The organism is Paenibacillus chartarius (genome assembly GCF_042432825.1).
GTDB classification, from domain to species: Bacteria; Bacillota; Bacilli; order Paenibacillales; family NBRC-103111; genus Gordoniibacillus; species Gordoniibacillus chartarius.
This window is the reverse complement of record NZ_JBHLWN010000024.1, coordinates 57672-110257: the sequence shown is the minus strand read 5'-3', so window position 1 is coordinate 110257 and position 52586 is coordinate 57672. Positions and strand designations below refer to the sequence as shown.

44 protein-coding genes and 1 pseudogene (1 of these 45 only partly in view) are annotated in these 52586 nt (G+C 54.9%); 2 read left to right on the top strand and 43 right to left on the bottom strand.

The window, feature by feature from the left end:
- Window positions 1-612 precede the first annotated feature (612 nt).
- From ACFFK0_RS05810 to ACFFK0_RS05735, 16 genes and pseudogenes are all read right to left on the bottom strand, one after another.
- A pseudogene (locus ACFFK0_RS05810) lies at window positions 613-1539 on the bottom strand (transposase); the annotation flags it as partial.
- A gap of 140 nt (window positions 1540-1679) precedes the next feature.
- A complete protein-coding gene (locus tag ACFFK0_RS05805; RefSeq protein ID WP_377469016.1) occupies window positions 1680-2945 on the bottom strand; it encodes a hypothetical protein in 1266 nt (421 codons plus the stop codon).
- Window positions 2946-3032: 87 nt separating this feature from the next.
- Window positions 3033-5360, bottom strand: coding sequence for an ABC transporter permease (locus ACFFK0_RS05800; protein ID WP_377469015.1), 2328 nt, complete (start codon window positions 5358-5360; stop codon window positions 3033-3035).
- Between the two features lie 2 nt (window positions 5361-5362).
- Window positions 5363-6064, bottom strand: a complete 702-nt coding sequence (locus ACFFK0_RS05795; RefSeq protein ID WP_377469014.1) for an ABC transporter ATP-binding protein — start codon at window positions 6062-6064, stop codon at window positions 5363-5365.
- A 190-nt stretch (window positions 6065-6254) separates the two neighbouring features.
- Window positions 6255-7124: a helix-turn-helix transcriptional regulator gene (locus tag ACFFK0_RS05790; RefSeq protein WP_377469013.1), complete on the bottom strand. Its 870-nt coding sequence runs from the start codon at window positions 7122-7124 to the stop codon at window positions 6255-6257.
- Window positions 7073-8455 carry a cache domain-containing protein gene (locus ACFFK0_RS05785; RefSeq protein ID WP_377469011.1) on the bottom strand — a complete coding sequence of 461 codons (1383 nt, stop codon included), beginning with the start codon at window positions 8453-8455 and terminating at the stop codon, window positions 7073-7075. The genes ACFFK0_RS05790 and ACFFK0_RS05785 overlap by 52 nt, the downstream gene beginning before the upstream one ends.
- A 127-nt stretch (window positions 8456-8582) precedes the next feature.
- On the bottom strand, window positions 8583-10094 hold the full coding sequence (locus ACFFK0_RS05780) for an extracellular solute-binding protein (RefSeq protein ID WP_377469010.1): 1512 nt from the start codon (window positions 10092-10094) through the stop codon (window positions 8583-8585).
- Window positions 10095-10131: 37 nt separating this feature from the next.
- Window positions 10132-11010, bottom strand: a complete 879-nt coding sequence (locus tag ACFFK0_RS05775; protein WP_377469009.1) for a carbohydrate ABC transporter permease — start codon at window positions 11008-11010, stop codon at window positions 10132-10134.
- A gap of 20 nt (window positions 11011-11030) precedes the next feature.
- Window positions 11031-11984, bottom strand: coding sequence for an ABC transporter permease (locus ACFFK0_RS05770; protein ID WP_377469008.1), 954 nt, complete (start codon window positions 11982-11984; stop codon window positions 11031-11033).
- 249 nt (window positions 11985-12233) lie between these two features.
- Complete coding sequence (locus tag ACFFK0_RS05765) at window positions 12234-13586, bottom strand: peptidoglycan-binding protein (protein WP_377469007.1); 1353 nt, start codon at window positions 13584-13586, stop codon at window positions 12234-12236.
- Between the two features lie 149 nt (window positions 13587-13735).
- A complete protein-coding gene (locus ACFFK0_RS05760) occupies window positions 13736-14584 on the bottom strand; it encodes a glycerophosphodiester phosphodiesterase (RefSeq protein ID WP_377469006.1) in 849 nt (282 codons plus the stop codon).
- 336 nt (window positions 14585-14920) lie between these two features.
- Complete coding sequence (locus tag ACFFK0_RS05755) at window positions 14921-15733, bottom strand: putative phosphoesterase (protein ID WP_377469005.1); 813 nt, start codon at window positions 15731-15733, stop codon at window positions 14921-14923.
- 124 nt (window positions 15734-15857) lie between these two features.
- Window positions 15858-17483, bottom strand: coding sequence for a type 2 periplasmic-binding domain-containing protein (locus ACFFK0_RS05750; protein WP_377469004.1), 1626 nt, complete (start codon window positions 17481-17483; stop codon window positions 15858-15860).
- A 46-nt stretch (window positions 17484-17529) separates the two neighbouring features.
- Window positions 17530-18432: a carbohydrate ABC transporter permease gene (locus tag ACFFK0_RS05745; RefSeq protein ID WP_377469002.1), complete on the bottom strand. Its 903-nt coding sequence runs from the start codon at window positions 18430-18432 to the stop codon at window positions 17530-17532.
- 14 nt (window positions 18433-18446) lie between these two features.
- A complete protein-coding gene (locus tag ACFFK0_RS05740) occupies window positions 18447-19415 on the bottom strand; it encodes an ABC transporter permease (RefSeq protein WP_377469001.1) in 969 nt (322 codons plus the stop codon).
- Between the two features lie 280 nt (window positions 19416-19695).
- Window positions 19696-21966 (bottom strand): helix-turn-helix domain-containing protein, encoded by a 2271-nt coding sequence (locus tag ACFFK0_RS05735; protein ID WP_377468999.1) that lies wholly within the window; start codon window positions 21964-21966, stop codon window positions 19696-19698.
- Window positions 21967-22207: 241 nt separating this feature from the next.
- Between ACFFK0_RS05735 and ACFFK0_RS05730 the strand changes: the two genes are divergently transcribed.
- Entirely contained in the window at window positions 22208-24481 is a 2274-nt protein-coding gene (locus ACFFK0_RS05730) for a peptidoglycan-binding protein (protein ID WP_377469020.1), read from the top strand.
- Window positions 24482-24517: 36 nt separating this feature from the next.
- On the top strand, window positions 24518-25066 hold the full coding sequence (locus tag ACFFK0_RS05725) for a peptidoglycan-binding domain-containing protein (RefSeq protein WP_377468998.1): 549 nt from the start codon (window positions 24518-24520) through the stop codon (window positions 25064-25066).
- 197 nt (window positions 25067-25263) lie between these two features.
- Here the strand turns inward: ACFFK0_RS05725 and ACFFK0_RS05720 are convergent, their stop codons facing one another.
- The 27 genes from ACFFK0_RS05720 to ACFFK0_RS05590 all read right to left on the bottom strand — a co-directional run.
- A complete protein-coding gene (locus ACFFK0_RS05720) occupies window positions 25264-26310 on the bottom strand; it encodes an ABC transporter substrate-binding protein (protein ID WP_377468997.1) in 1047 nt (348 codons plus the stop codon).
- A 196-nt stretch (window positions 26311-26506) separates the two neighbouring features.
- Window positions 26507-27502: an aromatic ring-hydroxylating dioxygenase subunit alpha gene (locus ACFFK0_RS05715; protein WP_377468995.1), complete on the bottom strand. Its 996-nt coding sequence runs from the start codon at window positions 27500-27502 to the stop codon at window positions 26507-26509.
- Between the two features lie 23 nt (window positions 27503-27525).
- The gene (locus ACFFK0_RS05710; protein WP_377468993.1) at window positions 27526-28911 is read right to left on the bottom strand and encodes an amidohydrolase family protein; all 1386 of its coding nucleotides are present in this window, start codon (window positions 28909-28911) and stop codon (window positions 27526-27528) included.
- Window positions 28908-30197: a (S)-ureidoglycine--glyoxylate transaminase gene (locus ACFFK0_RS05705; RefSeq protein WP_377468992.1), complete on the bottom strand. Its 1290-nt coding sequence runs from the start codon at window positions 30195-30197 to the stop codon at window positions 28908-28910. The genes ACFFK0_RS05710 and ACFFK0_RS05705 overlap by 4 nt, the downstream gene beginning before the upstream one ends.
- Window positions 30194-31447, bottom strand: a complete 1254-nt coding sequence (gene allC, locus ACFFK0_RS05700) for an allantoate deiminase (RefSeq protein ID WP_377468991.1) — start codon at window positions 31445-31447, stop codon at window positions 30194-30196. Before allC ends, ACFFK0_RS05705 begins: the two co-directional genes overlap by 4 nt.
- Before the next feature lie 21 nt (window positions 31448-31468).
- On the bottom strand, window positions 31469-32845 hold the full coding sequence (gene allB / locus ACFFK0_RS05695) for an allantoinase AllB (RefSeq protein ID WP_377468990.1): 1377 nt from the start codon (window positions 32843-32845) through the stop codon (window positions 31469-31471).
- Between the two features lie 5 nt (window positions 32846-32850).
- The gene (gene uraH / locus ACFFK0_RS05690; RefSeq protein ID WP_377468989.1) at window positions 32851-33237 is read right to left on the bottom strand and encodes a hydroxyisourate hydrolase; all 387 of its coding nucleotides are present in this window, start codon (window positions 33235-33237) and stop codon (window positions 32851-32853) included.
- On the bottom strand, window positions 33234-34196 hold the full coding sequence (gene pucL / locus ACFFK0_RS05685) for a factor-independent urate hydroxylase (protein WP_377468988.1): 963 nt from the start codon (window positions 34194-34196) through the stop codon (window positions 33234-33236). The genes uraH and pucL overlap by 4 nt, the downstream gene beginning before the upstream one ends.
- A 17-nt stretch (window positions 34197-34213) precedes the next feature.
- Complete coding sequence (gene uraD / locus ACFFK0_RS05680) at window positions 34214-34723, bottom strand: 2-oxo-4-hydroxy-4-carboxy-5-ureidoimidazoline decarboxylase (protein ID WP_377468987.1); 510 nt, start codon at window positions 34721-34723, stop codon at window positions 34214-34216.
- Window positions 34720-35205, bottom strand: coding sequence for a nucleoside deaminase (locus ACFFK0_RS05675; RefSeq protein ID WP_377468986.1), 486 nt, complete (start codon window positions 35203-35205; stop codon window positions 34720-34722). Before ACFFK0_RS05675 ends, uraD begins: the two co-directional genes overlap by 4 nt.
- Window positions 35202-35717 (bottom strand): (2Fe-2S)-binding protein, encoded by a 516-nt coding sequence (locus ACFFK0_RS05670; RefSeq protein WP_377468984.1) that lies wholly within the window; start codon window positions 35715-35717, stop codon window positions 35202-35204. The genes ACFFK0_RS05675 and ACFFK0_RS05670 overlap by 4 nt, the downstream gene beginning before the upstream one ends.
- Window positions 35704-37992, bottom strand: a complete 2289-nt coding sequence (gene pucD, locus ACFFK0_RS05665; RefSeq protein WP_377468983.1) for a xanthine dehydrogenase subunit D — start codon at window positions 37990-37992, stop codon at window positions 35704-35706. The genes ACFFK0_RS05670 and pucD overlap by 14 nt, the downstream gene beginning before the upstream one ends.
- Window positions 37983-38912, bottom strand: coding sequence for an FAD binding domain-containing protein (locus ACFFK0_RS05660; protein WP_377468982.1), 930 nt, complete (start codon window positions 38910-38912; stop codon window positions 37983-37985). The genes pucD and ACFFK0_RS05660 overlap by 10 nt, the downstream gene beginning before the upstream one ends.
- Window positions 38913-39072: 160 nt before the next feature.
- Entirely contained in the window at window positions 39073-39732 is a 660-nt protein-coding gene (locus tag ACFFK0_RS05655) for an NTP transferase domain-containing protein (RefSeq protein WP_377468981.1), read from the bottom strand.
- Window positions 39729-40682 carry an XdhC family protein gene (locus ACFFK0_RS05650; protein WP_377468979.1) on the bottom strand — a complete coding sequence of 318 codons (954 nt, stop codon included), beginning with the start codon at window positions 40680-40682 and terminating at the stop codon, window positions 39729-39731. The genes ACFFK0_RS05655 and ACFFK0_RS05650 overlap by 4 nt, the downstream gene beginning before the upstream one ends.
- 68 nt (window positions 40683-40750) lie before the next feature.
- Complete coding sequence (locus ACFFK0_RS05645; protein WP_377468977.1) at window positions 40751-42178, bottom strand: 8-oxoguanine deaminase; 1428 nt, start codon at window positions 42176-42178, stop codon at window positions 40751-40753.
- Between the two features lie 36 nt (window positions 42179-42214).
- Window positions 42215-43534 carry an FAD-binding oxidoreductase gene (locus ACFFK0_RS05640; RefSeq protein ID WP_377468976.1) on the bottom strand — a complete coding sequence of 440 codons (1320 nt, stop codon included), beginning with the start codon at window positions 43532-43534 and terminating at the stop codon, window positions 42215-42217.
- A 51-nt stretch (window positions 43535-43585) separates the two neighbouring features.
- Window positions 43586-44455 (bottom strand): fumarylacetoacetate hydrolase family protein, encoded by an 870-nt coding sequence (locus tag ACFFK0_RS05635; RefSeq protein WP_377468973.1) that lies wholly within the window; start codon window positions 44453-44455, stop codon window positions 43586-43588.
- Window positions 44452-45270 carry a creatininase family protein gene (locus tag ACFFK0_RS05630; RefSeq protein ID WP_377468971.1) on the bottom strand — a complete coding sequence of 273 codons (819 nt, stop codon included), beginning with the start codon at window positions 45268-45270 and terminating at the stop codon, window positions 44452-44454. Before ACFFK0_RS05630 ends, ACFFK0_RS05635 begins: the two co-directional genes overlap by 4 nt.
- A gap of 41 nt (window positions 45271-45311) precedes the next feature.
- The gene (locus ACFFK0_RS05625; RefSeq protein WP_377468970.1) at window positions 45312-46517 is read right to left on the bottom strand and encodes an amidase; all 1206 of its coding nucleotides are present in this window, start codon (window positions 46515-46517) and stop codon (window positions 45312-45314) included.
- 38 nt (window positions 46518-46555) lie between these two features.
- On the bottom strand, window positions 46556-46984 hold the full coding sequence (locus ACFFK0_RS05620) for a cupin domain-containing protein (protein WP_377468969.1): 429 nt from the start codon (window positions 46982-46984) through the stop codon (window positions 46556-46558).
- Window positions 46984-47763 carry a cysteine hydrolase family protein gene (locus ACFFK0_RS05615; RefSeq protein WP_377468967.1) on the bottom strand — a complete coding sequence of 260 codons (780 nt, stop codon included), beginning with the start codon at window positions 47761-47763 and terminating at the stop codon, window positions 46984-46986. The genes ACFFK0_RS05620 and ACFFK0_RS05615 overlap by 1 nt, the downstream gene beginning before the upstream one ends.
- A 22-nt stretch (window positions 47764-47785) precedes the next feature.
- A complete protein-coding gene (locus tag ACFFK0_RS05610; protein ID WP_377468966.1) occupies window positions 47786-48676 on the bottom strand; it encodes an ABC transporter permease in 891 nt (296 codons plus the stop codon).
- A 31-nt stretch (window positions 48677-48707) separates the two neighbouring features.
- Window positions 48708-49514, bottom strand: a complete 807-nt coding sequence (locus ACFFK0_RS05605) for an ABC transporter ATP-binding protein (protein ID WP_377468965.1) — start codon at window positions 49512-49514, stop codon at window positions 48708-48710.
- Between the two features lie 305 nt (window positions 49515-49819).
- Entirely contained in the window at window positions 49820-50521 is a 702-nt protein-coding gene (wrbA, locus tag ACFFK0_RS05600) for an NAD(P)H:quinone oxidoreductase (RefSeq protein ID WP_377468964.1), read from the bottom strand.
- The gene (locus ACFFK0_RS05595) at window positions 50518-51873 is read right to left on the bottom strand and encodes an amidohydrolase family protein (protein WP_377468963.1); all 1356 of its coding nucleotides are present in this window, start codon (window positions 51871-51873) and stop codon (window positions 50518-50520) included. Before ACFFK0_RS05595 ends, wrbA begins: the two co-directional genes overlap by 4 nt.
- A gap of 21 nt (window positions 51874-51894) precedes the next feature.
- Window positions 51895-52586: the final stretch of a CocE/NonD family hydrolase gene (locus ACFFK0_RS05590; protein WP_377469019.1), read on the bottom strand. 967 nt of this gene lie beyond the right edge of the window; only the last 692 of its 1659 coding nucleotides appear in the window; its start codon lies beyond the right edge, outside the window; the stop codon is at window positions 51895-51897.

Here is a 52586-nt window from a genome sequence, read left to right as displayed (position 1 = left end):
GACGCCGTTAGAGTACCGACGCCAGCTCGCAGCCTAGGGCTTTTTTCAATGTCTACAAAATCGGGGCTTGACCAATACCGTCACAGGGACTTATTATTGTATATTCAGATAATAAACCCACAATTATTGTTTCATCTTTAATGTAAACTCGAGCTGAGAGAATTGGTCCGGTATCGCCGCAGGCTCATTGAAGAACGCACTCGAGAAGTCTGCTGCATTCAGCCGTGAAGGCCACTGTTAGAACAAATGAGACGTAATTACCCTGCCAATATCACCCGGATTGCTGCACATGGGTTAGTTCAATATCACTTGGATTCAATCAACGGTAAAAAAACCCTCATTGCAAGTAAACAATGCCAGGAAGGGTTTGAAGATTGATTCATTTTTTAACATTAAGACAACAGGGAAATCGAGCAACGGCCGCTCTAGCACACAAACGTAAGTTCATTAAGAAAGGTGGCTGCAATCCGTCTACAAGAACATTTCCAAGAAGGCAAACAGGCTGTCCCAAAAGCAGCTTTTGGAACACCTTCAGCATGAAAATAAGTAGATATACAGAATAAAGCTAAGCGGCTTGTTCTCGCTTAGATTAGATTTTACTTTTTCGAGATGAGGAATAATGCAGCGCGTATCGATAGGTCGCTGGTGAACACTGTAACCGACAACGAATTGATTTTCGGTGCCGATCTGCACATTGTAGCCCGGCTTGAGCTGGCCGTTTCGCATGTGGTCTTCTTTCATTCGCATGAAGGTGGCGTCATGGTCTGTTTTGCTGTAGCTGTTCCGAGTGCCTAAAATCGCTTCTTGAGTCTCGTACTTATGAAGGCAAGGAAGCAAGTCCTTGCGGAGTGTACGCACCGCTTTCTTTAGCTGCTCGCCTTTGGGCTTCTCCTGCAGGTGCTCTTCCAATTGCTTGACAGCATGCTCCAGTTTTTCACTATTGATGGCGGAGGATTCGCCCAGTTCTAGAAGAACCTGACCACAGTGTGTTCTTTTTTCTTGCTTTACGGCATCCTCAATTGCATCGAACAAGGTTTGCACTTTTTCCTGGAGCTTAACCTTCTGCTTCACGACGGCCTTTCCCCAAACAAATGTATACCGTTTGGCATTGGCCTCAATCTTGGTGCCGTCCACAAAGTAGTGTTCCAGCTGCAAGTAGTTCTCTTCAACCAGGAATTCAAGAATTGCAGTAAACACGGTCTCCAGTACATTTTTCATTCGCTCCGAGCGAAGCCGGTTGATGGTGCGGAAGTCCGATCTCTGTCTGCCAGCGATCCACATGAACGTGATGTTCTCGCGTACGGCTTTGGCGATCTGACGTGAGGAGTAGATGCACTGCGAGTAAGCGTAGATGATAATTTTGGTGAGCATCTTGGGGTAATAGCTATCTCGTCCGCCTCCGGGGTAAGCCGCGTTGAAGATAGCGTCGTCGAGGAGGTTAGCTGCGGCATTAATGACTCGAACTAGGTGATTAGCTGGAATGTCCTCCTCCAAATCCATTGGCAAGCAAAGTTGGTCCATGGTATATTGAATGTACAAAGAAACTAATCCTTTCGTAAATGGTAGGTGGTAACTTCCATTTTACCAAGGAACGGTTTCTTTTTTTGTACAAAATGAAAAGAGAGGCTGCCCTCAGTCATCTACGATGACTTTTGGGACAGCCTCTTACGGATGTACACTTAGCCGTGCACTTGATGATGTTCTCCAGCCTCCAGTGCATGGATCATGTTCAACATCAGCTTCCGCAATTTCACATAATCCGGATAAGCGTCGGCGATCAGCATGGTCAGCTTGTTAGAGTGCGTTCGCTGCTTTCCGTACGCGGCTGAACTCACATCGTATTCATCGGCGAAGTCATGATGGGCTAGAGCCATTTGCGCACAAAACGTTACCAGCCTGCAAATCGGCTTCCCTTCCGACAAAAGCTCCTTCGCCTGTATCATATCGGAAGGGCTTAGCAATCGCCGCGCTCCCTTCGTCGGATTGCTGCCCGCCAGATCGTCAAGCAGTTTGGCAAGCTCCGTATATTCATCGAGCGATAGAATCGAACCCGCGGCAACTTCACTATCGCCTTCCACGAACGTATCCAACGGGCGGAACAGCTCCTTGCAAGAATACAGCGTTTCTTGGACATCCAGTCCCAGATGGGTATCCAGCTCTGCCAGCGTATCGACAATGGTTTCCGTCTGAATGCTGGCCTGACTGCTGATTCGTCTTTCGATAACGGCCTCCACCTTGACCGGCAGCTCGAACGCATGATTCTCACCGCTGTATTGTTTCCGAACCGGTTCCGACACGCGGCCTTTGTATACCTGGCCGTCCTGCGCTTCCAAAGTAAATGTTTTTCTTGCCAGGTTGATTGCCGTCAAACTTCCCTTCACCTGGACGATTTCTTCCGTCACGACGATTTCATTGATCATTGCGTGAGCGTTCTGCAGCTGTTCGGTACTCAAATGCAGAGAGCTCCGCTCACCGCCCGGCGAAGCCCATTCCCAATCGATCGAAGCCGGAATTTCCAGCAACTCGTGAAGGAACCGTTCGTATGCGAGCACCGTTCCGGCAGCCATAGTGACAAGCCGTCTTTGCAGGACGGTTAAATCCCGTGTATCAAGAAGTAATTGAGACGTTCCGCCTAACGCGTGAGTGACCGGCGTAATTCCGAAGAGATCGGCGGTTCCGCCTGACAATAGCCGGATTGCGTTAATACCGCGCACCGACTCATACATACCTTTGTCAGCCGGAATGAAAGCCGGCGGCTTCCTTCGGCTTCCCTTCCAGCTGTCATCCAGCGAATAAATGAGACTTTGCAGTGCCGCAAGCAATGGGTTTGTTATACGAGCATTCGCTTCGCCGGAGCAGTCCGCAGCGCTAATCGATACTTGAATCACATCCCGACTGTTGTGAACCGCCTCGTCCTCAATCGCCATCCAAGGAAGCTCGGACACGTTACCACACCTCTATAACATTTGGAATATATATACCAGCATTATAGCACATACGTTCGCCTTTGAACACTCCCGCCGCTTGTCGGGCTAGTAGCTTTTTAACGACCCCATCATATCGATTTTGCTCACTTTACTTCTAAGCAGGAGGTTGGATAGAGCGGTAAGCACGAAGGCGAGCATGACGGAAACCAGCATGATCCCTACATCTAATTGATCCGGGATTTGTTGATGGCTGCTCGACAACGCTCCTATAATCAATGTAAACATATAGCCGCTGACCGGCAAAGCTGCGATTACCGCAAATGTGGTGAGAATCATATTTTCCAAAAAGATGAGCCTGTTGATTTTATTTTTTTGATAGCCAAGCACCTTGAGCGTCGCGAGCTCTCGATTGCGTTCATAGATGTTGATGGAAGATATCGTATAGATGGCGCCGAACGACAAGATAACCGCACAAATGATAAACATAATAAATACAAAGCTATTTTGTTTCAATATATAATCGGCCGATTTCTTGAGATCGTTCCGATCTGCAATCGTATCTGCTTGAGGATCTTGTTCAAAGTAGCTTCGAACGCTGATCAGATCCGCCCCGCTGTTCGCCTTCACTAAAAGCGAGGTTGGACTGTAGTCGATGCCGAGGCTCTTTAGATAGGCCGGTGTGCAGTAAAACGACGGATTCGAATATTGTGCAGATATGCTGGCTACCATCATTTCGACCGTCTTTTGTTGAAGCTCCGGCGCTGTAAACTGCAGCTTGACGATATCCCCTTCCGCAATACGATACTTGTCGGCGTAAGATTGGGGCACCAACACACCACCATTTTCCAACTGTATCCAATTGTCATGTTCGTCAAGGAAATGAATGAGTTTGTTTTCTTCCTCAGTAACGATTAGAATGGCATTCTCTTTAGCGTCGCCTTTGAGGAATTCAACGGGAAGCGTGGATAACCAATAGCTGCTTTGAATGCCGGGGGGCAGTTCGACCGAATCGGCGGCCGTTCCCAGCGCGTAATCGACCCGCAAATCATAGTCATACGCAGCTTCAATCTGGCTGGCTACTTTGAGCAGGGCCGATTGCGTGCCGAAAGCAGTAATCAGTAACACCGTGCTGACAACAACTCCGACCGAGCTTGCTAACGCTTTGGATTTATTTAATCCGATATTTCGCAATATCAGCTTGTAGCTGTAGGGAATACGGCGCCAAAGCCCCGGAACGCTTTCGATCAGCAGCTTGTTCATCTTCTTCGGCGGTTTCGGACGCATTGCCTGGGCCGCACGTTCTTTCAATATCGTCCGGCCGCTTAAGTAACAGGCAACGACCCCAAACGCGCTGGAGAACAGGATCGGAGGAATGACCGAAAAGACGGATAGCTGGAACGTAATTCCAGGCAGTGCGTAGGCCCTCGCATTCGACGCCGTTACGAAAGGAACAAAGACACCTGCGGCAATAGCGCAGCCGATGATAGAGCCTATGATTCCCGCCAGCACGGGGTATCCCATGTAATGAAGCATAATGCTGCTGTTCCTGACACCCAAGGCCTTCATCATCCCTACTTGATTTCTTTGCGAATCGATCAGCCTCGACATGGCAAGAAACAGGATCATCGCTTCAATCACAAACAGAACGAAAGGAATCACCTTGCTCATCAAACCATTGTTATAGATCGTTTCCTGTAATTTCGAATAACTGAACATCCGTTCTTTGCTTACCTGGCTTAGATAAGGAAGCTGTTTTTGCTTGGATCGTGCTTCGATGGACCGGCCTAGTTCGTCGATATCGTAGCCTTCCTCGGCATCGATGATGATTTCGTTATAAATGATGCCGTCTGCGACAGCAGATATGGCGGCTTCGGAAATATAAGCGAAACCGTAGTTTTCATGGTCTTGGATGTCGTTCTTTTTGGCATGCTCGGCATTCTCGCCCAAGCCGCTGACGGTGAACATCACCTGTTTTTCATTCACACGGACTTGGATCGGATCGCCGACCCCAATATGATGTGCCTTCGCATAATGGGAATCTACCAAAATCTCGTCCTTTGCCGACGGGAGCTTCCCCTCCAGCAGGGCCGGGGTATTGATTTGATTATGAACGGGGATCGAATGAATCGTTAATGCAGCTTTACGATCCTCAAAGTCTTGCGCGGCATCAAAGGTATACCGCCCTTCGATGTTATGGATACCTTCCAATTTGCTGAAATCAGCCAAGTCGCGCTTGGAAATGTGACTGTAATATACGTTTAAGTCGCTTACATGATGTTCTTTGAAATAGGCCTGCGTGTAGCTACTCAGATTATCGCTATAGGTGACCAGCCCCGCATAGAAAAACGCTCCTACCGCGACCACCGCAACAAACGCTGCAAATTGTCCGATCGACTGCTTCAGATCCCTCACGAATTTGATAAATAGCTTCATGATTACCACTCAATCTCTTCAACTTGAAGTTTGGTTTCATTCATGGCGACACTTTCGATCGTCCCGCTTTTCACCTTAATAATTTTATCGGCCATAGGAGCAATGGCGGTATTATGGGTAACGACTACGACGCACTTTTTCGTTTCCTTGTTCAAATCCTGAAGCAGCTTTAAGACGGACTTGCCTGTCACATAATCCAAAGCCCCGGTCGGTTCATCGCAGAGCAGAAGCAAGGGATTTTTGGCAACGGCTCTAGCGATCGCAACTCGCTGCTGTTCTCCTCCGGAGAGCTGGGAAGGGAAGTTTCTCATCCGATGCTGCAGCCCTACCTTCTGTAAAATCTGTTTGGCATCCAGATGGTTGTGACATACTTCAGCGGCAAATTCCACATTCTCGAGTGCGTTTAAGTTCTGAATTAAGTTATAGAATTGGAATACAAAGCCGACTTTCTCGCCGCGATACCGCGTTAATTGTGTTTCGTTATATCGGGTAATTTCTTGACCGCCGACAAACACTTGACCTTTCGTTGCCGTATCCATCCCGCCGAGAATGTTCAGAATCGTGCTTTTCCCGGCGCCGCTTGCTCCCAAGATGACGACGAATTCTCCCTCCGCTATGGAAAAATCAACACCGTTCAGCGCTTTAATCGGCACTTCTCCGATCTTGTATTCCTTCGTTACTTGCTTGAATTCGATGAAACCCATTTCCTCAACTCCCCAGATTTGGATAAGATGATCCGCACAGTCAAGTCGATTATACGAATCCAAGTCAAGGAGAACATCCATCTGCAGACTTTTCTTCTGCTGGACTAAGGTCGGGCATAGGCCGGGCGTTCTCACGACAAAGAGCCTTCCCGTGAAGGAAGGCGGACTTGTCGTATAGGTTACTCCATCATCATGGACGCTCCGGGCTGCCCATCCTCTCCTCGCGATACTGCCCGGGCGTCATGCCGACAAGTTTACGAAAGGAGCGGATAAAGTTGGCGGAGTTGTTGTATCTGAGCCGTTCGGCAATTTCAACAATCTTCATATCGGACTCCGTAAGCCATTTCTTGGCTGTGTCGATTCGATACTGCGTCAAATAGTCGCTGAAGTTGACGCCGGTCTCTTGGCGGAACACCCGGCTTACATAGTGCGGATGATAGTTAATGCGGGAAGAGCATTCCTCCAGGGTCAGCTCCGAATCATATTCCCGGTGAATCATATCGATGACCGCTTCGGAGATATGCTTGAATTGACTGTCGCGGCGGTTGCTCAGCTCCCGGAAGTAAGGATGGACGAATTTGGACCAGAACCAATGCTCGATATCCTTGACGTCTCTAAGCTTGAACAAAGACTGAATGAGCGAGGCCTCATCCTCTACAATGCGTTCCATGGAAAGGGACATTTCCTGTCCGAATTTCAGGAGGTCGACCAAGAGCCGCAGTAAAGACAGCTGATAATCCTGATGCTTCATATGGGATTCGAACAGCTCCGTGATAAAATGCTTCAAAGCGAGCTCCGATTGTTCAACGTTTCCCGCCCGGATCGCATCGAACAATGCCTGCTCCCCTTCATAGGGAAACCTGTACAAATTGCTCTGCGGCTGAACGTCCTCAATAAACAATATCGATTCTTGACCGAGTCCTACCCTATACTTGAGCGAGGTCATCGCTTCATGCATCGCCAGCTGCGTTTCCGCAAGCGTGCTGAAGGGACGGCTGATGCCTATGCTCACTTTGATATCCAAGTATTGGACGATCGCTTTTTGGATTTCGTCGGCCAAGGTGAACATCTGCTCCTTGAATGCCGCTCCTTCTTTCGACGAACCATATTGTTAATGGCGAACATGAGCAAATCGCGGTCCGTCTCTTCAAACCTCGTATCCTTCAGCGTGTCGATCTGAACGGCGAGCACGCACATGGCAGGCCACGGCTGCTCCACATCGTACAAGCTCAATTTCGCTTCAAAATCCGCCGGGTGAATGGTGCCGTCAAACAATTTGTGCATGAAAAATTCCTTAAGCTGTACCTGCTGCCCCTTCAGCTCGTTCATAATGAGGGATTGATTTTTGATCAAATAGTCGACGCGTTCCCCGATCACCTGGAGCTCGCCGCTCGGCTTCCCCTCATCGATGGATGAGGGAATGCTGGTGAGTGCGGTATAGATCGATTGAATCGGACTGTACATCCGCTTCGACCCGAACCAGGCAAGAATGAGAGTAACCAGCAGGATCGCCATGCAGGCGAGTAACGTAATCCAGCCGATAATTTTATTTTGTTCGTTCACCTGCTCGTTAGAAGCTACGGAAACATAGCTCCAGCCGTTATAGGAGGACTTCCTGTAAGTAACGGTTACTTTCTCTCCATTCAGCTCGGCGGCATATTGGCCGAAAGCTTGCTCCGTGTCGAGGAGCGGCTGTAGGAACGGCTGCCCCGCCATGCTGCCACCGAGCTGCGTACGGTCGCGGTGATCGATGATTTGGAAATGCCGATCCAGAATGAACGTGTTGCCGAGCTTGCCGTTCTGATCCGGGACCATGTCCTTCATCACATTGGACGACAGCACGACACAAATCATCCCCTTGGGATTGACGGCGTTAAAGGGGTACTTCTTGACAAAATAGATTCGCAAATCATCCGGTCCGGTGGTCCAGAACGAGCCTGCCTCCCCGCGGGAAAACTGCTCCAGCTGCGGCCTGAATTCCGGGGAGCTGTATTCGTTAACTCCCTCCCCCGAGACGATCCATTTCTTGTCCAAGCTGTACAGATAAACATCCTTGATGCCAAGCTCGTACGTCTGAATCAGCGAAATGCCTTTATACAGCTCATGCACCAGCTCGAAATCATGATTCGTCAAGGGTTGATCGAAAGCGCCGGTCACTACGGGTGACTGCAGCAGCTGCGTCGCCGAGTTGTCAATCGTCCTGAGCGTCTGTTCGACCCGCATCTGCATTTGCTGCAACAGCTGCTTATTGCTCTCGTTCACTTTATCCTGTACGGCTCGGGAGGAATTGTAGTACGCAAACGTACCGAGCAAAATGACCGGGATCGTGCCGACCAAGATGGAAAATAGCATTAGCTTCAATAAATACGACGAGGACCGAAATCTCATCATGTCTCCTCCAAGTCGTTGCCCTGTCTGTGCTACAAGTTTACATGAAAACCTTGAAGTTAACTACGTAAACCTTATGGAAAAAAGGAGGAAAGGGCGTTATCTCCCTCTCCTCCAACAACTTATCTCATTACTTCGCTACTTTCGCATATTCGGCATTCATTTCCTCGATGACCTTATTCCCGCCGCTTTGCTGCCACTTCTCGACCGCCTTCTGCCAGTCGGCCTCGCTAAGCGAGCCCATGATGAATTTGACGGTAGCATCCGCAATAATCTTGGAAAGCTCCTTGCCCTTCTCAATCTCCGTGTTGGAGATAAACGGCGAGGCAGGATTCGAAACCGCCATCGTTGCGTTGTCCTGGAATTTCTTCGCAATGAGCTTCTCCAGATCGGTTCCGTAGGTCACCACTTCATTTTGCAAAATCATAAACTGATTGCTGTCATTCATCTCAGCCTTGATCTTCGCATCCTGATTCGGCTTGTAGCTGCCGTTCTCAATCGTGTAATGCTTTCCTTCGACACCGTATTTCAGCAGATTTTGATTGTCCTTCTCGGATACCTTATCGAAGTAAGTCAAAATTTGCTTGAGCTCGGCTTCGGTCTTCACGCTCGTCTTCGGTATCATGTACAAGCCCAAGTAGCCGGCGCCGGCCCGGGTTCTTTCGCCCTTCGGACCGGAGATGCGGTTGATCAAATCGATCTTGGCCGTCGGAACGACCTTCTTCACGTTGTCTTCGATATTCTTGGCGTCCAGCATATTGTCGATCCAAAGTCCGGCTTGGCCTTTATACATGACGGACCGGCCGTCTTGAACGATCGCGAAGTCCTGATTGATCAGCTTCTCGTCATACAATTTCTTGTAGAATTTCAATGTGTCCATATAAGCTTGCGTCATGTGGGCCGGAACGAGCTTCCCGTCCTTCAGCTCCCACTCGTTCGGGCCGCCCATATAAGCCAGTATGTCTTTAAAGCCTGCGATGTTATTGCCCTGCATGCCCACCGCGAGTCCGATCGTATCTGGTTTGCCGTTCTTGTCCGGATCTCCCGTTGCAAAGGCTTTCAGCACATTGTAAAGCTCATCCAACGTTTTCGGCGGCTGCAGCCCCAGATTCGTTAACCAGTCCTGACGGATCATCAGACCGAAGCGCGCCAAATCCCGCTCGCGGTACAAGCCGTATACTTTGCCGTCGATCGATACGTTCTTCAATACGATGTCCGACATTTTGCTCAGATTCGGATAGTCTTTCAGATAAGGGCCGACTTCCCAGAACATGCCGGTACGGGCGGCGTTTACAATGAAGGAGGCCTTCGGCTCCAGCGCGACAAACGTTTTCGGCAGCTCGCCGGAGGCAACGGTAGCGCTCAGTTTATCCGTATAGGTCGTGGAAGGTACCCATGACACCGTAAGCTTGGTATTCGTCTTTTCCTCGAGCTGTTTCATCACCGAGCTATCCGCAGGCATTTGCTCCGGAAAGTAGGATGGCAGCATCATCGTCAGATTAAGCGGACCTTGATTCCCGGCCGCTTCGCCGCTCTGCCCTGCAGCGGATGGCTCCTTGCCTCCGCAGGCGCTAATCACGAATGCCAGAGATGCCAGCAATGCACCGCTGCTAACCAAGGTTTTGCGAATGGTTCTCTTCATGTCTAATATCCTCCCTTTTACGTCTACTATTATATCTTCAACCCTTAACCGATCCCAGCAGTACCCCTTTGGCAAAATGTTTCTGCAAGAACGGGTACACCAGCAAGATCGGCAGAGTAGAGACAACGATAACCGCCATTTTCACGGACTGCTCAGGCGGGACGAAATCCGCTTCCATTGCCGTAGAGTCCCCGACCCCGCCCGAAGCCAAAATCACAATTTGTCTTAAGAGCACCTGGATCGGCCATTTGGTATTGTCGTTGATGTACAGAATGGCGTTGAAGAACGTATTCCAATGACCTACCGCGTAAAATAAGGAGAATGTGGCGATCGCAGGCATCGAAAGCGGAAGCACGATCCGAAAAAATATCCCAAGGTCGTTGCAGCCGTCGATTTTGGCGGATTCCTCCAGGCCGTCCGGCAGCTGCTGAAAAAAGTTACGCATAATAATGAGGTTGAAGGCGCTGATCGCGTTAGGAATCAGCAAAGACCAGTACGAATCGATCATGCCCAGCTGCTTCACGACCAGGAACGTCGGGATCATGCCGCCGCTGAACAGCATCGTGAACACGACCATCATCAAGATCGGTTTGCGGAAGTCCATATCTTTGCGGGCTAACGGATACGCCATCAAGCAGGTAAAGAAAATATTGATCAGCGTACCCGCAATTGTGATGAATATCGTAACCCCCAAGCTGCGGACAAGCGTCTGGGTGGAAAATATATACTTGTACGCATCCAGAGAAAACTCTGTCGGGAATAGGATAAATCCCCGGAGCATCAATTCCTTCTGCGTGGCGAACGAGCCGGCAATCACATAAATGAACGGGATGACGGTAAGCAAAGCGAATATGGCGAGCAGCGTGACGTTCACGCTATCGAAGATTCGGCTGCCCCAGCTTTGTTTGATCGGCATGGCGCGGTAACGCTCCTTTCCTAGTAGATTCCTTCTTCTCCAAATTTTTTCGCCAAACGGTTAGCTACGACGACAAGAATCAAACCGATCGCCGATTTAAACAAGCCGACCGCCGTACTGAAGCTGTACTGTCCTTGGCTGATCCCCACAGAGTAGACATAGGTGTCAAATACTTCACCGACATCGCGGTTCATTGCGTTCAGCATCAGGAAAATTTGTTCAAAGCCGGTATCGAGAAAATGGCCCAGCCGCAGAATGAGCAGGATGACGATCGTGCTGCGAATCGCCGGCAGCGTAATATGCCACAGCTGGCGAAGCCTATTCGCTCCGTCCATGCGAGCCGCTTCATAAAGCTGCGGGTCGACGCCGGCCAGCGCGGCAAGGAAAATGATCGTGCCCCAGCCCGTCTCTTTCCAAATGACCTCGGCTGTAATGATCGTCCGGAACCATTCATTGCTCACGAGAAAATTAATCTTTTCTGCGCCGAAGCGTACCAGCACCTCGTTGACAAGACCGCCTTCCGTCGTCAGGAAGATGTAGGCAATCCCTACAACGACAACCCGGGACATGAAGTGCGGGATGTAGACCAGCGTTTGCACGGACCGCTTCACAAATTCATGCCGCAGCTCATTGAGCATCAGGGCGATCACAATCGGAAGCGGAAAGAAAAACAAGATATTGTAGGCTGCCAGTATTAACGTATTGCGAAACAGAACGAGAAAATTGGAATCGCCGAAAAACCGTTCGAAATGCTTGAAACCTACGAACGGACTGTCCCAGAAGCCCAAATAGGGCTGATAGTCTTTAAATGCGATGAAGATGCCGTACATCGGCCAGTACTTAAAAATGAGAAAGTACAGTAGGCCGGGGAGAACCATAAAGTAAAGCCATCGGTTCCGCATAAGTCTGCCCATCATGGTCGACGACCTCTTAGCCGTAGACGCAGCGACCCGCGCTTTCATACTTGTCTGCATGCTGCTTCCTTCCTTTCAATTTCCGGTGAGATCCGTTTATGTCTGTGAAACTGCAGCTCCATCATATCCCCCGTTTTTAATTGCCGTCGATAGTCCCTGGTTGTTCAGATCACCGTTCGGTTGATGCAGAAGTCGATATTTCCCGGAAAATAGTCATGAGTTGCACTCGTTGTCTTTGCTTGCTATGACGTTGATTGTACGCAAAAAAGAGCTGCTTCGAGGAAGCAGCCCATACTCCTGTATCAACAATTACCGATCAAGAATGTCCCAGCTCGCTTGGTCAACCGTTCCGCTCTCATTCAAACGATTCGCTCGTTGAAATTTCTTTACCGCCAGCTCCGTTTGATCTTCGAAATAACCGTGGATCTCTCCGGGATATAATCCGGCTGTTTGGAGGGATTTTTGAAGCTTCTTCACATATTCCCCCTTTTCCCCTTTCCGCAGAGTGGGTTGGCATTTCCCGAGGGAGATCGAAGCCGGTACGGATACCACAGCCCTCAGCTGCTCTACTCCTCCCCATGCTTCCAATGCCTTCGACCCAGCTTCATTGATTTCATCAAGTGTTCTTAATGTATTCGGCCCTTTACCGGAACCCGGAAAGATAAGATAAATAATTTCAGCATGTTCCGTACCGCCATGTAATTTGGGATCACGGCCAAGGCCCAGGGCGCATGCGAGAGCCATTGATCCTTCTCCTAATCGATTTCCTGCACTTTGCGGCCAAGTATCGGCAAATATCGCAAAGGCCATTTTGCCGTTCCTTTGATTGATGACAACTCCAAGATCCCCAATGTTGATTTTCGCCCCTCCTGCAATCCATTTTTTGAATGCTGGGGCTGGAAGTACAAAATAAGGGATGGTTTCGGCATCGACGTATTTTTTTGGATTTCTATTTTCCAGTCCCGCCTCCGAAAGCGTTGTTTGGGAAACATAGTAGCCCGGAGCGGGATCTGTATTTCTTTGGATATATGGCCGGCCATGGACGTCCGTCGCCAAGCCATACCAATTGCCCGGACTTCCTGCATGCGCCAAACACTCCAGCCCCATCCATTTCTCCGGCTCATTGGGGTAGGCATTGCATTTTTTCCCCAAGTCGTTTGGATGGTAAGCCCAATAAGCGCCATCTGCGTCTACATGCAATTTGGATGAAAAGAATACTCCCTTTTTGCCAGGAAGCCTGTAGACCGCTATTCTTTGCTTCAGTACATCGTCATACACGTAGCCGATCGTTTCCTTGGTCGTCACGCTGCTGCGCTCTGACAATTCGCCTTGACGATGAGCCAAATATGGGGTTGCGCCTAAGTACTGAAAGCCGGACAAGTAAGGATACGGGATCTGGACAGGCATATAGCCTTGCCCGGTTACTTCGTTGATATAAACCATTCCCGCATAACCATCAAATCCACACAGCTGTACAAGCCTGTAATTACCATCATTCGCATAAGATGCCCAATAAAAGTGACATAGTCTTCCTAAACATATTTCCCTAGCAATAAGAGAAAATATGTCCGGAGCAGCTTTCTGTGTATGCTGCGGGTCGTACTGGGGAACATTCAGTGCCGGCCATCTTGTGCCATGAAACTGATTATTCGATGTCTCCATACAATCCCCCCTTGATTACACAAGAAAATAACATCTGTCTAATTTATACATCATGAATACCAAATAATTCCTAAACAAAAAAACAGAGACACTTGAAATCTACATCCAAGTTGCCTCTGCTTCAGGTTAAAATTCCGATTCCACGATCCTTATGAGCCGGCCTGCTTGCGCTCCGCGATCAGCTTCAGGACCCGATCCGGGTAGTTGGTAATGATGCCGTCTATGCCCAGCGCGAGCATTCGTTCAGCGGTTGCATCATCGTTCACCGTCCATGCCATCACGCGCTTGCCCTTTTGCTTCGCCTTGTTCATCATGTCTTGGTCGATCAATGTGCTCTTCACGCTTAATATCTCAAACTTCATGTCGTAGATCGAATCGTTGATTTGCTGCTTCGCATCGATAATCCAACCTGCCTGGAGTTTGGAGTTCAGCGATTTTGCCGTATTCACGAGGCCCAAATCCATGGAAGTGACGACACATTCATTAGCGAATTGATTGGCTTCGATTAAGTGAACGACCTTCTCCGCCAGCTGCTTCTGGTGCCCATTCTGTTTCAACTCGATGTTAAGCTTGATGCGGCCCTTGGCCAGCTTCATAATTTCTTCCAGCGCAGGCAAAGTCTCTCCTGCAAAATTCGGCTTGTACCACGCCCCTACATCGGCCTTCAGTGCCTCTGACGAATCGATCTCCCAGATCGATTTGTTGATATTCGCCGTTCGGCGCAGGTTATCATCATGCAGCAGGACGACAACCCCATCCCGGGTCTCCTGCACGTCGATTTCAGCATAGCCTGCCCCGTCCTCGATCGCCTTCAGGACAGACGCCTTCGTGTTCTCAGGGGCTGAGCCGGAGCTCCCGCGGTGCGCCATGACGAGCTCACGGCTCTTATCCTCCTGTTGTTGTACGGTTTGAGCTTGTTGTCCGCAGCCAGCCAGCACTACGGTCAGCAGCACCATCGCCAAGGCTAGAGCTGCCTGCATATTCAATTTCCTCAGCATAACGTCCTCCTGTGCTCTACATGTCCCTAACCATGTTAATGGTCAATGATCAAGTAGGCTTCAGAAGAAGATTAATTATTTGTAAAATGTTCGATGTCTTTGGGGACGGAATAATATTGTTGATGATTTCCAGAGAACAAATAGCCATCTCCAATATAAAAGAAATCCGCTGAAGGGAATTTGATCAATACAGTTTCTTTCGCTACCTCAGGTTTGATCGACCCCACATTTATCCATTTATACAACGAAAATGTAAGATAGTTAGTTGCGCTAAGCTCCTGTGATTTTTTCGTACAAGAACTGGAAGGCGGATTTCGTCTAACTGTATGTTTCCGCTTAAAGCGTGATCAGCTTCAGACAGCTGCGAATCTCCTTCACCACAGAGGCTTGGCGCCATTCCTTGCGGTATCCGAGGCAAGCGCAAATCATCTCGGTCCCTTGATCGGTATAGGTTTTGCGGTAATGAACATGGCCCATGACGCCATAGCGCACGCCGAAGCTCCGGTATAAGTCTGCATACTCGACACTGCCCAAAAAAGCGTTAAAATACGCCCACAACGGATTCGGCATCGGCACCTTAAAATACGGATGGGCCAGCATATGGGTGACCATGATCGCCGGCCTGCCGCGATACGCCGTTAAATCGCGTTCGATTCGTTCGTGGAAATAACGGTGAACGTCCCGATTGCTCATTCCCCAATTCACAAACAGGCTGTCCTGCCAGATCCTGTCCATCGCCTGCATCCGATCGAATTCTTCAACCGTATAGTCAGGTTCTCCCATCGTGTAATCGTACCAGCCCGAGCTGCCGACAATGACCCATCCGTTCTCCAATTCGTAAGGCTTTTCGCAAAGGCACCCCTCGAACGTTTGAAATTGCCGGTACAGCCGCCACGTATCCTCCGTATCGTTCCCTCTGCTCCAATAGTCGTGATTTCCAGGGACAAATAGTACGGGAATTCCGCATCGGTCCCGCAGCTTGTGCAGCACAGCGAGACTTCGGCCGGCATCGCTTGAAATATCTCCGGCAATCACCAGAATGTCAAGACCGGTTTCCGCTGTCACTTCAATCAGCGCCTCTTCAATCGGGGGCTCCCCCTTAAGCTCGTTCACATCGACATGCAAATCGGAAATAACGCCTATTCTCACGGTTTGCCCTCCATTTTCACCAGCCGATGAAAGTCATCGTAACGATTCCATTCTAACAAAAGAAACCGCTCCGTTGGCAGGAGCGGTTTCGAATTCATATTAATTTTTCGTCAAGGCATCCCGATTACTTGAATTGTTTCGCGTCGATCGCCTTTTGCTTCTCATCCAATATTTCTTGATAGCCGGCTTCGAGGAACTTTTTCTTGGCCTCCGCATACACCGCATCGAACTTATCCGGGGAAGCCATGACAACCTTCAAATACTGCTCTTGGAAGAGAGCGTTCAGGTCCGCCTTATACTCGCTCACCTTCTTGAGTACAACGGTGAACATCGCGTCCGGCGTACGATATTCAGCAGTTTGATCCCAGTATTTGATCATCTTATCAGCGAGCTGCTCGTATCCGGCAGGCGCCCAGTTACGCAGGTTCGCCTTTCTTGTTAATTCCGGCGTATTAAATTCCGCAATTTCGGTCACAAGCGCCCAGTAGTCTTTGTTGTTGTTCTGGGAAAGCTTCGATTCGCCTTTGAAATCCGCTTTCTTCACCGGCAAGCCGTCGGCATCGAGCGTATAGTTCTGGCCTTCGACGCCGTTCTGCATGAAGAACAAGTTCTGCGGCTGGCTCAGCCACTCCAGATACATCCAGACGGCTGCGCGCTCCATCTCCGACGATTTGTGATTAATGCCCATGATCAGTCCAAACGGCCAGTCGGCGCGACCTTGCGGCTTGCGTCCTTGCGGAACGCCCCAATCAGGAGGCAGCACGTCGAATTGGGCATCCGGATTGTTCTTCAGCGTTGCGCTGAACACGTCGGTATTGCTGGCCATATAGAATCCGAACGTGCCTGTCTTGCCCGCAACGAACTGAGCCTTCACCTTAGCTTCATCGTCGCGCAGATAGAACTCCTTATCGATAAGACCGTTATGATATTGATAGTTTAAGTTGCGCAGCCAGCGCTCCGTATCCGCGGTCGTGAAATCCGCGACCGCGAGATCGGAATAAAGCGCGCGGTACTTCGGATCGATCGGCCAATCCCGGAAGGCATAGCTGTAATTGAAGGAGTTTCTGGTTAAGGCACCGCTTAAGGTACCGAGTCCCGCTTGCTTCCATTTCATGAGCATTTCATTGGTCTTCTCGAGCGACGTCAGATCCTCCACCTTCATGCCGACCTTCTCGACCCAGTCCTTCCGGACAATCGTAACCCAGTTATTATAGTTCGGACGTGCGGCGAAGACGAACGTTTTCTTTCCGTCAACGGAGCCGTATTGTTCAATGGTTTTGCTCATCTTCTTCCAATAGGTCGGCGCATACTTGGCAACCTCATCGTAATTCAGCTGCTGCAGGACACCCTCGCCGTAGTAGTTAAGGGCCTGGGGCATGTCATAGTGGAAAATAATATCCGGCGCCTTGTTGGCGGCAAGCAGCTGTTCGAAATCCCTTACTTCGTTGGTTCGCGTAATCGGGATGAAATTGACTTTGATGTTGAATTTGTCTCCGAATTCCTTCTGAACATAGCGCGTATAGAAGTTGTCGGCGACATTCCAGCCTTCGAAAGCGCGTTCATAAACCGGAATATCGAGGCTGACCTTCTCGGGAAAGCCTTTCGAGTAATCATTCGAGCTCTGGCTCGAAGTTCCCGTATTGCCTGCAGACGGAGACGCTTCGTTCTCGGCTTTGCCCGTGCAGCCAGCCAATAGACCGACACTCATCACAGATGCTAATAACAATGGAAGCACTTTCAATTTACGCATCGCAATTCCCCCATATCATTAGTTTATATGCTATAGCCGCCAAAGCTTACTCCTTGACGGCTCCAAGCATTGCTCCTTGGACAAAATACTTCTGAATAAACGGATAAACGCAGATGATCGGGAGCGTCGCGAAGACAACGACCGAAGCCTTAAGCACCTCGGGATTGCTAAGCGACACATTCGTTGCCTCAAGCTGGAAGCTTTCGCTGGCCTGGATAACCAGGTAATACAGCTTCAGCTGCAAAGGCCTCAGATCCGTATTCATTTTAATGTAAAATAAGGCATCTTGGTAAGCATTCCAGCGGCCGACTGCGTAAAATAAGGAAAGCGTCGCAAGGATCGGCTTGCAGAGCGGAAGCACGATGCTGAACAGAATTCGGAAATGTCCGGCTCCATCGATGCGCGCCGATTCCTCCAGGCTGACCGGAATGCTGCTCGAAATCGCGGTCTTTAAGATCAGCATGTTGAAGGCGCTAAACGAAAGCGGCAAAATGAGAGACCAAATCGTGTCCAGCATGCCCAGGCTGTTAATCAGCATGTAGTCGGGAATGATCCCGCCGCTGAAGTACAAGGTGAACACAAAGATAAAGGTCAGCGCCGTACGGCCCTTGAGCTGCTTGCGCGATAGCGGGTAAGCCGCGCAAATCGTTACGATCATCCCAAGAATCGTAAACAGCACCGTGACGATAATGGATACGTATAGCGATCTTAGGATGCTTGCGTCGGCAAAAATTTTTCCGTAAGCCTCGAAGGTTAAGCCGGCAGGCCAGAGATACACCTTGTTAGCGATTACATAGGCGTCATTGCTTAACGATTTTGCGACCACATGCACGAACGGCAGCAAGCAAACCAGGGAGGCCGCAATCAAGGTGAGGTAGATCAGCACATCCCAGATATCAAAGCGCGATCGACGCCGTACGGTATAAGTGCCAAGAGCAGTTGTTTTCATGGTTCGCCTCCTTTCTAAATCAATCCGTCTTCACCCAGCTTCTTCGCGATCCGGTCGGCGATCAAGACGAGGACGAGCCCGATGACGGATTGAAACAGCCCGAGTGCGGTCGCGCGGCTGAAGTCGCCGCTCTCAATGCCCCAGCGGTATACCAATACCGGTATGGTGGTGGTGAATTCGGTGGTCGCCTTGTTCTGCAAGGCGAGGATCCGCTCGAAGGAACCGCCCATCACATTGCCCAAGCTCAAGATCAGCAAGGTCACGATCGTCATTCGGATCGAAGGCAGCGTCACGTTCCACATCTTTCTCCATCTGCCTGCGCCGTCGACGATCGCCGCTTCATACAGCTCCGGGTTAATGCCGCTCATGGCGGCCAGATAGATGATCGTGCCCCATCCCATGCTCTGCCATACGCCGATGAGCAAATAACTGATCAGCCAATTGGTATCCTCCTGCAGGAACGGGATCCGTACGCCCCCCAATTGCTCAATGACATTATTCACCATGCCTGTGCCTTCGCTTAAGAGCTGATAGGCGATAGCGCCGATAATAACCCAGGACAAGAAGTGCGGCAAGTAGAGGAGCGTCTGATTCACGCGCTTGAACATGAGACTCTTGACCTCATTGAGCAATAAAGCGAGCACAATCGGCGCCGTAAAGCTGAAAATCAAGTCCAAAATGTTCAGCATCAGCGTATTCCGAATGGCGCGGCTGAAGTCGGGCTTGGAGAAAATTTGTTGAAACACCTCAAATCCGACCCATTCGCTGCCCCAGAAGCCCTTCGCAATCTTATAGTTTTGGAATGCGATCGTGAGGCCGAACATCGATGCATACTTGAAGACCAGCACCATAGCCAGAGGCAGCAGCAGCAGCGCGTAGAGCTGCCAATCGCGCCGCAGAAAGTAAAGCGCTCCATACTTATTGGCTTTGGACAGCTTTAAAGCGGTTTCATTTTGGGCGGCAGAATCCGTTAGCGTTTTCACAATCTCACCTCCTGTTGCGATATGCCCCGGTTGTTGTTGTCATTGGTTCCATCCAGGTTGGTCTCATCATACCGCTCCCTCGGCCTCCCGGTAAATCGTGAGTATTGATATTCCTCATCATTTTTGATAGTTCCGCTGCCATTTCGCCATTCCGAAGCGCTCAAATAATCAATTCTGATGGGTATGATCAAAAATTAAGCTGCCTTATTCCGCACCAATGGCAGAAAAGGCAGCTTCGATGTATCCGTTATTCAAGAATAACAGCGGCTCGTTACACGCTTCACGATGTTTTCGACTTCGCCGCCTTGTAGCTGCTTGGAGGCATGCCTTCGAATTTGCGGAAAAACCGGTTGAAGCTTTGCACGTTGAAGTACCCGACCTCTAACGCAATCTGCGCGATCGTCAGCTTAGATTCCACGAGCAGCTGCTTCGCCTTCTCGATTCGCAGCAGATTGAGGTAATCGATCAGGCTTATGCCTGTAATCTCGTACACAATCTTGCGCATATAGGAGTAGCTGATGCCGATTTCCTTCGCCATCTCTTCAAAGACGATTTCGTCACGGTAGTGCTCATTCAAATAAGCAATAATGCGCTCGCCATAATTGTTGGCTTCGCCTGGAGTACGGGCAAGGTACTGCACGATCTCGCCATAAAATTCACGAAGATATTCTTCCAGCTCGTCAAGCGTATCGATCGAAGCCAGAGCGGCGTATATATTCCCTCTTCCCGCGAATATTCGCGCCGTACTCACATTATTTTCTCGAAGATGCCTGATGGTTACGCCGGCCAACTGATTGTAAATAAATAATATATTATCGTAAGAGATATATTCGGCTGAACGGATTTCACCGCCAATGATGTCCAATTCTTTGATAATGCTATCGAGATCGCCGTGATCCAGGAAGTTGAGAATCCGCCTTTCGCTGTTTGCGGGATAAATATATTTTTTGTCGCGCCCGTCCTTCGCCTTCCAGTACGTAATGCCGCCGCTTCCCGCGATCATGCGATGCTTAATGACCTCCATCGCTTCGACGACGCGGTCCGGGATCGTGTCGTTCATATCTGTCGGACTGCTTACGCCGATTGTGACGGAATGGTCCAGCAGTGCCGCCGCTTCGTCCCGAATGCTGCCGAGCGCGGCATGGATGCCGGCGCCCTCGCTTTCATATTCCGCCTGTCCGTAGTTGATGACGATCACGAAGCACCCGTCTCCTTGGTATATGCATCGTGCATATACGTCCTCCGGGAACAAGCTCTCACAATTGGAGATAAGCAAATACCGATGGTAGCTGCGTGTCTCCGGATTGTTCTTGTTCACATACTTCCTGTATCGATCTATAGAGACGACGGCGACCAGGAAATACGGGGCCGGGAACATCTCGGCTGCCTGCGGAGTCGGTTCGCCCTGCAGCAGATTATGGATCGCCAAGCTGCGGGAATCCTGTTCGCGAACATTCAGCAGTCTTTGAAGATCCTCCCCTTCTTCCTGCATTCGACGGAATGCTGCGTTGAGATAAGCGAGTTCATTCCTGCCCTCGATCCCGAGCTTGCCATGCCTGCGCAGCGTACGGACGAGCTCTCTCGCCGGCTTCGACAACCATGTCGCAAGAAAGACGGTCAGCACGGTCCCGGCAAAAATAATGACGGCGGTAAGGATAATAATATTTCTCTGCAAGGTATGAGTCTTGGTCATCAATTCATGGACGGAGTAAACGTTCACGTTGATCCACCCGAACAGCTCCGACCTGGACCACGTATAAAGCAGCCGCCCATCCTTAAGCTCTTGGAACGTATACCCCTCCGATGACGGATTGTCCAGAATCTCTCGAATAAACGGCTCCTCGCCGCCGTTCTTGAGCAGCAAGCTCTTGTCATTGTGGGAGATGATCGTGCCGTTCGAATCCATGAGCAAATAAGCCTGCTCGCTTGTCCCCGACGAACGCAAATAGTTCTCAAGCTGACTTTCCCGCATATTCACGACAATCGTGCCGCGCGTCGTTGTGGAGAGGCGGTTCAGCGGAAGCACATACGATACGACATGTACACCGGATTCCAGCTTGCGCGGATACCAGACGCCGGCAATTCCGCTTCGCTCTGCAAGCGCCTTCTGCATCCAATCGATGGACTCGTACCCCTCAAGCGTCGTTATGCCTTTGTCCGTTGACACCACATAGTCCGAATCGCTGAGGTAAAAGAATGAGGAATAGATGCCGTCGCCAATTTTATTTAAATTCAACAGATCCTGATGCACCGCAAACGCGTTGCTCACATTGTTGAAATTCGAGTTGAGCTCGGCAAACGTTTGGTACGGGCGGATCCGGTCGAAGCTATGGGTATCGGCGAGACGTATCGTGTTCTGGGCGATGACGTTCAGCGCATTTTCGTTGAGACTGCGGCTGACGTTCAATCCGGCGAGCGACGATTCCGCAATGGCGCGCTCGGAATTCCGCAAAATTTGGTCGCCGCTGTACCATGTTAAGATCGCCGTAGGAACGGCCATAACACAGAACAGGATCAAAGCCAGTTGAAGCATCATCGGAAACCGCTTCATAGGGGCCCCCCATCTATGTGTTTGTTAAACGCTTACACAAGCTGTACAGGAATATCATACAGGGTTGCCGGAAGTATCGGCAACCCTGTATCGTAATTTTTTTGATCGCTGTGACACCAGCTTGGCTAAACCTCCTATTTTGATTTGATACAAAAATTCCTTTACATTCCGAATCCCCCAATTGTTTACAGCATACATTTTCCTTGTATGACTTATGCGAGGAGTGGTTACCGTGGAGGAGATGAAACCATTCGGCGAACTTGTTGTTAGTGTTTATCGAGAAGGGAACCTCGCTCCTATTTCCGGAGCTCAAGTAGAAATTAGCGATATGAACGGCAATGGCGTCCAACGTCTGCAGACCGATGAGTTCGGTATTATCCAAACCGTCGCTTTGCCTGCGTTGCCTAATCGTAACAACCGCAGCGACAATACGTCTGGAGCTCAAGCAGTGCAGGGCAAATATAACGTTACTGTCAAACATCCTCGTTATGAAACGGTTCGTCTAGAGGGTGTTCGCATCTTGGAAGGTTCGAAAGCCATACCGGAGGTTCATCTTTCTTCCGTAAGAAGCGAAGGCTTGCCCGTAATGAAAACATTGAAACTGGAGGATCCCGAACCTCCCGTAGTCAAAATAGGACAAAATCCATTTAATATTTCCGAGCTTACCGTCAACTCGCACGCCATAGTAAAATCATTGAAGCTTCCAATGTCCCACCATCATGTTCCTTACCATCACAACCCCCACCCGCCTATCGGCCTCACCATTCCCGAGACAATCCGATTGCATGTATTTCCCAAGGAAGGTACTAACGAGCCTGTACGTACGGTTGTCGTTAAATTTGTGGACTATATTAAAGGTGTCGTCCATCAAGAGCTTGACGGATTTACTGAAGATGAAGCCATTAAAGCGAATATCATTGCATTCGTTTCCTTCACTTTAAACCGCTATTACACGGATCATTATAGAAACCAGAATAAAAATTATCATATCACGAATGATCCTTCGGTCGATCTCGGCTTTATAGAAAGACCTACTATGCAAGAACCTCTTGTCAGGAATACGGACGCATTCTTTAGTCAATTTATCGAATACCCGGGTCACCCGCATTTCCCTTTTTTGGCATTGCATTGTACATCGGGCTGCGCTAATGAAGGAAAGTTAGATATGGAGCAAAGCAGGATTCTAGCCAGGGAGGGGAAAGATCACGTTCAGTTGATTAAACAATTTTATGGCCAAAACTATAATCCCCGTTCCGCGGCTTTCATCATGATCAATAATCAATTTTATACCTTTATAAATCCGTTGAAGTTGGGTGATTCCGGTGGGCGCGTGCAAGAGATTCAAACCTACCTTGATGCAATAGGTAAAAGTTATGGTCTTCAGGTTTTAAGAAGGGCGGTTGAAGAGAATGGACGCTTTGGAGAAAAAACACTTAAAGTGGTTAAAGCTTATCAGCAATATGTGCTGAAATGGAAAGGTAATAAAATTACGGGAGTCGTCGATCAAGCAACATGGTATAACCTATTAACGAATTATTATATAGCGATTAACAGTCCATCGCGCAATGATCATGCTTTCGATTTTCCGGCTCCACCTCCCCCTGCACGTCTGGAAGCGCAAACGCCAACCGGCGAGCTTGTCGTAAGCGTTTATCAAAAGGGAGACCTTACCCCCATTCCCGGGACCCAAGTAGAAATCAGCGATATGAGCGGAAACATCATCAGACGTTTGCAAACCGACCAATTCGGCAATATGGAAGCTATGACTTTACCTGCCTTGCCTTCGGATATTCGCAGCGAGAACGCCGGCGGAGCCCCAGCGGCGCAAGGTAAATACATCATCACCGTAAAGCATCCGAATTACGAGCAAGTGCGTGTAGAATATGTAAAAATACATGCAGGCTCAAGAGCTATACCCGAGATTCATCTCACTCCGGCGCGAATGGAAGATACGTCCGCGATCAAAACGATCAAAATCGACGATTCCAAGCCCACCGCAGTCAAACGTCCTGAGAATCCTTATAATATTTCGCAGCTTTCCATACATCCTCAATTATTTTATAGCACCTATAAGTTTGCTCATGGATACGAACCGAATCCACACCCTGTTATTGGTTTAGTTATTCCCGACACGATACGATTGCATTTAATTGTGAAACGGGATCTCATTACCGGCAGGCTTATTCGAACCCAAGCACGAACCATTGAGGTTCCATTTGTCGACTATATTAAAGGCGTGCTTCATAAAGAAATTAACGGATTTACGGAAGACGAGGCGATTCGGGCGAATGTCATTGCAGTCGTATCTTTTACATTAAACCGTTATTACACAGAGTTTTACCGCAGACAGGGTAAAGATTATCACATTACGGACAACACAGGCATCGATCATGATTTCGACGAGCATCATCTGGCTAACGCACAAGAACCGCTTGTCCGAAATATCGAGGAGTTCTTCAACAAGTATATTGAATATCCGGGCGATCACTTTTTCCCATTTTTATCACAATATTGAAATGGCACCAGCATTAAGTGTGCAGGAAAAAAACAGATGGAGCAAACCCCGGCCAGATTAATGGCAAGAAGAGGTAAATCGCACCTGGAAATCATTAAGCATTTTTACGGCAGCCATTTTGAAACGACCTTCGCCGCTCAAATCGTTATCCATAATGAACTATATAGCTTTATTCCCCCGCTGAGTTTAGGCGATACGGATAAGCAGGTAGTAAACATTCAACACTATCTTGACGTCATTGGCAAAAAATACGATCAGGCGGCTTTCTCCGCTGCTGTGGACGAAAACGGACGATTCGGGGAAAAGACGAAAGAGGCGGTCACACTTTTTCAGAAGCATTTCATGAAACTGACTCCTGACAATATAAATGGAGTCCTCGATTTAAAAACGTGGTATGCACTGTTAACTCGTTATTTGAAGGCTGTAAATAACGGAAATCAGCGAAATGCTGCCTCAGCTCGTTATTTTATGCCAATTCCTCAATATGGGCTGGTATGTCGATCGTTTCTGACTCCCTACGGACCTCAACAGTTTTGCTACTACACTTATTCTTGGGAGATGATTGCCTGTCGATCTCCCGGGTGAGCCGCGACGGCTGTTCAACGATGTTATAATACAAGGATTGGTTTGTCAGCCTACAGCTATCTTCATGAGGTGACTACGGTTCATGTTGACGAAGCGGGAAATCCGATTGTAACTCCTCTTCTCATCATTTCCCGGCTATACATGTACGAAAGAGAGGGGCAAAGCCCCTCTCTTTCCATGCAGCCCCGCTGACGATGTTATTTGCCCGGCAGGAATTTTAATGTATACGCATTGTCGATCGGTTCCGCTTTCTTGAGCACCCCCACCTCAATCAGCTGCTTCTGCAGCTCCTCCCAGCGGGCTTTGCTCATCGTTCCGGTGCCATTCGTCGCCGCATCGCCGCCAAAAGCGAATTCCACCTGCTTCTGAGCGCTGAACTTCATCATATCGATGCTCATGTCGGGATTTTTCTCCTGGATTGACGGGTTGATTTCATCCGAATGATCCTTGTAGTAATCCCATCCTTTAACGGTCGCTTCTACGAAAGCCTTGACCTGGTCCGGGTGCTCGGCGATCATTTTCTCCGTCGTAAAATAGACGCCTGCGTAGATGTTATAGCCGGAATCGGCGTTCAGCAGCGTCCCGAATTCAACGCCCTGCTGCTGGAGCGTGTACGATTCGGAAGTGATGTATCCTTGCGTGACGGCCTGCGGATCGTTGACGAAGTTGACGAGCGAGCCGGTATATTTCATCTCCTGCGCTTTGTCCAGCTTATATTTATTTTTCATAAACAGCCAGAAGCTTGCGGTCGAAGCGACATATACTTTGCGGCCGTTCAAGTCGCTGAAGTCTTTCAGTCCGGAGCTCTTGTGATAGAACAGCGCCTGCGGGCTCTTCTGGAAGGCGGTGGCGATCGCTACGACCGGGACGCCCTCTTGCCTGGCAACAAGAATATCGTCGGCATTAGCCATGCCGAATTCCGCTTTGCCGGAAGCTACGATTTGCGTGGAGGAGACTTGCGGACCGCCCGGCATCAGCGTCATATCGAAGCCGGCATCCTTGTAGAACCCTTTGGCGAGTGCGGCAAAATTGCCCCCATGCTCCGGCTCGGCGAACCAGTTGAGCACCAATGTCGCTTTTACCGGCGTTTTCGGCTCGGCGGACGCCGCCGGACTGGCGGCGGGTGTTCCGGCTCCTCCGGCTGCCGGGGCGGCTGCATTCTGGCCGCAGGCGGCAAGCAAACTCATCGATACGGCCATGATCAACGTGTAAGTGAATCCCCGTTTGCCCTTCATCATCTTCATCGTCTCTTCCCCTCCACAATCTGTAGGATGGATTGCTGTTTCTGGCTCTATCTTATGTGCCCGTCACCTACACGTCAATATTCATAACATCGACTTTGTAACCAAATACAATCCGGCAGGAAGTTTTTGTTCAGCTCTACAAGAATAAGCCGAATCCATCCAAAATGGGAGTGTGTATCTGACATGAATTTAACATCTATATCGTCCCTACCACTACCCCCAGCTCTCGCAACCACCTTCGATACGCTACCGAGAAGCGATCGACGCGGTGATTCAGCTCCGCCTGCAGGTCGAGCGGCAGCAGCTCCGGCTTCTGCGTTTCGATGACGCGCGCATCCTGCTCGAACACGATATTTTGAAATTGAATGAAGTTGGCGTCATCCACATCGAATCCGTAGTTTCTCGAGACCATCATAAACACAAGACACTCGTTCGCCGTAACCGGCGTGACCGACAGCATGATCCAGAGCGTCTGCCCGTTGCTCGGATCCGTTTTGGACAGACGTGCCCCCAGCGCCCGATACACTTCTTTGCGGTACATGTACGTCGTCCCTTCTCTTTTATCGGATCCGGAATGCGCCACCGGCTGAAAGATCGGCACGTTCTCGATATAAATCCGGCCGTTCTCTTTGACAACCTCAATGTCCGGCAGCTCGGCATGATCCGGATGGCCCAGCAAGTTTTGGTGAACGAACATCAAATGGGCGAAATCGGTGAAGTTCTCGATGACTCGCGTCCCTGCCGCCTTTACTTTATAGGGACCGCACGGAAGCGGGCGATAGGCGGGATCGGCAAATTCCTCAAAATGCGGCACCCCGTCCCCCGGCTCGCCCAGACATACCCACACGAAGCCGTATTTTTCCTCGCACGAATAAGAGGACGTCTTGGCTCTAGGCGGAATTCGCTCCCCCTTCGGCTGAGCCGGTATACAGACGCACTGTCCGTTTCCGTCGTACTGCCAGCCATGATACGGACAGACGACCGTTCCATCCTGCAGCCAGCCCTCGGAAAGCATCGCTCCGCGGTGAATGCACAAGTCTTGCAGCGCATGAACGCCATGTTCGTTGCGGAACACGACGACCCGTTCCCCAAGCAGCTTCACTCCGATCGGCTTATCGGTCAATTCGGATGCCAAGCATACGGCATGCCAATCGTGAACCAACACCGGATCGTGCAATCTTCCTAACTCCATAGCTCATCGTCCCTTCGTATCGATTAGTCATTCGCAGCGAATATCGGGTAATGCACCGCCAGCCTGGCTCGTAAAGCGTCGACGCGGGACTGGGCCCGGCGCAGCACTTCCCGTTCGTCGATCAGCACGCACTGTCCATGCTCGACAACGACTCGCCCGCCTACCAGAACAAGCTCGACATCGTTGCCGTTAGCGTTGTATACAAGCGCCGATGATACCCGGTGCACCGGGCCGATATGCGCTTTCTCGAGATCGACGACGACAACGTCCGCTTTCTTCCCCGGCTCCAGGCTGCCGAGCTCGTTGTCTCGTCCCATCGACTTCGCCCCGCCGATCGTCGCCATTTGCAGCACCTCCATCGGCGGCAGCAGCGTCGAATCGAGCTGGTCCACTTTGTGCAAGCAAGCGGCAAACTTCAGCACCTCGAGATTATCCTGACAATTGTTGCTGCCCGGACCGTCCGTGCCAAGCGCAACATTGATGCCCATCCGCAGCATTTGCGGCACCTTGGCAATTCCGGAAGCCAAATACATATTCGATACCGGACAATGCACGACGGACGCCCGCCTTTTACGGATCGCCTCCAGCTCGCCGTCATCCAGCCAGATGCCGTGCACCACCTGCGTACGCTCGCCAAGCAAGCCGACCGCGTCCAGCAGCTCCAGGTTTCTCAGTCCGAACCGTTCCAGCGTGTTCGCAATTTGGCCGCTCGTCTCCGCCACGTGCACATGATTGATAAGCCCGCGCTCTTCGCTGTAGCGTGCGGCGTTCTCCAGAAAATTCCGCGAGCAGCCGTATAAGTTAAGCGGCCCAAGGGCGATGCGGATGCGTCCCGCCGCCGCTCCATGCCACGCATCGAGCAGGGCGTCCGTGTGGGCAAAAACTTGTTCGTCCGTTTCCCGCAGCCGGAGCTGGCCCGACAGATCGGAGCCGCCGCGCGCCAAATGTCCTCGTATCCCGGACTCGGCGAACGCCCGCAGAACACCTGCGGTATTATCCAAAGAGGTATGAATGTAATGATGATCCATAAGGCAGGTCGCGCCTGATTTCAAATTTTCGACACAGCCGATCAAAGCCGCCAAATAAAAATCCTCCGGCTCCATCGCGAGACTCATCGGCCATATGACGCTGCGCAGCCATTCGGACAAAGGCATGTCGTCGGACACGCCTCTCATATACGTTTGAAACAGATGCGTATGGGCATTCATCAGACCGGGGATGATCGCCTTGCCTGCCGCATCGTAAACATGCGAGCAGCGCTTGCGGATGCTGTCCAAACGCTCGTTCTCCGCCCATTCGCCCACTTCGCGGATCGTGTCTCCCTCGATATACACATAGCCCGGCTTCAGCACGCGGAGGCCGCTGTCCATCGTCAGCACCGTTCCGTTATACAGCAGTGTCCCGTTCACGGCAATCCCTCCTCAGCCTTATCGTGCATTTCGTCGTACATCCGAAGCGCGGTCCGGACGGCGCTTCCCGCGGGCAGCTTATATCCGGCATAGAGCAGCGCCGCCTCCAGCGCTCCGAGCAAATGCAGCACGTTCGTTTGCCGGCAGCTGTAGCCCATCGTACCGATCCGCCAAATCCGCCCCTTGAGCGGCCCGAAGGAGCTGGCGATTTCGATGCCGAAGCTGCGAAGCAGCACGGCTCGCACTTGTTCCCCGTCGATCCCGTCCGGAATTTCAATGCAGGTGACGACAGGCAGCTTGCAGGCCGGTTCGCCGTACAGCTTCAACCCCATTGCCGCAAGTCCGGCCACCAGCACCGATTCATGCTTCCGATGCCGCGCAAACCGGGCCTCCAGCCCTTCCTCCAGCGCAAGCCGCACTCCTTCCCGTAAAGCGTACAGCATCGAAGTCATCTCCGTATGGTGGTTCAGACGGGCCGGGCTCCAATAATCTTGAAGCTGGCTGATATCGAGGTAATTGCTGCGAATCGGCGAACCCGCCGGCAAGCTGGCCTCCCCCCTGCGATCGCGCTCGTTCCCATCCGCACGCAGCCCTCGTTCAACACGTTTGCGCGCGAGCAATTTTCGCTCAACTCGTTCGTTATACGTAATCGGCGCCATTCCCGCCGGGATGGACAGGCACTTCTGCGTGCCGCCGATCACGGCATCAAGCTGCCAAGCGTCCGTCTCGACCGGCACTCCTCCCAAGGTGGCGACTGCATCCACAACAAGCAGCGCCCCTGCCTCCCTGCAGGCTGCACCGATTCCTTCCAGCGGCTGCAGGCGACCCGTGGACGTTTCCCCGTGAACGAGAGCGACTACAGCGGGACGCTCTCGCACAATGCAGGACGCCAGCTCCCCGGGATCGAACACGGTCCCCCATTCCTTCTCCACGGTGACCACCTCCGCCCCGCAGCGCTCGGCAATCTCCTGAAGAAGATACCCAAACCTCCCATATATCGGAATGAACACCCGGTCGCCCGGCTCGATCAAGCTGATCAACACCGCCTCGATCCCCGAACGCGACGTTCCGTCGACCGGATACGCCCACCGGTTCTTTGTTTGGAACAGCTCCCGCAGCAGCTGCATCGTTTCATTCATGAGTCCGGTAAACTCGGGGTCGAACTGTCCGAGGATCGGATAGGACATGGCGCGCAGCACGCGCGGATCGACTTCCACCGGCCCCGGAGTCATGATGATTCGCTGAGAAGGCGACAGCTCGGCGTAAGCGGACCGGCGCTCGATCATCGCAACCCCTCCTCTCCGTAAGCTAGCTGCCGCAAGCAGTTCGCAAGTACGGCGGCGCCTTCCTGCAGGTGTTCCGGCATCGTATACTCCTCCGGAGAATGACTGATGCCGTCACGGCTCTGCACAAACAGCATGGCGGACGGACATATCCCGGCCAGCACCTGTGCGTCGTGACCGGCTCCGCTCGCCATACGGCGCGACGTGATCCCCATCCCGGCGGATACGCCCTGCAGCACCTTCACAAGCTGAGAATCCATCTGCACCGGCGCCGTTTGCAGCCATGAACGAATGTCGAGCGTTAGCTGTCGGGATTCCGCAATAAACCGGGAAGCATCCAGCACTCCTTGGGAGAATCGCTCTAATTCCAGCTCGTCGTCGTGACGAATATCCAAAGTAAAGCGGACTTCACCGGCAATGACATTAGGGGTGTTAGGGGTGGCCTCGATCCGGCCCACCGTAGCGACCAGCGGATCGCCGGCATGCCAGGCCCGTTCCTCAAGCTCGAGCATGATTTCGGCAGCGCCGGCCAGCGCGTCTCTGCGCATCTTCATCGGCGTCGTACCGGCATGGTTCGGTTTTCCCGACAACGTTAACGAATATCGGCGCTGGCCAACGATCGATTCCACGAGACCGATGCGCCGGCCCATCCGTTCGAGAACGACCCCCTGCTCGATATGAAGCTCGACGAAAGCGCCGATATCCGATCTCCGGCTATCCGGTTGGGAGGACAAGCCGAACCCGGCTTCGCGCATCGCTTCCTCCAGCGATATCCCTTCATGATCGAATATCCCGCTGCCGTCACGCTCCGCATACATACCGGACACATTCCCGGAGCCCCAATAGGCCAGCGGAAACCGGCTCCCTTCCTCCTCGCAGAAAGACACGACTTCAAGCGGCCTGACCGGCGTTCCGTAAACCTCCTTCAGACGGGCGACCGCGAGCAGCCCGGCAGCAATGCCGTAGGCCCCGTCAAACCGGCCGCCCGCCCGCACCGTATCGATATGAGAGCCGGTAAGCACGACCGAGGCGCCGGGCATCGAGCCGGCGAGACGGCCGTACAGATTGCCGACCCGGTCGAACCGGACTTCCAGCCCGCAGCTTCGCATTCGTTCGGCCAGGAACATCTGGGCGTCCAGCCACGCTTTCGTATACAGCAGCCGAGTCACACCGGGTCCGCCGCTCTCGCTAAAGCCGGCCAGTTCCTCCAGCAAAGGAGAAAGTTCGGCAAAATCATCCGCTCCGATGTCCATTCGTTCCACCCCTTATCGTTTTTACTTACCCGGTTTGAGCAGACAGCCGCCGCCGGACTGTACGATGCCCAGCCGCTCCATGTAGACGGTCCGCCCTCGGCACAAGGTCCGCACCACCCTGCAGGAGAAATGCTTGCCGATATACGGATTATGCTTATGGCGATGCAGCAAATCACGCTCCGCAAGCGTATAATCCGCACGCGGATTCACGATGGCGATATCGGCGTCAAACCCTAAAGCGATTTCCCCTTTCCGCGGATACAGCCCGAACCGGCGCGCAGGCGCCGAGGACAGCAGCTTGGACAGCAGCGGCAGCGGGACGCCGCGCTTGACCCACCCCTCCTCCAGCATCAGCTCCAGACTGTTCTGGGCTCCGGCAATACCGCCCCAGGCATCGAAGTAGGTCAGCCCGGGAGCCGTCTTCATCTCTTTGGGGCATGGCGAATGGTCCGAGGCGATCAAATCGATCTCTCCGCCGAGCACCCGCTCCCAGAGCAGCTCCCGCCGCCCGGCGGAGCGAAGCGGCGGGGCGCATTTCGCCGCCGGACCGAGCGACGCCATATCTTCCTCCGTCAAAGTTAAGTAATGCGGGCAGGTTTCCACGCTGACGTCGAGCCCCCGCCGCTTGGCGGCCGCTAGTCGCTCCACCGCCTCCGGCGTGCTGATATGCACGAAGTGAAGCCGGCAGCCGGCGTCCGCCGCCATCGCCAGCGCTTCTTCTACCGCCGAGAGCTCAGCCTCCGGAGGCCGGGACGCGGCGAAGGCGGCGGCATCGGTATGGCCCCGGGCGCGCGAGAGCTCCGCAAGCCGCGACGTGAGCGGCTCGCTTTCCGCATGCAGCGCAAGCAGGCCGCCGAACGCTGCGATGCGCCGCATGCCGGCATAAAGCGTATCGGGATCAACCTCGCGAAAGCGCCCTTCGTGAACGCCGCCAGGGTTAGACATGAACGCTTTAAATGCTATGACCCCCGCCGATGCAAGCTCCTCAAGACGATCCAAATTGCCGGGAACCAGGCCGCCCCAGAACGCATAATCGACTGCAGATTCGCCCGCCGCAAGCCGAATTTTCTCTTGAAGGGCGGCAAGGTTGACGGTAGGCGGACATCCGTTGAGCGGCATATCGGCATAGGCCGTACAGCCGCCGGCGGCAAGCGCCGCCGAGCCCGAAGCAAACCCTTCCCAATGTCCGAAATTCGGTTCATTGAAGTGAACATGCATATCGACGACCCCGGCCATTACCAGATGCCCTTCGGCATCGATAACTTCAGCCGTCCCCTGCGGGATAATCCGCTCGGCAATAGCGGCAATTTTCCCGGAGCTGATCCCGACATCCGCTGCGGCGACTTCTCCGGGCATGACGACGGTTCCCCCTCGAATTACGGCATCCAATGCTTCCACGGCTCTCAGCTCCCCCGGTATGTGCTGTATCCCCCAGGCGCAACAAGAAGAGGGATATGATAGTGGGATTCGGAATCGGCATTGCCGAGCCGGAAGCGCACGGGCACTTGCTCCAAGAACGCCCAGCCCCCCGCAGTCGGCTCCGCAGCTAGCTTGTCGGTCGGCCCGTCAGGCTGTTTCCGGAAGTAATCCCTGACTGCGAACATAAGCTCATATACACCGGCATCCGCATCCCCGTCGAGCAGCGGTTGATCCAGCCGGCCGTCGGCATTCGTTACGGCTTCCGCTACAAGAACCGGCGATTCCCGCAAGTGCCAGAGCTGCACGTTGACACCGGCAGCAGGAACTCCTCTCGATATATCCAGCACATGCGTCGTCAGTCGGGTCATCATCCGTTAATCCCGCTTTCGCGGTTCAGATCGGCCCTCGTCATCGAGAAGCCCTGGAAGCCGTAAGGCGGGCGAGGCTCCGTATAAACTCCGGCTTTCCCCGCTTCTGCAGGCTCCACCACGGTCTCCCACGTCCGGTTGTTCGACTCGAACCGAACCTCGGCGATTTGCGGGAACCGGGTCAAGATTCGCTGCCCGATCAACCAGATCAAATACTGAATCGACGGAGTGGCGAATTCGTAAAACACATTGTGCGCGATATCATGGATCTGCTCTGCGGCCGCATAACGCCCGTGCTCCGGCGAAACGGCATCCGCCGAATGCTCATACCGCCACAGGATGTCCAGGAAGATGAACAGAGGCCGGTCCTTCGTTTCGGGCAGCGTCGTATATTCATCCCGGACAAACCCGTAAAACGAGCTGCCGCTGACCTTGATCAGCTGCAAATCCGACAGCGTGCACCACAGAGAGGCAATGGCCGCCGACACCCCTTCGCGCCGAACCTCCATATGCGCGCCGGCATGCTCGTTGCGCGAACGCCGGAAGACGAGGCCGTTGCCGTAAAAACCGCCGGGCCCCGGTGTGGCGAGCGCCTGATACGGGATCCGATCCGCGCTCAGCTCGATAGCGTCGATATGAGCGTAGGTATCCAGAAACTTTTCAGCCACATAGGCGAGAAGCCCCTCCGTACTGCCCCCTTCGAAATGAGCCGCCTGGCGCAAAATAAAATTTTTCATCGAATCGGTCGCCACTACTCTGCTGTTGTCCCCTTCGGTGAAAGAGGTCAGCAGCGATACGCCGCTAACGGCAAATTTCATATTGTGGGCGAAAATCACATTGCTGTCCCCGGTGAACGGCGATTCCGGTATCGGCACGACTTCCAGCGGCTTTGCATACGTGCGGTAAACAAGCACATCCCCCTTGCCGTAATAAAGCGTGCGCCCAGTAGTCAAATGCAGCATAAGCGCGTCCCTCCTCTTCAGTGTGCTGTAGATTGAATGATGCGTTCCAAGCGAATTTCCGTTATCTTGGCAATTTCGCTCAGCGCCCGCCTCCACTCTTCGGCGGCCTCATGCTGCAGCCTGCGTTCCATCGCCTCTGCGATCTGTTCTTTGGTCTTGCCTGCAACTGCGAGGATGAAGGGGAAGCCGAATTTTTGTTTATACCTGCGATTCAGCTCGGAAAACCGTTCATACTCCTGAGGAGACAGCCGGTCCAAGCCGGCGCCGCCCTGCTCGCCGGCCGACAGCTCGGTGACCTTCAGCCGGGTGGCGAGATCCGGATGGGCGCGAAACAGCTGTAGTACGGCCGGTTCGCCGGCTTCCCGGACCCGGCTCATCATCTCGCCGTGCAGCTGGGCAACCGACCGAAACGGACGGAAGTCCCATACCCGCTCGGCTACCCATGGCGAATGCTCGAACACAGGACCGACTATGCGTAAAAATTCATCCTTATTCATCTCGTTCAGCAGCTCGATCGTCACCCTCATGACCAATACCCCTTATGCACGGATATGACTTCCTCTTCCAGCTCCGGGAACGGGCCTTCTACAACGATCGGCTTGCGCCCCCTGGCGAACACTTCTCTGCACGGCAAATCGAGCGTCGGATTCTGCAGGTGGTCACCGGTCAGCTCCGCCAGCCGTTTCTCGGAGACGCCGTAAACGACGGTGCCGACGTGCCCCCAATAGATCGCCCCCGAGCACATTGCGCACGGCTCCACCGTCGTGTACAAGGTGCACATCCAGAGGAACTCCTTGGACCAGCGGTTGGACGCTGCTTCCATCAGCCTCGTTTCGGCGTGTCCGGTACAGACGGATTCGGTGATTTCGCAGTTGTCCTGCTCCCACAAGACCGTGCCGTCCGCTCCCGCGAGCAAGCAGCCAAACGGCGTATTTCCCGCTTCGCGGGAACGCCTGGATATGTCGACACAGCGCGATAGCAGACGAATATGCATAAGCCGATCCTTCACGTCCCCGCCCTCCTTTGTTCAATGGCTTGCCGGACGGAACGAATAATCCCCCCGTATCCCGTACAGCGGCATAAATTGCCGGACAACGCTTCCTCCACCTCTTCGGGCGAAGGATCGGGAATCCGATCGAGCAGCGCCGTAACCGAAACGATCATCCCCGGCGTACAGTATCCGCATTGGTAACCTCCTTGCTCCAGGAACGCCTGCTGCACCGGGTGAAATGCCCCCTCTTGCGCCGCAATTCCCTCAACCGTCCGAATTTCGCTCCCATTGCATTGATACGCCATCATCAAACACGAATTGATCGGACGCCCGTCAACCATGACCATACAAGCGCCGCAGCGGCCAATTTCGCAGGAACGCTTCGTTCCGGTCAACTCCAGATCATCACGCAAAATATCGAGCAGCCGCCTGGTCGGAGCAGCCGCCAGCTTTACCGGACGGCCGTTCACCGTTCCCGTCCACCATTCGCTATCGTCGGCTATTTGCCTTGCGGCATCATGCTTCATCATGGCCGTTCACCGCCTTCGCTCGAATGTGCGGCGCCGCTTGCAAGAGCTGCGGGTCAATCGGCAGCCGGTCGACCCGCACGCCTGCGGCGTGCTCCACCGCTGCTGCAATGGCGGGCGCAAGGCCGACCGAGCCGATCTCCCCGATGCCTCTCGGACCGTGCTCATCACCGCCCGGAAGATCCTCTAGGGCGACCACCTCGACCGGTCCGCTCATATCGGCGATGGTCGGAATTAAATACGTATCGAGATTCCGGGTGGCGTAATGCCCCTTCTCCATGACAGCTTCCTCCATCAATGCATAGCCTAACGCCATGGAGGCGCCCCCCTCGATTTGCCCCAAGTATCCTTGCGGATTGATCACCGGCCCGGCCGCAACCGCATGGAATTGCTCGACCACCCGGACTTTGCCCGTGAGCTGATTGACTTCGACCTTCACCGCGACCGCTGCGGTAGAGTACAAGTAATGGGCGCCTACCCGATCCGTAGCCGAGACCGGGTAATGCGTCCGCGCTTCACATACGATCGGCTCGGCTGCTGTATCGGCCAACTCGGCATAACCGATCGCGGGCAGATCGGCCTCCCGCTCCCAAATTCCGCCGGGGCCAAGACGCAGCTTCACAGCCGGTATACCTGTCGCCCGCTCCGCCGCCTGGAGCATTTTTGCGGTGAACGGTTCCTTCAGCAGCTGAAGCGACCGCCACATCATGCTCGTTGCCCGCGATGCCGTAGTGGAGCCGCTATCGGGTACGGCATCGGTATCTCCGATGAGCATGCGTATGTCGCCCGAAGCGAGTCCGAATTGCTCGATCAGCATTTGCTCCAGCGAAGCAAGCAGCCCTTGGCCGCACTCTTCGTAACCGAAGGCCGCCTCAATCTTCCCATCCTTCGCTAACGTCAGCCGCCCTCCCGCCGGATCGGGAATACCGTAGCCCAGACCGGCGCCATGGGTGACGAAGGCCGCTCCGATACCGGTCTTGAGCCACGGAAACTTACCGGCTCCGCAGCCCTGGGCGCGCTCCTGCCACAGGCGGCTATCCCGCAGCGTCCGCCACACCTTCTGCGCGTTGTCGTTCACCGCGATCGGCTGCCCGAACGGCCCGGTTCCGTCCGCAGACTTGAAATTCAGCCTGCGGAATTCCCAAGGGTCCATGCCGGTACGGGCGGCCAAGCGATCCATCTGGCCTTCCAACGCGAAAATCGCTTGATTCCCGCCAAAGCCGCGAAACTCCCCCGACATCCCGTTGTTCGTAAATACCGAGACACTCTCCACGTCGATGCTGCCAAATTCATAAGTGCCGATGACGTGCTCGGTGGCGAAATTCAAAATTTCGGCTCCCAAAGTCGCGTAAGGTCCGGTATCCGCAAGAATGGTCACCCGGTGCGCCGTAATTTTCCCGTTCCGGTCGATTCCCGTCTTCATGCGCACTATCATGGGATGGCGTTTGAGCCCGGACCGGACCGACTCCCGCCTCGAATTATGCAGCTTGACCGGAAGGCCGGACGCCATCGCCAGCAGCGCTCCGTACGGCTGCACGTTCAGCTCATCCTTGCCGCCGAACGAGCCGCCGATCGGACTGGATACGATGCGTATCCGCTCCTCCGGCACGGCCAGAATGCGCGCCAGCTGCAGACGGTCCATGCGGCCGTGCTGAGTGGGGGCATACACAGTAAGCCGCCCTTCCGCTTCCGGTACGAAGAGACCGCCCTCCGTCTCCATGTACGTATGCATTTGCCGGGGCGTCCGGTACGTTTGCTCGACGATGTGCGCACAGTCGGCGAACGCCGCATCCGCGTCGCCAAGCTTGTAGGAAGCGGCATGCAGCACATTTCCTTCCGGATGAAGCTGAGGCGCATCCGAAGCCAGAGCCGCTTCGGGATTGTCCAGTACCGGCAGAAGCTCATACTCGACCTCGATCAGCTCCAGCGCGCGGGCAGCGAGCTCGGGCGTATCCGCCGCAACCGCCGCCACGGCATCGCCGACATAACGGACGCGGTCTTCGCAGAACACAGGCTGATCCTGACGCGCGATACCGAACCGGTTCAAGCCCGGCACGTCCTTGCTCGTAAGCACCGCCCGTACGCCGGAAAGCTCCGCCGCCCGTTCGGTCCGCACCGATACGATCCGTGCATGCGGATGCGGACTTCGCAGCACGAGCCCGTACAGCATGCCCGGCGCCTTCATATCGGTCAAGTACGCTAGACCTCCCGTTACTTTCCCCGGACCGTCCGGTCTGATCCGCCATCTCGCCCCGCTATTTTCCCGATTCAGCAGCATGGCGTCACCTCCGTTCCCGCGTGCCCGCTTTGCGCCGCCTGCCACAACGCCGCCGTAATCAAGTTCGCCGCCGTGACCCGGCGGTATTCCGCCGAAGCGAAGGCATCTCCTTTCGGGTCAAAGCTTTTCATCACCGTCTCGTATGCCGCAGCAAGAGCCGCCTCCCCGGGCGCCGCCCCTTCGAGCTGCTCCTCCAGCTCAACGAGCCGCCGAGGGATCGTTTGTCCGCCGCCGGCTGCTGCTCGCAGGCCGCAAAGCTTCCCCTCACCGCTCACACTTCCTCGAATCGCAACCGTTACTACGGAAGGAGTGAACGCCTCCCGCCGGCCCACCTTATGATAGCAGCCGAAACGTCGTCCGGCGTGTCCCATGCCGGCATCGATCGGCAGTCTGACGGATACAAGCAGCCGATCCATGTCCGCATCCCCCTGCTGCTGCATCTGATCCAGCCACATACCGATGGGCTCGATTTGCCATCCGTCGTTCCCCAGCCACAATAGCTCGGCTTCGTAGATCAGCAAGGCCGGAATCGTATCGCCGACACAGGATACGACATTCCCTCCAAGCGAGGCCAGATTGCGCACCGAAGGCGCTGCAATAGCGCGGGCCGCCTCTGCCAGCAGCGGAAAATCCTGCATAAGCAGCATACTGCTGCGGCATTCGGCTAGTGTCGTTTGCGACCCGAGCTTAAGTACACAGCCGTCCTCCGCAATTTCACGAAGCTCCCGAACGGAGCCAAGGTCGATCACATGCTCGGGCATCTTCCGAAGCTCCGCTTCCCATTGCGTTCTGAGCAGCGTGCCGCCGGCAACATAGAGGCTGCGGCTGCCGAGCGACATTCTCAGCCGTCTCGCCTCCGCTGCGTCTTTCGGGTGCCATACGGCCGGATGCGCCAACTCCTTCCCGATTCGTTCCGCCATGTACCGCCGCCCTCCCTCTATGCCTATTTCGAAATCATGATCAATCGATTAATCCAACTATACTCAGACGTAACTTTAAGGTAAACAAACATAACATACATTTGTGCCGCACACCAATGAAAACGATCGGTTTTTGTGCATCACGCACTGAGGGACGAAATTACATGTCATATTTACTGTCATGGACGTACCTGCACTGTCCGGCGTACCGTCTCGCCCGATCCAAATCGCCCGGAGCATCCACATCCATCACTTCATCGCCGCCCGACACCCGGACCGCCGCCCCGGAGTACCGTTCACTCGCAAGCAGCCGCCTCGCCCCCTGATCGCCCTTAAGCCGCAGCAGCGCCGGAAACATCGACCCGGCCAGCAGCACGGGAGGCAGCAAAGCTTCTCCATGACCGGCGGCAACGTAATCGAGATGCGGATATTGCCGCCACATGCGCACAATCCGCTTTACCAGCCCGCCGGAGACGAACGGCTGATCCGCCAGCATCACGACTACCGCATCAGGACGGAACGGCATGACGCTGCGAAGACCGCATTTCAACGAGAAAGACATCCCCATCGCCGAATCGCCGCACACGGTGATTCGGAACGCGCCATCTCCCGCTTCGCGCGAACTGCGCAACTCGTCCGGCAGCCACTCCAAATCGTCTCCCGCCCGCACGACGACCGAAACCGCAGCCAGACCGGCGCCGAGCAGCGTCTTGAGCCCCATTCCGCCCATAGACACCCCGGGCAGCAGCGGGATCGAAGGCTTGTGCTCCCCCATCCGCCGCCCTGCCCCCGCCGCCATATAGATTCCGGCGATCTTCATGCTTCCTTCCTCCCCGGCTGTACAACCTGTGCGGTCCGCAGCCGTTTCTTCCAGGCAACCAGTTCGGCGGCCACACTGACGGCGATTTCGGCCGCGCCTTCCGCACCGATCGGCAGCCCGATCGGCGCTTTAACGAAGGGCGGTACCGGAGCTTCGCCGAGCAGCAGCTTTACCCGCTTGGCGGATCCGACGATGCCTAGATAAGCAGGGGATAACGGCAGCAGACGGGTGAACATATCATGGTCCCGGCGGAGGTGATGGCTCGCTATCATAACAAAATCCCCGCCATTCACTTTCAACCGGCGCACAACATACTCCGGCTCCCCGACGATGATCTCCGCCTGCGGGAACCGTTCTTCCCGGCACAAGCCGGGGCGCCAGTCGGCGATTACCGCGCGAAAGCCGATGCTCTGCGCCAGCCCGTTAACCGCCGCCGCCTCTTCGCCCGCCCCGAAAATAATAAGCCTGGGCCGCGGTGCATAGCACGAAACATAGAACGGCACCTTGCCGCCGCGGAGAACAGGCTGATCTTCCAGGCAGTAATGCAGCGCCCCGCCTGCCGCGTGCCGTTCGAGCCAAACCGTCTCGCCGCCTCCGATTCTGCGGCCGATCTCAATCAACACCCGTCGCATCGAAGCCGTTAGCGGCTCCAGCAATATACGGATCGCCCCGCCGCATCCGATCGCCTCACCCCAAATCGCGTCCTCTTCGGGACTCAAGTTGTACTCCGCGACCTCGTACACACCATTGCGCACAATTTCGGCCACTCTGGCCTGCAGATCCGCCTCGAGACAGCCGGGACTGACGCTTCCGATGCGGCGGCCGTCCTCCGCCAGCAGCATAAACGCCCCTTCCTTCCGATACGCATGCCCCTGAACCGAAATGACGGTAGCCAGTACCGCGCCGGCCTCTTCGCGCCCCGCATATGCCGCAATATTCTCCATGTCCATATGCCCGCCCCCTTATCCCCAGGTAGACTTAAAGCCGGGAAGCGTATCGGTCGCCCCCGGCCTTTCATTCATCTTGCGATGCGCTGCCCCGCCTGCCGCGCCATCCGGTAATTGATTTTCGTCCGCAGCGTCGCTTCGTTCAGCAGTCTGGCCGCCGCGGCTTGCGCCTCCGCCGCCACCCTCGTTTCATCCACATTCGTCAGCTTGCCGTCCCGCACAACAACTTTTCCGCCCACGACGGTCATATCCACCGGCCGCGACATCCCGACGATAATCGGAAGCGCAGCGTCGTCAAACAGCGCACCCGCGAATTCCATCCTGCGCGTATCGATCATAAACAGATCGGCAGCCTTGCCAACCTCCAGCGAACCGATCGCATCCTCCCACCCGAGCACGGAAGCCGATCCCCGAGTCGCCAGCGCGAGCACCTCCTCCGCCCGCAGCGAATTCGGACCGTGCGCGAGCTTGTGCAGCAAGTAGCTCACCCGCGCTTCGGCCAACATGTTCGAGCCGTCATTGGAAGCCGAGCCGTCTACACCGAGCCCTACCCGAACGCCGGCATCCAGCATGCGGTGGACAGGGAACACGCCGGAGGACAGCTTCATGTTGCTCGTCGCACAATGGGCAATACCGCACGAATGCGAGCCGAGCAACCGGATTTCGTCGTCGTTGAAATGGATGCCGTGGGCAAACCAGACATCGTCGCCGACCCAGCCGCGCTGCTCCATATAGTCCAGCGGCCGCATGCCGAACCTTTCCAGGCAGTACTGCTCCTCGTCGATCGTCTCGGCCAAATGCGTATGCATCCGCACCTTGTAGCTCCGCGCCATCGCCGCCGATTCCTTCAGCAGCTCGCTCGTCACGTTGAACGGCGCGCAGGGAGCTACGCCGACGCGCACCATCGCGAACTTGTCGTCGCTGTGGTACGTCTCGATGACCCGCTGCGTATCCTTCAGCACAACCTCGTCGCTTTGGCAAATTTCATCCGGAGGAAGACCGCCCCGGGACCGACCCAACGTCATCGAGCCGCGAGTCGGGTAAAATCGGATGCCCAGCTCCGCAGCAGCCCGAATCTCCTCGTCGATCAATTCGTCCGACGCCCCGTTCGGGAAGCAGTAGAAGTGGTCGGCCGCCGTCGTGCAGCCCGTTTTGAGCAGCTCTCCCAACCCGACCGCCGCGCTGATATAAATATCCTCCGCACGCAGATTGCGCCAAATATCGTATAAGGTGCACAGCCAGTCGAACAGCGTACAATCTTGAGCGAGCGGCAAATTGCGGGTTAACGTTTGAAACAGATGATGATGCGTATTGATCAAGCCCGGATAGACGATCATCCCCGCCGCATCAATCACCGTGTCGGCATCCTTGTAGGGCAAATCCGTGCCGATGGCGACGATTTCCTGTCCGATTGCATACAAGCTGCCGCCCGGAATGACTCGCCTCTCCTCATCCATGGTCACGATGGATCTGGCATTTTTAATTAGTAATGTACCCATGGCTCCCCTTCTTCCTGCAGCTTAGCATGATTGGATTCAGCCGATTTTCCCAGGATTCAAGAGCCCGAGCGGATCGTTCATCCTCTTGCGGGCCTGCATGCTCGGCACGGCGCCGCGCCCGCCGTTGTCGAGCGACCACGTATGGGGATCGTAAATTTCCACGCCGATCGAACGGCACGTCTCGATAATGCGGTACAGCCGCTCCTCCGATTCGAACCGGACAACCGGCAGCGCATTCGGCAGCAGCTGCCCTCCGGACAGCACCCACTCAAAGTGCATCAGCAGCTCGCTCCCGAATTTCCCTTTCAGCGTCCGCAGCTGCTCGATGTACCGGTCGGGGTCGAAACCCGCTTGCAAATACGTATACGCCGGATCCGATTTCAGCGCCCATAGCGTCGTGTGATTCCACGTAAAATCGGATAAGCCGATCGTCTTGCGATACCTCTCCGCAGGTATGACATGTCCGGGCCGCCCTCCGAATTCGGCGGCCAGCGCGGTAACTTCGGTCAGCAGACCGTCCGCTATCTCCGTAAAAACAACCGATTTATCCGGACTCAGCACCTTCCCGATCGGCTTGAAGAAGGAGGGCAGCGGCCATTCGATGGGAGTCACCAGCCGTTTGGAAATATCCGTCCTGCGGGCCAAAGCCTCGCCGAATCGTACGGACGCCTCGAAATCCTCGAACTCGACGACAACCTGCATCCATTCCGTTCTCGGCGCCAGCGCAAGGGTCACTTCCGTCATGATCCCCGTCGTTCCGTAATTATGAATGTAGTCCACGAGCAGATCGCCGGAAACGACCAGGCGCTGCGGACGCTCCTCCATCGAATAGACCACTGCGGAAATTACGTTGCCGTCCCACAGATTGCCCCATGTTACCGAGCCTATCCCTCCCGATCCCCCGCACACGAAGCCGCCGACCGTCGCTTTTGCGTAGGTGCTGGGATAGATCCGCAGCTCTTGACCGAGCTCACGCGCCTTCTTGTCCAATACGCCCAGCTTGACGCCGCACTGAACGCGGGCATACCCGTCGCCGATCTCGAGAATTCGATCCATTTCACTGACGTCCAGCACGATACCGCCGTCCAGAGGAACCGCCTGGCCATAATTGCCCGTACCGGCACCCCGCACGGTCACCGGCACGCGATGGCGGTAGGCAAAGGCAAGCACGTCCGCCACTTCCGCTTCATCCCGGGGCACGACGACTGCATCGCCGCGTTTATCCTTCAGCTTCCTGTCCAGCACCGGCGAATACCAATAGAAGTCCTTCGACAACTTCTCTACGGTGGCCTCGTCCGTATACAACGCCTTGCCCGCCAAGTCCCTTTCCATAAAGCTCTTCCACGATAACGCCATGATCATCCACCCGCCTTAACCGGTTATATTCCATCATGCTTCATCCATGATTCATTCGCGTTCCGCCCGCACCGGATTGACCAATGCGGTGAAATCGCCCAGCCGGCATTCGACCGTATCCCCGTCGGCCAGCTCAACCGAGCCGGGCGTCCCGGTCATAATGACATCGCCCGGCAGCAGCGTCATCATTTTCGAAAAATAGGAGACGATCAGCCACGGCGAGTACGTCATTTCGCCCGCTTCGGCACGATGTACAACTTTTCCATTCAAAACGGTCTGCACCTGTAACGCATCCGGATCATTCAGCTCATCCCACGTCATCAGATGAGGACCGAAGCTGAAGAACGTATCAAAGCACTTGGCCCTTCCCAAAAACCTCGGATTTCGCGCATGTATATCCTGCGCCGTCATGTCGAGCGTCGGCGTAAACCCGGCCACCACCTCCCGGGCCTCACGTTCGCTTACGTTTTTGCAGGCGCGGCCGATCACGATGCCGAGCTCGGCTTCCGCCGTGATCCGCCCCTGTCCCCGGGGCAGAACGATGCTGTCGCCCGGTCCGATCAAGCTCGTATCCGGCTTCATGAAGCAGATCGGCTCCGCCTCCGGCGGGATCACCTGCATCGCTCCGGCCTTCGCGGCATAGTTGGCGCCGATCCCCCATATTTTGCGGGGCCTGCGGTATAGCGGCCGGTAAACCGCCTCCGCCAGCGGAACCTCCGTCAGCCGATTCAGCAGCTCCCGCCCGGAGCCCCGGCACCATGCCTGAAGCCTCTCGTGCTCGCCTCCCGTCAGCAGCCCCAGCATCTCGGTGCTCCATCCGGCACCTGCAGCCTCGTTGATCCGGCGGATCGGCGCAAGCCCGCCGGACGTAACGATCGCCGCCTCCTCTCCGCGGCCTAAAGAAATCGTCGCCAGCTTCATCCCCGGCCAAGCCCCCTGACCTCGTCAGGATGGAACTCGCACATTTCAACGAGCACCTGCGCCAGGACCGTTGAGATCCGGTCCTGGATCACCCTCCCTTTGCCGGCGCTCGCCTTCGTTGCATCGCCGCATATGCCGCTTGCGGAAATGTCGGTCATATGCCACGCGAAGCGAATGCGGCCCTCCAGCGTCACAAATTGCCGCCCCTTGATTTGCGGCAGCTCCGCAGTCACATATTGCTCCTGCACCCAGCCCGGTTTGATCGCTTGCACAATGGAGGTTTCGTACTCTCCTCCGTGTATGCCGTATTCCAGCTCCTCGGGATCGATGATTCCATCGGCTCCCCCTAGCCCCGAGGGAGACAAATAAAACACCGTCATGCCGAACTTCAATCGGATTTCCCTCGAGACGACGTTCAGCAAGTCGACATTCCCGCCGTGCGTATTGAACAGGAGAAGCTTGCGGAAGCCGCTGAGCTGTAAGCTTTCGGCAATATCCATCACCAAGCCCTGCAGCGTTGCAGCGGAAAGCGATATCGTCCCCGGCAGCCCCATATGTTCATTGCTTTTGCCATAAGCGATAGGCGGCAGCAGCCAGACCGGCATCTCCTCGGGGAGCAGCTCCAGCGCCTGGGTCAGCGTCGCTTCACCGATGAGCGCGTCGGTCATGACCGGCAGATGGGCACCATGCTGCTCCACGGCGCCGACCGGCAGCACCGTCAGCACCCCATCCTTCGGCAGCTCTGCGATTTGCTTGCTGGTCAATCTCGGCAAGAAACGCCGTTCCCAAGCGGCACCGTCATATCTTGTAAACATAGGCATGTTCCTTTACGAAGGTATTCATCCTTAACCGCTCCCTACTGCACTGCAAATATGGCCGCAAAGCTCCTTGCCGCCTCCCGGATCCAGCCGAGCAGCTTCAGATCTTGATAAGGTCCGGCAATGAAAGACAACCCGACCGGCAATCCGTCCCGCCCGGCAATAGGAACCGTCACCTGCGGCAGCCCGGCCAAGCCGGCGATGCAGGAAAGCTGCATCACTTTGGCGCGGGTGCTCTCGGTCACTTCGCTGGCAAGCCCGCTCCTCGGAGCGGTGCATGGGGCCGTAGGGAGGACCAGCAGCCCATCCGTTCCGAGGAGCCGGGTCAACGACTCCTTGATCGCCTGACGAACAGGGAGCATCCGCACGTAATCCTCCTTGCGAAGCGTCCCGGCCCATGCAAATCTTTCGGCAATACCCGGACCGAACTGCGGCTGGTGCCTGCGTATCCACTCGCCGTGCACAGACCAGATTTCGTAGCCCTGCAGCGTCCGAAACGTCTGAACCCACTGCGGCAGGCCTTCCGGAGCCAGCTCGACAGGACGGCAAACCAGCTCCGATTCGAGCACCCGCAGCGGCAGCTGCAGCGCCTCCCGGTAAGGACGATCCGCCGAGCGCCAGGCTTCCGACGCTACAAGCAGACGACGGAAACCGCCGTCCGCACCGCCAGATTGAACCACACTGCAATCAAGCAGCGTTTTCCCAACTTCCCACAGCACATCCCCGTCTCTGGCCATCCAGCCCACGGTATCGAAGCTCGGAGCCAGCGGGATTACCCCTTCCATGGAAACGGAGCCATGGGTCGGCCGCATACCGAATACCCCGCAGTAAGCCGACGGAATTCGTACCGAACCGCCGGTATCCGTGCCTAGCGCGAAATCCGCCAGACCGGCCGCTACCGCTACGGCGGAGCCGCTGGAGGAGCCTCCCGGAATGCAGCCGGGTGCATTCGGATTGACCGGCGTTCCGTAATGGAAGTTTTCCCCGTTCAGGCTGAACATCAGCTCGTCGGTATGCGTCGCGCCCTCTAGTCTCGCCCCTACAGAGAGCAGCCGTTCCACGGCATCCGCATGCTGCGCAGCGGGCTGATGCGTAGCGAGCCAAGCCGGGTTTCCGGCGGCATTCGCATGCCCCTTTACCGCAAACACGTCCTTGACCGCAAACGTCATGCCCTGCAGCCCCCCGCCGCCCGAGGGCTCGATGCGCAAATCTTCATCTATATAAGCATTCCATAAGCTCCGCATGCGTCATCCTCCTTTCCCGCCGCACGATCCGCTGCCGGCTACGGCAGTATCCCTTCCAGTACAGCCAAATCCTCCTCATCGAGCCGCGCCTGCGGGCCGGCCTTGATCAGATCGGAGAACTTCTCGTCGGGCACCATCGTTGTCAGGACGTACAGCCGCCCCTTGCCCGTATTGATGACCTGATGATTGTGTCCGGGCGGAACGATAAAGAAAGAGCCTGCACGAATTTCCGTACGTTCCTCCCCGACAATCGCCTCTCCTGCGCCGGCCAGTACATAGAAGTACTCATGGGCTTCGGCATGCTCGTTAGGCGGCGTCATGCCGCCTGCGTCGAAGATTTCCACGACAGATACGAAGGGTGCCTGACCGCCGTCGCACAGCAGCACGAACTTATTCGAATCGCTCTCGGAAATTTTACGCACCGGACAGTCAGCATAATGTCCAATCACAAGACCGGGTATCGCCATTACTCATTCCCCTTTCCGCCCGCAGCTTCCATCGCCGCAAGCACGGCTCCGGAATCGGCCACGAAGCCGTAGCACGTTTTCACGTTGTAAAATGTCGCTTCCTTGCAATAATCCGGCGAGCTGGTTGCGCAGCAATCCGCCAGCAGCACGGCGTCGTAGCCGAGGCACACGGCATCCTGCAGCGTATGCATGACGCATTGATCCAGATTAACCCCCGCAAACAACAGCGTGCTCACACCGAGATTTCGCAATATGCTGTCCAAAGGCGTATCCCAGAAGCCGCTCATCCGGTATTTATCCACATGAATGTCGTCCGGCTCCGCCGTTAATTCATCGATCAGCGCCGCTCCCCAGCTCCCTTTCTCCAATACGCGGGAGCCGCTCTCCGGCAGCGGACTGCCGATTCCGTTCCCGCCGCCGTCGGGATCGTATACGTGCAGCACCGAAGGACTCAAGTTCATCCGGTCTTCGCGATTGCCCCAATTGAGCCAGACGACAGGTACTCGCAGACGCCTTAGCTCCGGGAGCAGCAGCGTCAGCGGCCGAACCGGCGCCAGGAGCCCAGCCGTGTCGACCCCGATCGAACCAAGCCACCCCTGGGGGGAGCAGAAATCGTTCTGCATATCCACGACAATCATCGCACATTGCTCCAAATCCAGCGTCAGATGCTGCGGCTCGGCCGGGAAGCTGACCGGCGCCTGCGGGCGGCGCTCCCGGCGAAGATCCGCCGCTTCCCGCGAAACTCGCCAATGAAGCCTATAATTTCCGAGCGTGTTCATCTCACTCATCACCTTCCGACCGTCAAGCATTCATCGCCGAGTCGTGCCACGAACGGAGCAGCCGGTTGGAGAGCGCACTAATCAGCAGGAAGAACACGATGCCGACCAGCGCCGCCGAGATGCCGCATGCGAACAAATATGCGGTCTGCAGCCGGGTGGACGCCACGGTAATCGCATAGCCCAGGCCGCCCTGCAATCCGCCGATGCCGGCGATGTATTCGCCGACGATGGCGCCGACAACCGACAGGGAGCACGATATTTTCAATCCGGCCATAATGTACGGGAGCGCGGCGGGAAAACGCAGCTTCCATATCGTCTGCCACTTGGTCGCGTTGTACAAATAAAACAAGTTTTTCATGTTTTGCTCCGTCGCGTTGAGGCCAATCAGCGTATTGGACAATATCGGGAAGAAGCTGATCAGAAAAGCAATCGTGACAATGGCGTTCATCCCGGCGCCGAACCAGATGACGATGATCGGGGCGACCGCCACGATCGGTATCGTTTGCAGCACGATCGCATAAGGGTACACGCTCCGCTCGATCGTCTTCGACAGGGCGAGCAAAATCGCGAAAGCAACCCCGAGCACGACACTGGCCGCAAAGCCGAGAACCGCCTCGGCCACCGTCGTTCTGACGGATACCGCCAAATTGGAGGCGTTCATGACGGCCGCCTGCACGATGTCGGAAGGCTTGGGAAACAAATAGGCCTTAATGCCGGTAAGCTGCAGCACGATCTCCCAAAGTCCGACAACCAGAATAAACACGCCGAGCGGCGGCAAAATCCGCCCCAGAGCCTTGTTGAATTTTTCATCGAACGACCTCTTGTGCGCCTCGCGCTCCTCATAGATCCGGATTTCGAAAGCGGCGGCATTCATTTCCGTCAACATTGCCGGGCTCACAGCCAGCTTATCCATAGACATTCTCCTTTCCCGTGCACTCATCCGATTAATGCTTTAAGACATCCGACACTTGTCTTACATAATTGCCGAATTCCGGTGAAGACCGGTATTCGTCCGTCCGGGGGAACGGAACATCGATATCGACGATATCCGCTATTTTGCCCGGCCTCGGCGTCATGACGACGACCCGTGTCGACAAATATACCGCTTCGAAAACATTGTGCGTGATGAACAATACCGACATCGCCCGATCCTGCTGCCATATACGGAGCAGTTCGTCCTGCAGCGTTTGCCGGGTAATTTCGTCAAGCGCCCCGTACGGTTCGTCCATAAGCAGCAGCTTGGGTCTGGAAACGAGCGCTCTGGCAATCGATACCCTCATCTTCATCCCGCCCGAAAGCTGGCGGGGCAGCACCTTCGTATAGTCCTTTAAACCGACCAGCTCGAGCACCCGCTCCCCTTCCTCCACGCGCCGCTTCTTCGGGACTCCGCGGAGCGTAAGCGGCATCGTTACGTTATCGATCAAGTTCGCCCATGGCAGCAGCGTATGCTCCTGAAAAACAAAGGCCAATTCGCTCCGCTTGCGAGCTTCCTTGGGAGACGTACCGAGCACGGACAACCGCCCGGAGGTCGGATCGGTCAGCCCTGCGATCATATTAAAAATCGTGGATTTGCCGCAGCCCGACGGTCCGACGAAACAAAGAAACTCGCCTTCACCGACATGCAAATCGGCCTGCTGTACCGCTACGGTACCGTTCGGATACACTTTCCCGACATCCTCCATGCGCACTAACGCTTCCGGACGGACATCCGGGATTTCAGACCGGGACGAAGCCGTGACCGTTACACTCATTCCATATCCCTCCTCGCGTCTATATGTTATATTTTATTACGCATAGCTGCGATTCAACAATGATTCTTAGCGATATCTGTGCACATTTACAATGAAAGCGGCCTGTTTTTGGTTTTTTCTACGATGGGACAGTGAGTGCATGTAATATTATATGACACAAAACCTCCAGCGATTCGATAGGGCAAGCCTTTACCCCCCCGCGCCATTACAGGGATAAAAAAATGACCGGGTTCCGGCTCTTCGAATGCCTTCTCCCAGTCATTTTTCAGAAATATTCTTCCGGCGGAAATTGCAGTCCGGTCCCGCTATTTTATAAAACCGTTCGCCTTAAGCGCCTCAGCCACAGCAGCGACACGCCTGCCCAGCCTGCCGGCCATGAGCAGCTCCCGATCATCCGGCGTCAGCGAGCTGTCCGGTCCCGCTACGGTAGAAGCTCCATACGGCGAGCAGCCGATCGCTTCCGCCGTTAAATATTCCGGGTTCTCCGAATACGGAAGACCGACCATAATCATGCCGAAATGAAACAGCGGAACCATGGCGGTCAGTATCGCCGCCTCCTGTCCGGTATGGATCGAGCCGCTGCTCGTCATGAGTCCGGCCGGCTTGCCCTCGAGACTCCCGTCTGCGCAAAGCTCGGAGGCGAATTCCAGAAACAGCTTCACCTGTGCGGGCATAAATCCGAAATACGTCGGAAACCCCCACACGATGCCGTCCGCCCAGCGCAGATCATCGTTCGTCGCGAACGGAACATCCCGCTGCAGCTCAAGAGCCCGCTCATACTTTTCGAAGCGGCCGACGGTCTTGAACCGCCGGGACAGCTCCGGCTCCGGGCTTTCCGCATTTTTATGCCGATCTTGAAACACCGTCCGATTCGCTTCGGACTCCAGCTCGGGTATCCGCCGCAGTCTGACTTCGCTTCCATACTCCCCGGCAGCCGCTGCGGCGGCCCGGGCCATCTCATAAACATGTCCGTAAGCACTGTAATAGACAACAAGAACCCGGCTCATCGGAACTCCCTCCCTTTCGCGAATGAAACCTCCTGCTCCGCTTCCTCCCAGCGTGCCCGAAGATCCGGCTGCACCCAAGAGGGCTTGCTTCCCGCGAGCCGAATCGCCTTCCCCTTGCGCCACACCCAGCGTCGATCCGGCAGCATGGCGAACAGCTCCTCGGGCGAAGCCGCATCGAGCATGACCATGTCCGCATCGCAGCCTGGACGAAGTCCATAATCGGCTTGCCCGATCACCTTGGCCGCATGCTCGGTAATCATCCGCAGCACCGTGCGGATTTCTGCCGGACTGCCCATGTGCGCGGCATATGCCGTAATGAGCGCTATCTGGAGCAAATCCCCTTTGCCGAACGGATGGAACGGATCGTGGATGTTATCCGAGGCGGAAGCGAGCGGCACCCCGGCCGCCAGCAGCTCCTTGACCCGGGTAACGCCACGGCGTACCGGGAAGCTGTCGCGCCGTCCTTGCAAATACATATTCGCCCCCGGGAGCGTCACCGCACTCAGCCCGGCTTCGGCCATCAGAGCGATGATCCGGGCCGCATCGCCGTCCGGCATGGCGGCAAGCGAGCACAGATGATCGACCGTCACCCTGCCACTCCAGCCGTAATCCAGCGTTCTGCGGGCGATATAGGCGGCCGTGCGGATATTCGGGTCGTCACTCTCGTCCGTATGCAGGTCAAGCGGGCGATCGAAGCGGGCGGCAAGCGCGAACAGCCGGTCGATGTCCGGCTCCGGCGCCGGAGCCAGGTGGGGCGCGCCGCCGACACCGGTTACCCCCATGCGGAGCGCTTCCTCTGCCGCTTCTATCGCTTCTCTCGTCAAATCATAATACGGAAGCATCGGAAACAGCTGGATGGTCACATATGGCTCGAGCTCCTGCTTGACCTCCAGCGCCGCCTCGACGGTGCGCATGGCAACCTCCTTGCCGTGCTTGACCTGAAAATCCAAATGCGTGCGGATGTGCGTCGTTCCGAACGAGACCGCCTGCAGCGCCGACCGCATGATGCGGGCTTTGATCTCCCGCTTTGTGAAAGCCGGAGCTGCGGCGGAATAATTCAGCACCGCTTCCTCCAGCGTCCCCGATCCATTGCCTACCTGCGGCAAGGAAAACGCCTTATCCAGATGCATGTGGGCATCCGCCAGCCCCGGCAGAACGATGTTCCCCTTCGCATCAAGCGTCACATCAGCGCCGCCGTTCCATTCCTCCACGGAAACCGCATCCGGCGCACGGTCGTAACCTTCCTGCGCGACAATTGTCTCCCACTTGCCCCCTTTGGCCGCAAGGGTATACAATCGACCTTCTTCCAGCAAAGGCAGCGAAGCATTGACCACTTTGAGGTCCGAACCCATACCCTCACCCTCCTCAGCTTGTTATACGCCGGCAGCCTCGGCGACCGGAAGCTCCAGCCACGACTCTTCCCCGGGACGGCTCATGACTGCGACTGCAGCAATATTCAGCTCCTGAAGGCCGGCATGAATGCCGTCGCGAATCGACATGCCGTTCGGATGCCTCAAAAGCAGCGGATAGCCGCTCCCGGTAAGCTCCAAGCGAAGCCGGGAACCTTCGGGACAGCGGACCGCGAGCGGCCGAAGTCCGAACTGTACCGCCTGCCAGCCGCTAACACCCTCGGCACCGCCGGCCGCCCCGATTTCCACACGGCCCACGGACAGAAATCTCGCCTCTTCACCAGGCAATACTAGCGAGAGCACCGCTACCAGATCGGTCGGACCGTCCATGACTTGACACACTGCCTTCACCTGCGGCGAACCGAACAATCCAAGCGCTTCGGAGAGAGGCGGACTGCTGTACACCAAGATTTCGTACCGGTCCTGCTGCGCGCTGCGGTCAACCGGAAGCACCGATGACAAAGGCATGGCCAGCCGGGCGTCATACACAAATACGTCCGGAGCTGCGGATTCGTCGATCCATTCCACATGCCGCGTCAGCTTCCCGCCGCCGAGCGAGCCGTTCGCCGGCAGCTCGGAGCCCGACAAATAATATCGCTGCGCCGCCTCCCCGTCCGCCGTGTCCGGCAGGCGGTCCGCCGTCCGCCACCGGCGGC

Coding starts and splice junctions, on each gene's coding strand:
- ACFFK0_RS05800 (WP_377469015.1), bottom strand. CDS start 5,360: ATGAAGCTATTTATCAAATTCGTGAGGGATCTGAAGCAGTCGATCGGA.
- ACFFK0_RS05795 (WP_377469014.1), bottom strand. CDS start 6,064: ATGGGTTTCATCGAATTCAAGCAAGTAACGAAGGAATACAAGATCGGA.
- ACFFK0_RS05785 (WP_377469011.1), bottom strand. CDS start 8,455: ATGATGAGATTTCGGTCCTCGTCGTATTTATTGAAGCTAATGCTATTT.
- ACFFK0_RS05780 (WP_377469010.1), bottom strand. CDS start 10,094: ATGAAGAGAACCATTCGCAAAACCTTGGTTAGCAGCGGTGCATTGCTG.
- ACFFK0_RS05775 (WP_377469009.1), bottom strand. CDS start 11,010: ATGCCGATCAAACAAAGCTGGGGCAGCCGAATCTTCGATAGCGTGAAC.
- ACFFK0_RS05770 (WP_377469008.1), bottom strand. CDS start 11,984: ATGCAGACAAGTATGAAAGCGCGGGTCGCTGCGTCTACGGCTAAGAGG.
- ACFFK0_RS05765 (WP_377469007.1), bottom strand. CDS start 13,586: ATGGAGACATCGAATAATCAGTTTCATGGCACAAGATGGCCGGCACTG.
- ACFFK0_RS05760 (WP_377469006.1), bottom strand. CDS start 14,584: ATGCTGAGGAAATTGAATATGCAGGCAGCTCTAGCCTTGGCGATGGTG.
- ACFFK0_RS05750 (WP_377469004.1), bottom strand. CDS start 17,483: ATGCGTAAATTGAAAGTGCTTCCATTGTTATTAGCATCTGTGATGAGT.
- ACFFK0_RS05745 (WP_377469002.1), bottom strand. CDS start 18,432: ATGAAAACAACTGCTCTTGGCACTTATACCGTACGGCGTCGATCGCGC.
- ACFFK0_RS05735 (WP_377468999.1), bottom strand. CDS start 21,966: ATGAAGCGGTTTCCGATGATGCTTCAACTGGCTTTGATCCTGTTCTGT.
- ACFFK0_RS05730 (WP_377469020.1), top strand. CDS start 22,208: ATGAAACCATTCGGCGAACTTGTTGTTAGTGTTTATCGAGAAGGGAAC.
- ACFFK0_RS05725 (WP_377468998.1), top strand. CDS start 24,518: ATGGAGCAAACCCCGGCCAGATTAATGGCAAGAAGAGGTAAATCGCAC.
- ACFFK0_RS05720 (WP_377468997.1), bottom strand. CDS start 26,310: ATGAAGATGATGAAGGGCAAACGGGGATTCACTTACACGTTGATCATG.
- ACFFK0_RS05715 (WP_377468995.1), bottom strand. CDS start 27,502: ATGGAGTTAGGAAGATTGCACGATCCGGTGTTGGTTCACGATTGGCAT.
- ACFFK0_RS05705 (WP_377468992.1), bottom strand. CDS start 30,197: ATGATCGAGCGCCGGTCCGCTTACGCCGAGCTGTCGCCTTCTCAGCGA.
- allC (WP_377468991.1), bottom strand. CDS start 31,447: ATGGACATCGGAGCGGATGATTTTGCCGAACTTTCTCCTTTGCTGGAG.
- uraH (WP_377468989.1), bottom strand. CDS start 33,237: ATGATGACCCGACTGACGACGCATGTGCTGGATATATCGAGAGGAGTT.
- pucL (WP_377468988.1), bottom strand. CDS start 34,196: ATGCTGCATTTGACTACTGGGCGCACGCTTTATTACGGCAAGGGGGAT.
- uraD (WP_377468987.1), bottom strand. CDS start 34,723: ATGAGGGTGACGATCGAGCTGCTGAACGAGATGAATAAGGATGAATTT.
- ACFFK0_RS05670 (WP_377468984.1), bottom strand. CDS start 35,717: ATGATGAAGCATGATGCCGCAAGGCAAATAGCCGACGATAGCGAATGG.
- pucD (WP_377468983.1), bottom strand. CDS start 37,992: ATGCTGCTGAATCGGGAAAATAGCGGGGCGAGATGGCGGATCAGACCG.
- ACFFK0_RS05660 (WP_377468982.1), bottom strand. CDS start 38,912: ATGGCGGAACGAATCGGGAAGGAGTTGGCGCATCCGGCCGTATGGCAC.
- ACFFK0_RS05655 (WP_377468981.1), bottom strand. CDS start 39,732: ATGAAGATCGCCGGAATCTATATGGCGGCGGGGGCAGGGCGGCGGATG.
- ACFFK0_RS05650 (WP_377468979.1), bottom strand. CDS start 40,682: ATGGACATGGAGAATATTGCGGCATATGCGGGGCGCGAAGAGGCCGGC.
- ACFFK0_RS05645 (WP_377468977.1), bottom strand. CDS start 42,178: ATGGGTACATTACTAATTAAAAATGCCAGATCCATCGTGACCATGGAT.
- ACFFK0_RS05640 (WP_377468976.1), bottom strand. CDS start 43,534: ATGGCGTTATCGTGGAAGAGCTTTATGGAAAGGGACTTGGCGGGCAAG.
- ACFFK0_RS05635 (WP_377468973.1), bottom strand. CDS start 44,455: ATGAAGCTGGCGACGATTTCTTTAGGCCGCGGAGAGGAGGCGGCGATC.
- ACFFK0_RS05630 (WP_377468971.1), bottom strand. CDS start 45,270: ATGTTTACAAGATATGACGGTGCCGCTTGGGAACGGCGTTTCTTGCCG.
- ACFFK0_RS05625 (WP_377468970.1), bottom strand. CDS start 46,517: ATGCGGAGCTTATGGAATGCTTATATAGATGAAGATTTGCGCATCGAG.
- ACFFK0_RS05620 (WP_377468969.1), bottom strand. CDS start 46,984: ATGGCGATACCCGGTCTTGTGATTGGACATTATGCTGACTGTCCGGTG.
- ACFFK0_RS05615 (WP_377468967.1), bottom strand. CDS start 47,763: ATGAACACGCTCGGAAATTATAGGCTTCATTGGCGAGTTTCGCGGGAA.
- ACFFK0_RS05610 (WP_377468966.1), bottom strand. CDS start 48,676: ATGGATAAGCTGGCTGTGAGCCCGGCAATGTTGACGGAAATGAATGCC.
- ACFFK0_RS05605 (WP_377468965.1), bottom strand. CDS start 49,514: ATGAGTGTAACGGTCACGGCTTCGTCCCGGTCTGAAATCCCGGATGTC.
- wrbA (WP_377468964.1), bottom strand. CDS start 50,521: ATGAGCCGGGTTCTTGTTGTCTATTACAGTGCTTACGGACATGTTTAT.
- ACFFK0_RS05595 (WP_377468963.1), bottom strand. CDS start 51,873: ATGGGTTCGGACCTCAAAGTGGTCAATGCTTCGCTGCCTTTGCTGGAA.